Source organism: Bacillus sp. CH140a_4T, assembly GCF_008923725.1.
In the GTDB taxonomy this organism is placed as follows: Bacteria; Bacillota; Bacilli; order Bacillales; family Bacillaceae_G; genus Bacillus_A.
On record NZ_WBPF01000021.1, the window covers coordinates 114,327 to 171,997 of the forward strand.

45 protein-coding genes and 2 pseudogenes (1 of these 47 only partly in view) are annotated in these 57,671 nt (G+C 31.9%); 15 read left to right on the forward strand and 32 right to left on the reverse strand.

Annotation, left to right across the window (positions count from 1 at the left end; all coding sequences use genetic code 11):
- The 4 genes and pseudogenes from F8162_RS22425 to F8162_RS22440 form a co-directional block, all read right to left on the reverse strand.
- Nucleotides 1-964, reverse strand: partial view of an ABC transporter permease gene (locus tag F8162_RS22425; RefSeq protein WP_151630422.1) — the 5' portion only. Its footprint begins 56 nt before the window's first position; 964 of the gene's 1,020 nt are visible here — the first part of the coding sequence; its start codon is at nt 962-964; the stop codon falls past the left edge of the window.
- Entirely contained in the window at nt 961-1,686 is a 726-nt protein-coding gene (locus F8162_RS22430; RefSeq protein ID WP_151630421.1) for an ABC transporter ATP-binding protein, read from the reverse strand. Before F8162_RS22430 ends, F8162_RS22425 begins: the two co-directional genes overlap by 4 nt.
- A gap of 189 nt (nt 1,687-1,875) precedes the next feature.
- Entirely contained in the window at nt 1,876-2,127 is a 252-nt protein-coding gene (locus tag F8162_RS22435; protein WP_063224861.1) for a hypothetical protein, read from the reverse strand.
- A 211-nt stretch (nt 2,128-2,338) separates the two neighbouring features.
- Nucleotides 2,339-3,179, reverse strand: a pseudogene (locus tag F8162_RS22440) (metallophosphoesterase).
- A 644-nt stretch (nt 3,180-3,823) separates the two neighbouring features.
- Here F8162_RS22440 and F8162_RS22445 point away from each other — a divergent pair.
- The gene (locus tag F8162_RS22445; RefSeq protein WP_002065511.1) at nt 3,824-4,393 is read left to right on the forward strand and encodes a hypothetical protein; all 570 of its coding nucleotides are present in this window, start codon (nt 3,824-3,826) and stop codon (nt 4,391-4,393) included.
- Between the two features lie 418 nt (nt 4,394-4,811).
- The gene (locus F8162_RS22450) at nt 4,812-6,221 is read left to right on the forward strand and encodes a phosphatidylinositol-specific phospholipase C (protein ID WP_151630420.1); all 1,410 of its coding nucleotides are present in this window, start codon (nt 4,812-4,814) and stop codon (nt 6,219-6,221) included.
- 194 nt (nt 6,222-6,415) lie between these two features.
- Here F8162_RS22450 and F8162_RS22455 read toward each other — a convergent pair whose 3' ends face one another.
- Nucleotides 6,416-7,792, reverse strand: a complete 1,377-nt coding sequence (locus F8162_RS22455) for a lytic polysaccharide monooxygenase (RefSeq protein WP_151630419.1) — start codon at nt 7,790-7,792, stop codon at nt 6,416-6,418.
- A 601-nt stretch (nt 7,793-8,393) separates the two neighbouring features.
- On the opposite strand from F8162_RS22455, the gene F8162_RS22460 reads away from it, so the two are divergent.
- The 5 genes from F8162_RS22460 to F8162_RS22480 all read left to right on the forward strand — a co-directional run bounded on the left by F8162_RS22460 (nt 8,394) and on the right by F8162_RS22480 (nt 15,974).
- Nucleotides 8,394-8,717, forward strand: a complete 324-nt coding sequence (locus F8162_RS22460) for a hypothetical protein (RefSeq protein WP_151630418.1) — start codon at nt 8,394-8,396, stop codon at nt 8,715-8,717.
- A 1,647-nt stretch (nt 8,718-10,364) separates the two neighbouring features.
- Entirely contained in the window at nt 10,365-11,408 is a 1,044-nt protein-coding gene (locus F8162_RS22465; RefSeq protein ID WP_151630417.1) for a Fic family protein, read from the forward strand.
- Nucleotides 11,409-12,251: 843 nt separating this feature from the next.
- A complete protein-coding gene (locus tag F8162_RS22470; RefSeq protein ID WP_151630416.1) occupies nt 12,252-13,760 on the forward strand; it encodes a spore germination protein in 1,509 nt (502 codons plus the stop codon).
- Complete coding sequence (locus F8162_RS22475) at nt 13,747-14,850, forward strand: GerAB/ArcD/ProY family transporter (RefSeq protein ID WP_063222328.1); 1,104 nt, start codon at nt 13,747-13,749, stop codon at nt 14,848-14,850. Before F8162_RS22470 ends, F8162_RS22475 begins: the two co-directional genes overlap by 14 nt.
- The gene (locus tag F8162_RS22480) at nt 14,847-15,974 is read left to right on the forward strand and encodes a Ger(x)C family spore germination protein (RefSeq protein WP_151630415.1); all 1,128 of its coding nucleotides are present in this window, start codon (nt 14,847-14,849) and stop codon (nt 15,972-15,974) included. The genes F8162_RS22475 and F8162_RS22480 overlap by 4 nt, the downstream gene beginning before the upstream one ends.
- Nucleotides 15,975-16,179: 205 nt before the next feature.
- Here the strand turns inward: F8162_RS22480 and F8162_RS22485 are convergent, their stop codons facing one another.
- The 4 genes from F8162_RS22485 to F8162_RS22500 form a co-directional block, all read right to left on the reverse strand.
- Nucleotides 16,180-18,789 carry a putative mucin/carbohydrate-binding domain-containing protein gene (locus tag F8162_RS22485; protein WP_151630414.1) on the reverse strand — a complete coding sequence of 870 codons (2,610 nt, stop codon included), beginning with the start codon at nt 18,787-18,789 and terminating at the stop codon, nt 16,180-16,182.
- A 511-nt stretch (nt 18,790-19,300) separates the two neighbouring features.
- Nucleotides 19,301-20,434 carry an HBL/NHE enterotoxin family protein gene (locus F8162_RS22490; RefSeq protein WP_060488861.1) on the reverse strand — a complete coding sequence of 378 codons (1,134 nt, stop codon included), beginning with the start codon at nt 20,432-20,434 and terminating at the stop codon, nt 19,301-19,303.
- 31 nt (nt 20,435-20,465) lie between these two features.
- Nucleotides 20,466-21,692, reverse strand: coding sequence for an HBL/NHE enterotoxin family protein (locus F8162_RS22495; RefSeq protein WP_151630413.1), 1,227 nt, complete (start codon nt 21,690-21,692; stop codon nt 20,466-20,468).
- Between the two features lie 65 nt (nt 21,693-21,757).
- Nucleotides 21,758-23,077, reverse strand: a complete 1,320-nt coding sequence (locus tag F8162_RS22500; RefSeq protein ID WP_151630412.1) for an HBL/NHE enterotoxin family protein — start codon at nt 23,075-23,077, stop codon at nt 21,758-21,760.
- 608 nt (nt 23,078-23,685) lie between these two features.
- Between F8162_RS22500 and F8162_RS29495 the strand changes: the two are divergent.
- Nucleotides 23,686-23,760 (forward strand): annotated as a pseudogene (locus F8162_RS29495) (undecaprenyl-diphosphatase); the annotation flags it as partial.
- 19 nt (nt 23,761-23,779) lie between these two features.
- On the opposite strand, the gene bla reads toward F8162_RS29495, so the two are convergent.
- Together bla and F8162_RS22510 are read right to left on the reverse strand one after the other, a co-directional pair.
- Nucleotides 23,780-24,706, reverse strand: a complete 927-nt coding sequence (gene bla, locus F8162_RS22505; RefSeq protein WP_413226532.1) for a class A beta-lactamase Bla1 — start codon at nt 24,704-24,706, stop codon at nt 23,780-23,782.
- A gap of 279 nt (nt 24,707-24,985) precedes the next feature.
- A complete protein-coding gene (locus tag F8162_RS22510) occupies nt 24,986-27,121 on the reverse strand; it encodes a peptidoglycan D,D-transpeptidase FtsI family protein (protein WP_151630411.1) in 2,136 nt (711 codons plus the stop codon).
- Between the two features lie 349 nt (nt 27,122-27,470).
- On the opposite strand from F8162_RS22510, the gene F8162_RS22515 reads away from it, so the two are divergent.
- Nucleotides 27,471-29,228, forward strand: a complete 1,758-nt coding sequence (locus F8162_RS22515) for a peptidoglycan D,D-transpeptidase FtsI family protein (protein WP_151630410.1) — start codon at nt 27,471-27,473, stop codon at nt 29,226-29,228.
- 11 nt (nt 29,229-29,239) lie between these two features.
- On the opposite strand, the gene F8162_RS22520 is transcribed toward F8162_RS22515, so the two are convergent.
- From F8162_RS22520 to F8162_RS22585, 12 genes are all read right to left on the reverse strand, one after another.
- The gene (locus F8162_RS22520; RefSeq protein ID WP_151630409.1) at nt 29,240-30,067 is read right to left on the reverse strand and encodes an SH3 domain-containing protein; all 828 of its coding nucleotides are present in this window, start codon (nt 30,065-30,067) and stop codon (nt 29,240-29,242) included.
- On the reverse strand, nt 30,057-30,590 hold the full coding sequence (locus F8162_RS22525; RefSeq protein ID WP_000393076.1) for an RNA polymerase sigma factor: 534 nt from the start codon (nt 30,588-30,590) through the stop codon (nt 30,057-30,059). The genes F8162_RS22520 and F8162_RS22525 overlap by 11 nt, the downstream gene beginning before the upstream one ends.
- Nucleotides 30,591-31,154: 564 nt before the next feature.
- Nucleotides 31,155-33,122 carry a penicillin-binding transpeptidase domain-containing protein gene (locus F8162_RS22530; protein ID WP_151630408.1) on the reverse strand — a complete coding sequence of 656 codons (1,968 nt, stop codon included), beginning with the start codon at nt 33,120-33,122 and terminating at the stop codon, nt 31,155-31,157.
- Nucleotides 33,123-33,512: 390 nt separating this feature from the next.
- Complete coding sequence (locus F8162_RS22535) at nt 33,513-34,106, reverse strand: SGNH/GDSL hydrolase family protein (RefSeq protein WP_151630407.1); 594 nt, start codon at nt 34,104-34,106, stop codon at nt 33,513-33,515.
- 200 nt (nt 34,107-34,306) lie between these two features.
- Nucleotides 34,307-35,455: an acyltransferase family protein gene (locus F8162_RS22540; RefSeq protein ID WP_151630406.1), complete on the reverse strand. Its 1,149-nt coding sequence runs from the start codon at nt 35,453-35,455 to the stop codon at nt 34,307-34,309.
- Nucleotides 35,456-36,122: 667 nt separating this feature from the next.
- Nucleotides 36,123-37,436, reverse strand: coding sequence for a D-alanyl-D-alanine carboxypeptidase family protein (locus tag F8162_RS22545; RefSeq protein WP_318826072.1), 1,314 nt, complete (start codon nt 37,434-37,436; stop codon nt 36,123-36,125).
- 520 nt (nt 37,437-37,956) lie between these two features.
- Complete coding sequence (locus F8162_RS22555; protein ID WP_151630404.1) at nt 37,957-39,039, reverse strand: sensor histidine kinase; 1,083 nt, start codon at nt 39,037-39,039, stop codon at nt 37,957-37,959.
- Nucleotides 39,036-39,722 carry a response regulator transcription factor gene (locus tag F8162_RS22560; protein ID WP_000444075.1) on the reverse strand — a complete coding sequence of 229 codons (687 nt, stop codon included), beginning with the start codon at nt 39,720-39,722 and terminating at the stop codon, nt 39,036-39,038. Before F8162_RS22560 ends, F8162_RS22555 begins: the two co-directional genes overlap by 4 nt.
- A 225-nt stretch (nt 39,723-39,947) precedes the next feature.
- Nucleotides 39,948-41,138 (reverse strand): hypothetical protein, encoded by a 1,191-nt coding sequence (locus F8162_RS22565; protein ID WP_151630403.1) that lies wholly within the window; start codon nt 41,136-41,138, stop codon nt 39,948-39,950.
- Between the two features lie 524 nt (nt 41,139-41,662).
- Nucleotides 41,663-43,510: an ABC transporter permease gene (locus F8162_RS22570; RefSeq protein ID WP_151630402.1), complete on the reverse strand. Its 1,848-nt coding sequence runs from the start codon at nt 43,508-43,510 to the stop codon at nt 41,663-41,665.
- A 16-nt stretch (nt 43,511-43,526) separates the two neighbouring features.
- Nucleotides 43,527-44,288: an ABC transporter ATP-binding protein gene (locus tag F8162_RS22575; RefSeq protein ID WP_151630401.1), complete on the reverse strand. Its 762-nt coding sequence runs from the start codon at nt 44,286-44,288 to the stop codon at nt 43,527-43,529.
- 499 nt (nt 44,289-44,787) lie between these two features.
- Nucleotides 44,788-45,447: a CatB-related O-acetyltransferase gene (locus tag F8162_RS22585; protein ID WP_151630400.1), complete on the reverse strand. Its 660-nt coding sequence runs from the start codon at nt 45,445-45,447 to the stop codon at nt 44,788-44,790.
- Nucleotides 45,448-45,887: 440 nt separating this feature from the next.
- Here F8162_RS22585 and F8162_RS22590 point away from each other — a divergent pair, with 440 nt between their 5' ends.
- Nucleotides 45,888-46,358 (forward strand): DUF5065 family protein, encoded by a 471-nt coding sequence (locus F8162_RS22590; RefSeq protein WP_151630399.1) that lies wholly within the window; start codon nt 45,888-45,890, stop codon nt 46,356-46,358.
- Nucleotides 46,359-46,784: 426 nt separating this feature from the next.
- On the opposite strand, the gene pepD is transcribed toward F8162_RS22590, so the two are convergent.
- Nucleotides 46,785-48,254, reverse strand: a complete 1,470-nt coding sequence (gene pepD / locus F8162_RS22595) for a beta-Ala-His dipeptidase (protein WP_151630398.1) — start codon at nt 48,252-48,254, stop codon at nt 46,785-46,787.
- A gap of 216 nt (nt 48,255-48,470) precedes the next feature.
- Between pepD and F8162_RS22600 the strand changes: the two genes are divergently transcribed.
- Entirely contained in the window at nt 48,471-48,860 is a 390-nt protein-coding gene (locus tag F8162_RS22600; RefSeq protein ID WP_151630397.1) for a YxeA family protein, read from the forward strand.
- Nucleotides 48,861-48,878: 18 nt separating this feature from the next.
- Here F8162_RS22600 and spoIISB (F8162_RS22605) read toward each other — a convergent pair whose 3' ends face one another.
- A complete protein-coding gene (gene spoIISB, locus F8162_RS22605; protein ID WP_000852620.1) occupies nt 48,879-49,055 on the reverse strand; it encodes a stage II sporulation protein SB in 177 nt (58 codons plus the stop codon).
- Nucleotides 49,056-49,468: 413 nt separating this feature from the next.
- Here spoIISB (F8162_RS22605) and F8162_RS22610 point away from each other — a divergent pair, with 413 nt between their 5' ends.
- Nucleotides 49,469-49,744, forward strand: coding sequence for a hypothetical protein (locus tag F8162_RS22610; protein ID WP_151630396.1), 276 nt, complete (start codon nt 49,469-49,471; stop codon nt 49,742-49,744).
- 43 nt (nt 49,745-49,787) lie between these two features.
- On the opposite strand, the gene spoIISB (F8162_RS28885) is transcribed toward F8162_RS22610, so the two are convergent.
- The 5 genes from spoIISB (F8162_RS28885) to F8162_RS22630 form a co-directional block, all read right to left on the reverse strand.
- Nucleotides 49,788-49,964, reverse strand: coding sequence for a stage II sporulation protein SB (gene spoIISB / locus F8162_RS28885; RefSeq protein WP_192797658.1), 177 nt, complete (start codon nt 49,962-49,964; stop codon nt 49,788-49,790).
- Between the two features lie 75 nt (nt 49,965-50,039).
- Complete coding sequence (locus F8162_RS22615; RefSeq protein WP_000588712.1) at nt 50,040-50,165, reverse strand: hypothetical protein; 126 nt, start codon at nt 50,163-50,165, stop codon at nt 50,040-50,042.
- Nucleotides 50,166-50,272: 107 nt separating this feature from the next.
- Complete coding sequence (locus F8162_RS22620; protein ID WP_151630395.1) at nt 50,273-51,013, reverse strand: type II toxin-antitoxin system SpoIISA family toxin; 741 nt, start codon at nt 51,011-51,013, stop codon at nt 50,273-50,275.
- Nucleotides 51,014-51,198: 185 nt separating this feature from the next.
- Nucleotides 51,199-51,936, reverse strand: coding sequence for a 2,3-diphosphoglycerate-dependent phosphoglycerate mutase (gene gpmA, locus F8162_RS22625; RefSeq protein WP_151630394.1), 738 nt, complete (start codon nt 51,934-51,936; stop codon nt 51,199-51,201).
- Nucleotides 51,937-52,102: 166 nt separating this feature from the next.
- Nucleotides 52,103-52,585: a MarR family winged helix-turn-helix transcriptional regulator gene (locus F8162_RS22630; protein WP_151630393.1), complete on the reverse strand. Its 483-nt coding sequence runs from the start codon at nt 52,583-52,585 to the stop codon at nt 52,103-52,105.
- Nucleotides 52,586-52,692: 107 nt separating this feature from the next.
- On the opposite strand from F8162_RS22630, the gene F8162_RS22635 reads away from it, so the two are divergent.
- Entirely contained in the window at nt 52,693-54,378 is a 1,686-nt protein-coding gene (locus F8162_RS22635) for an alpha-keto acid decarboxylase family protein (protein WP_151630392.1), read from the forward strand.
- Between the two features lie 47 nt (nt 54,379-54,425).
- Here the strand turns inward: F8162_RS22635 and F8162_RS22640 are convergent, their stop codons facing one another.
- Both F8162_RS22640 and F8162_RS22645 read right to left on the reverse strand, forming a co-directional pair.
- Nucleotides 54,426-54,833 carry a VOC family protein gene (locus tag F8162_RS22640; protein WP_151630391.1) on the reverse strand — a complete coding sequence of 136 codons (408 nt, stop codon included), beginning with the start codon at nt 54,831-54,833 and terminating at the stop codon, nt 54,426-54,428.
- Nucleotides 54,834-54,949: 116 nt separating this feature from the next.
- Entirely contained in the window at nt 54,950-55,660 is a 711-nt protein-coding gene (locus F8162_RS22645) for a class I SAM-dependent methyltransferase (protein ID WP_151630390.1), read from the reverse strand.
- Nucleotides 55,661-55,812: 152 nt separating this feature from the next.
- Between F8162_RS22645 and F8162_RS29365 the strand changes: the two genes are divergently transcribed.
- Nucleotides 55,813-56,028, forward strand: a complete 216-nt coding sequence (locus F8162_RS29365; protein ID WP_151630389.1) for a hypothetical protein — start codon at nt 55,813-55,815, stop codon at nt 56,026-56,028.
- A gap of 999 nt (nt 56,029-57,027) precedes the next feature.
- Nucleotides 57,028-57,510 (forward strand): exosporium protein ExsF, encoded by a 483-nt coding sequence (gene exsF, locus F8162_RS22660; protein ID WP_151630387.1) that lies wholly within the window; start codon nt 57,028-57,030, stop codon nt 57,508-57,510.
- Nucleotides 57,511-57,671 lie beyond the last annotated feature (161 nt).

The window sequence follows — 57,671 nt, forward strand, 5'->3', positions numbered from 1 at the left end:
AAAAAAGTAGTAATACAGTTAGATCTAATGCAATCTCTGTAAATCCTTGATTTCGAATCATCACTTGTCTCATTGCGTCAGCGCCATATGTCAGCGGAAATAATTTCCCTAACATTTGGAGCCACTTATTCATAGATTCAATTGGAAACAACCCAGAAAAGAAAATTTGTGGCACAATGACAAGCGGTATAAATTGAATCATTTGAAATTCATTATTTGCGTATGCCGATAAAAACGTCCCCAAAGTTAGTGCTGTTAAAGAAAGCATGCATGTAATAAGTAGCGTTAGCCATATGGAACCAGCTACATACAAATCTAAAATATAAACTGAAAAATTCACGATAATAATTGATTGTATAAATGCAAAGATCCCAAACCCAATAATATATCCTACAACTATTTCCCACCTTTTAATGGGAGTCGATAATAACCTTTCTAAAGTACCACTTAAACGTTCTCTTACGAAAGACACCCCTGATAAAATAAATACAAAGAAAAATGTAAAGAAACCGATTAATACGGGGCCTAACCCATCAAACATTGTAAAATCTTTAGTGCCATGTAAGTAATTTACTTCAGGCTTCATAACAGATACATCACTCTTTTCTGTACTCTTTTGTAAAACTTGAAGTACAGCACGATTTTTTGATGAATCACTTCCTTCTAATAAAAGTTTCATTTTCCCATTCTCTAAATAAATTACTGCATCTACCTTTTGCTGTTCTAACTCAGAAATTGCTTTCTCTTTGCCGTATTCATAAATTGAGGCTTCTTGAGTTTTCATTGTTTTTACAATGGGAGCAGGCACATCAACTACAGCAATATGCGGTACATAGTCTTTTTGTGTAAACACTAGCGATAATAACCAAAGTAATAACATAGGTGCTCCGAACATCATCGCTAACGAACGCTTATCTCGAAAAAATTGGCGAATAATACGAATGATTACACCGGTAACTCTCATGATAGGGCCACCTCTTCCAACAAAAAGACATCTTCAATCCTTCCTGAGGATACCCGCTTTTTCAATTCTTCAGGTGTTCCAGTCGCTACTAGCTTTCCTTCTCTAATTAACCCTAGGCGTTCACAATATTCAGCTTCGTCCATTATGTGTGTCGTTACAATTATCGTTGTGCCTTTCTTTTTCAAATTATAAAATTTTTCCCAGATCGTTTTTCTAAGAAGCGGATCTATCCCAACTGTTGGCTCATCTAAAATTAATATTTCCGGTTCATGAAGGAGTGCTATTGCGAGTGATAAACGCTTCTTCATTCCACCTGAAAAATGCTGTACTTGCTTTTTCATATGTTGTGATAATTGAACAAGGGCAAAAACCTCTTCAATTCTTTCTTTTTTATGCTTTCCCTTTAATCCATACATTGTTGCCATGAAATCTGCATTTTCATATGCTGATAATTCTTCGTATAATGCATCTGCCTGAGCCATATAACCAATTCTTTTCATTTCATTTAAATTAGGCATGTTCGTATTGTAAACAAACACTTCACCTTCCGTTGCCTCATTAATACCTGCAATCAATTTAATAAGAGTCGTTTTCCCTGAACCAGAAGGCCCAACTAAACCAAATATCTCTGCTTTTTCAACTTGCAATGAAAGATTGTGTAAAACTTCTTTTTTCCCCAAACTTTTTGATACAGTCCGTAAAATAATGGCAGGTTGTTGCACGTATTCTTCCCCCTTTTTAAAAATGAGTGAGTACTCACTTTTATTTTACTCTTGCGTAATTATATGTCAAACTTCATTGATTAGTATGTATTGTCAATCAACAATACATACTAATCAATGAAACAGAGTCGACATTAGAATTTCATTTCCTAAAGTCGACTCTGTTTCATTTAAATTTTATATTTTACTTTACGTTTTTAAATTCATATATTTCCTAATTCTAGCAACATCTAAAGAATATTCGATAACTAATTGCTGTAACGGTAATATAACTGTGTCGGGATATAAATGGGCATATTGTAATGTTTCTGCATATTTTTCTAACCTTTTTTCTAAATACTTTATTATTTGATCAGGATGACTTACTAATAAACATTTATAATAATAATGTATTTGTTCCTCAATCGCCGTATACTCTTCAATTTCATATTCTTTATGCATGTGTACACCCCTTTAAGTTTTTTACATGAATTACTTATCACGCTTTTCACTCGACTAATTTTTAAGTTTTTTGATTATTTACACTATAACAAACTCTTCGGGTCAAATTTTGTTACTTTATGTAACGTAGAAAATTTTTAACAAAATTGTAATGTTAACTTGTATAAAATGCATTAGGCCTATTTTTCTCTGTACAAAAAAGTCGTACAGTTCAATTTAACTGTACGACTACAAGTTCTGGCCTATTAAAAATCCTTTGCGGAATGATACTATTACCTAATCCTCTACTTACTACCATAGACGTATTTTTTTTCATATAAACCGGCTGTATATGTAGGGAATATCCCTTGATTCGGGGCAACTAACCCTCCGATAAATGGCAATCTAACTTGCCCTCCATGAGCATGCCCCGATAACACTAAATCTATTTGCTCATCAGCATACTTTGCCAGAAACTCAGGCCTATGGGATAGTAATACATTATATGTATCCGCCTGTATTTCAATTTTCGCTTTTATAATTTCATCTTTGACAATATTTCCTTCATCACGGTTTCCAGTAACAAATTCCGGATCATCAATACCAAGTAAATTTATTTTTTGTTCCTCTTTTTGAATCGTTACATGTTCATTTCTTAAAACAGTAACATGATGTTTCTTTAATTCTTTCTCTAAATCATTATATTTTTCTGACCATTTTTCATGGTTTCCTGTCACAAAATAGACGGGATACTCCTTTACAAGCTCTCGTATTAATTCCATACTAACTTCTGCATCGTATGATTTACTGTCAATTAGATCACCCGTAATTGCAATAATATCTGGATTTATGCTTTTTACTTTTTGAATTAAAGTTTCTTGATTGTCGCCAAATTTTTTATTATGTAAATCTGAAATTTGTAGAATTTTAAAACCTTTAAAAGAAGAGGGGATTTTATTAGATGTTATATTAACTTCAGTTATACTTATTAAATTGTTTTGTGAATATAAAAAGATACTAAAACTTACTAAAATACTAATAAGTAATATGATTCTTTTAGTCTTTTTGTTCATATTTCCTCCTAAAATCTTGATCAGTACTACAGTTCACAATAAATATTACGTGCCCTTCGCATTCAGAATAACTGAAATTTTTTAATTGATTTGTAGTATTTGTTATAGTTTTATACGACACTAATAAAATTTTTCAATCTCATTCGTATTAGCTCATTCGCTATAAAGTGGAGCTTTGATATCCTAGTTGTCATGCATGAGTGTATGATGTCATGCTCATTTTTCAGTGAATTTATAGCGAATCACTGGAAGCTCTTCATCATATTATTATTTATCTTACTTAGTTTGATAACGATATAACGATAATTCCTATAGTTTTTTATAAAAAAATTGTGTACTTTTCTCAAATTATATACGACATTCGCTTGTAAATATATTATTACCACTCCGATTTTAATTTGTTTAAAACGTGCATAGAGAGAATTGAAACACTAAATTACCTTATGAAAAGTTATTATTGTACCATTTGTTAGAAAATTGAAAAAACATGTGTAGATAGATATCATTGTAAATGAATATATAATTAATTTTGATTTTCTGACATAATTCTTAACCTAGTTTTTGCGTGCATTATGAAATAAAATATTGCCCCATGTCAGTCTTTAAAAAATTATATATCATTACTTTAAGGGAGGAAGAAAACTATGAAGATGAAAAGAAAAATCATGATGACGACAGCACTTGCAGCTACATTAGCTACAGGTGCACTACCGACTACATCGGTGTTTGCTGCAGAAAAAGAGGCTCCTATCCAACAAAAAGAGGCACAAATGAGTATTCAACCATTCGCACAAAATAATTTGGAAACAGCGGTTAAGGCTGCCTTAAATGGTCCAGAAGTTAAAAAAATTAAAGTATTTGAGCATGAATTTAATGTAAAACCAATTGAAGTAGTAAATTTAGGTGGCGGTAAAACATATGTTAAGGGACAAATTTCTCATCATTTAAGTTTTCGTCCAGATGATCAATTTTATTATGAGTTTACAGTGCAAGATGGAAAGGTAATAGATAAGCCTGTATTTAATATTGATAGAGGTGGTTGGACACCATTTGCTGCTCCACTTTTATCAATTCTTGCTGCTTATAATGGGATCCCAGTTAATCCAAATGATTTAAATGCACTTGGTCAGCAGATTGGGAAAGTTATAGATGGCAGCTGGGAACATGCAGCCCAATCTATCGCAACTGTAGTTAGTTTAAGTTTTAATGAATAGAATTTTTTAATTTTTATTAGTATTGTAGAGATCCACTTTTCCTAAGTAGCCTTGTTATAAGAAATTCTGAAACAGCTATTAATAGATTTTTACCACTCAGTCACGTTATCTTGATTTGTTAACCAGCTTATCATTCATTATATGTCACAAAATAGAAGTCTTTTTTAAGGCTTCTGTTTTGTTTGTATACAATACGATAAAAGGTTGTTTTTTCGAGTCCATACTTCGATTCTTTAAGAATCCGTTTGGCTATTAGGTACAATTCATTACAACAAATTATTAAAGTCTAAAATAACTTACACCTCCTATTTTTTAATTTTTTTCAAATACAACAATTCATTATTTAAAGAGTGGCAACAATAAATATAGTAAAAAATCATCTTATTTTAACTATTGTTTAAAAGTCAGGAGAGATAAAATGAACAAAATGAAAAACTTCTTTAAAATTAGCATCCTCACTTGTTTTACACTAGTAAGTTTAAGTACACCATCTACTATTTTTGCTGATAGTCATCCCGGTTATTCCTATGAATCCAATATAGGCTATCAAAATCCAGCTTGGATGTCGAAAGTAGCAGATTCAATAAAATTAAGTGAATTATCTATTCCAGGGACTCACGGTACAATGGCTTTACATGGCGCAAGTTTTCTTGATGAAAATTTGACAAGAAATCAAACTATGAGTCTACCCCAACAATTAAATTCTGGAATTCGATATGTAGATATGCGTGTTAAACGTGTAAAAGATTCTTTTGCAATGTACCATGGTATTGCAAATCAAAAAGCAGTGTTTGAAGATGTATTAAAAGAGGCAATTCAATTTTTAAAAGATTATCCGACAGAAACAATTTTAATGCGCTTAAAAGAAGAAACTACTCCTGAAAGTGGATCACTATCATTTGAGGAGATATTTTTAAAATATAAAAACGTTAATGCTTCATATTTTTGGGACCCTAATTCCGTACCAACTACAGATAGAAACAACCCTACTTTAGGAGATATCCGGGGTAAAATTGTAATCTTACAAAACTTTACATCCTCTCAATTGTACGGTATTGATTACGAAAGTTTGAATATACAAGATAAATTTGAAATTGGAAGCGGTCCAGACGAAATATATGGAAAATGGAATGCGGTAAAAACCCATCTACAAAATGCAAATACTAACTTTAATAATGGAAAAATATATCTCAACCATTTTAGCGGTACAGGTGGTGCAGCTGCATTTTTAAATAATGTATATCCTTGGTTTGTTGCAAGTGGAAAAGAGAACAGAAATACTGATAGTAATCCTAAGTTGATTCAAACGAATTTCACTAATGCGTGGAGTGATTTCCCCCGCGATAGAAATGGACAAGTATATTATGGTGGTATGAATACACTTGGGACCGAACTCTTGCAACAAGGTGGAATTAAACATTCTGGTATCATCGCAGCTGATTTTCCTGGGCCAGGTTTAATTGATAGTATCATTAAATTAAATGGTATACATTCGAATGAAAAAGAAGTATTAATTTCGCAGATTTCATCCGAGTCTAGTCCTTTATCCGGACAAAAAAACCGATCCAGTCAAAACTTTAAAATTGATAGTTTACCTGTAGGTACTAAGGAATTAAAATGGGTTATTGAACCTTCAGAAAAAGATTATCCTTCTTCTATTTCTTTCAATGTAATGATTGACGTTTCCCTAGGTACAGATTCTACTCTTTGGAAAAAAATTTCACATGAATCTAGGACTGAAGCCTACACAAATACTAAATATTATATTGCAAGTCCAATTGGTGCCACTAACAAATTTACAGTGAAAATATACGCTATTACAAATTAAAAAAATAAAGAATCCCCATGGAATTCCTTTTTGATGGAATACCATTGGGGTTCTTTTTTGATTTCATTACGTAAACATTAAGATGGTGATTAAATTTACTCACATATCATTTAAACCATTAGATAATCTGTATTTGGAACGACCTTTAATTTTCAAAAAGAAATCCCAAAATGTTAACTACCTTTTCCAGTTTATCATTTATTCAAAACTGGCTTCCAAAGTGATAGGGCAAAAATCCAATTTGAGTCGCCGTTCCCTTGATAATCTTGAACCGCTTCATACACTTTTCCCTCATGTACTACTCTATCACCTTTAGTATATGCCTTTCTTGCATCCCATTTTTCATATGTGGAATCCCCTGACTTTGTTGTTACATTCAAAATATCACTTCTACTAGATTCATTTCCAGCTAAATCAACCGCCGTCACTACATACTTATACAATGTATTAGCCTTCAAATCTTTATCCATAAAGGATGTATTATCAGCTGCCCCAATTTTATTCATAACCCCAGCGCTTTCTCTATATACAATATAATGGTCAACACCTACATTATCTTCAGACGGACTCCACATCAAATCAACAGTTGTCGCTGTTGTACTCATACTATGTAATCCTTTTGGTTGAGTTGGAGCCTCTTTATCTGGAATTTCATTTGTTGTCTTAGCCTTTAGTTTTTCACTTTCTTTTGATATGTTTCCAGCAGCGTCTAATGCCTTTATTGTATAGGTATATTCCGTATTTGCTTTTAGTTTTTTATCAGTAAAAGTTGTACCTGGTACCGTTCCAATTACTTCTCCATTACGTAACACTTGATATTCTTTTACGCCTATATTATCAGTAGAGGCCTTCCATGTTAGTTCAACACTATTGGCAGAAACTTTAGACGCATTTAATCCCGTTGGTTGACTTGGAGCTACTGTGTCGGGAGTTTCATTATTTACTAAATTCACATCAATTACGTTATAAAACGCATTTGACGTATCTGCTACATCCCATACAGCTAAAATAACATGATAACCATTTCGATCAGTTGGTACATTAATTGTATGTGTTAAATTATTTGATGCGGCCGAACCGTCATGGTTCACAGTTCCAATTGGTTCTAATTCAGCACGTGTTAATGGTTTATTAGGATCCCATCCCTTTTTTGTAATGTAATAATGCCATTTACTTGTAGAATGTGCCGCTGTGTATTTCCATGTAAATGTATTTGCTCCCCCCTTTATTGTATTTTTGAACCAGCGATTTGATGTTTGTTGGTCAAGAGTCCCTCCAAACAGTCCTCCTGCCGAAGCAATTTTCCCATCAATCGGTCCACCATCTGGGAATCCTTTAGGTGCTTCTAGACTTTGAGGTTCGTACATTACATTTCCACAATTTAAATTTAATGCTCCATAATTCTGACTACATAAAGCAGCACGACTACTCGGCTTTTCAACAAACCCATGTGCATATGCACTTTGAGGAATCATTGTAATTGCCGTCACCCCTGCAGCTAAAACACAAGCACCAATTCCTTTTTTACTTTTTCTTAATCTTTCTAACTTAGATGTTAATTTCAAATTCATACTTGTCCCCCCAATATATTGTTTACGCTAATATAATAGCAATATAGGGATAAACGAACAAATCACCCACTAATATATTAATAGTTCAATAACATAAACACATTTAGTTTATTTATTAACCTGATATGGGGCTAAATTAAGCAAATTTATTCTATTTTGTAACATTATGTAGTAAAGAGTTTATAAAAAAACAATAAAGATTCACAAAAAATCCAAATATCGATTACGGTTTAATATTCTTACTTTTTGGTATATTGAAGTTTATATTTTCAAAATAATATAATTCCAGAAACGCCTTACACACATATTGTACAATTCCAATTTACGATTCATATGAACTTAATATACGGTTTAAATGAATCTCACTTCACTATGGTGAAACTGTTGAAACTTTACTTCAATAACTCTGTAGGAAACTTATAAACAACTAAAAAAGGACACACCTATAGCATATGTATGCGTAGGTATGTCCTTTTCTCAGATAAATTTTAGAGTATTAACTTCTTTTTATTCTATCGTATAAGATAACTATTTAAATTTAAAAATATTTAGTATAGAATAGGAACATTCGCTATATTTATGTATGAAAGGATTTTTGGAAATGAACTTGTTGCAAATCAAGAAAATGGAAAATTTAATTTGGACTATTGAACATAGTAGTGACCTCTCAAAAAGGTTTTACATAATAAAATTTTTTGATAGAGAAAATACAATTAAGCCAACTGAAACGTTAGAATTTGGAAATAGAAATATCGACAAATTTGAATGGGTGTTTATTAATATATTTCCAAGGGTTGTAACAACTTATGTCCCTTCCACTGGAAGGAAACCTGATGAATCATTAATAGATACAACTAGAGAAAACAGTAAAGAGTCACTTATTTTACAAGGAATACGAACCTACACCCAGTTTTGGTCATGTTAACCCCCACCCTTCTATAGAAGCAAATATAATTTTGCATAAAATGTGGTTTTTTAAGTTAAGGTGAATTCTATATGTAAATTCTTCTGAGAGTTTCATTCACATTGTATTGTTTGTTATTTGAAGAACAATGAGTTTTTTATAATATACGATATATCAATTTTTAAAATGTATGCTTATACTTATTTTTTTAGACATTTTATTCTCTTAAGAGCATCCACGCAAATACATGCTCTTAAGAAAATAAAAGTAGTACGCATGAGATTGAATGAATATTAAATAAAACACTTTGGATCTGGAACTTATCTTACACTTTGTTTTATATACATAAAAGAAGGGTAGAATATCCTTTTTTATTTTTAGATTTGCCTACTAACACTTCAAACAATCTACCAGGACGTTAAGTAGTGAATAGTTCAATTTAAGGGGAGTGTTTTAGTCTCTACTAATTTAGTAGAAAATTCAGTTCCACATTTAACCTTTCTAAATTCTAGATGATTAAATCCTTGATTAGCGCCTCATCGGTTGAATCAAAAAGGTATGCACTTTAATACACCTAGTCCAACAAACGTAAATATTACTCCTACCAAATCAAACAAAAAAATTTGAGTAGCCCCCTATTTATTGCACTAATTATAACTAGAGCTAGCCCTTTCCTTTTCTTTAAATTCCTACTTTAACTAGACCATACGGACGTTAAGTGATATGAAAAGGTTCTTTATAATGGGGGGATTTTTCACCTTTTCTAAATAACTTATTATATTATTTTTATCTAATAAGGCACAGAAACAAATTAAAAACCTTTAGTGCTCCTGAGAAAAACTCTTGAGGAAAAACGTTTTTAGGGTGAAACGTTTTTCAGGGTACTTTTATACTGACTCTTTTCCTTAAAATGTTTCTGTACCTAATATTTAAATTAACTTATGTCAAAATATTTCGCAATACAAGTACTAAATGCTACATGGATATATAGAAAATGACACTTTTTATGAGCATAACCCATCAAATACTTATATTAAATATAGAAAAGTTACCTTACTATTATTAAATTTGTTAAATTAAATAATGAAAATGGAGAATTCTAACTTTATAATTGTCACAATTTAATCTATATATCTACTCCTTTATTACTCGTAAAAATCATTTCATAATTCCTTCAATATTAATTTATGAAATGCAGAGACCATCTAAAGCAACAATTTTCTTACATTTGATTGTTTTTCTATCTAAATTTATTTTGTCGAAAAAAGTCGATATTTTCATATTTTTTTCATTTAATTATTGTACATTTGCATATTTAATGTTAGGATTATGCCTATTCAAATTAGATCCTATTGATTCCTCTTTAAAATTTCTTTATTTTATTTGTGAAAATTAGTTACTTTCTAGTAAATTCCCAGCAATAATACAGCAAACTACACTAAAAATAATTCTAAAATTATATTTTCTATCTGTGTATATTCAATTTTTATTCAAACATGATTAATTATAAGTTCTAACTCGTTAATCAAATTTAAATAACAATTTTGATTCTAAAATAAGTTCAAAATCAAAATAAATATATTGTTATTTCAAAATAATGTTGTAAACTATCTTTAGAATGGAAAGATTTATGTAACAGCATGTTAAGGGGTTACAGGGGGAATAAAAATGAGAAATTTTTTCGATGACAAGTATAAAAATATTGAATTAAAAAGGAGACTATTAAATATAATCAGTGAAATTAGTGAATTAAAAGGAAAATTAGCTGCTTATCAGGAACAAAATCCTGATATATTTACTAGCTTAGAAAAAACCATACCACTTCATTACATAAAAAACTTTACTACTACCTATGAAGATATAAAAGTCCCAAATAAAAGATTAAAAGAACTTATTTTAGATGATATAGTACCTCAAAATATTTCGGAAGATGCTATCTTTTGTTTTTATCAAACACTTACTTTTGTACATAAGAATTCCTGTGATTTATTAATCAATTCAGAGACTATACAGGAATTACATTTTCAATTAATACATTACATTACCTCTGACAGTGCCAAATGGCGCGAAAAACCGTTTGCTATTCCAGGTATTCCTGAAAACGGAATGCACTTAAATAGTTACCGCATTCTTCCACATGAGCTTATTCCACAAGTAATGGAACAATTATGTGATCAATATAACTCATTAAATTCTAGTAAGGGTCATCATTCACTTTTATTAATAGCTCGTTTTATATTTAATTTTTATTGCATAGTTCCTTTTAATCAGGGTAACGGCAGATTGGCACTTATGTTAATGCAATTGCTATTAATTAAGAGTGGAAATACATTTGTAAAATATGTATGTCTGGATAAATACATTAAGAAAAATGAATCTGAATATTACAATTCGATTTATAAATCTTCGGTAAATTGGTACTGCGAGGAACATAATAGTAGTTTTTGGTTAAAAACGTTTTTAACTATTATATTAGAGGCGTACAAAGATCTTCATAATACAGTTCTAGATTCTATATGTAAGCATACTAAAGTGGAAAGAATTCAGGATTTTATACTTAAACAAAAACAACCCTTTACTAAGGAGTGTATTCGTAACACATATCCAGACATAGCAGAGAGTACAATCAGTAAGGCTTTAAATTCCTTGCAACTGTTTGGCCATATTAAGCTAGTGACAAAAGGAAGAAATGCTAGTTGGATTAAAGTTTAACTATACTTGTAAAACACTTACAGTTCAAAAAAGAAAATTATAACTTTATCATTTAAATTCATGCCTTTGGACTCTTATTCATTGAATTTCACTTTAATATATTAAGCTATTATTACTAATTTAGTTATTTCTAATTCCTACAAAACGTTTTATAGGAATATTTGTCGAAAAAAGTCGTATTTTAATATTTTTTCTTTATTTCCTGGTTGTAAACGTTTCATTTTCGTGTTACCATCTTAATCAAACAATAGTTGGTAATAAAAATAAAAATATTTCTTTCCCTTAGAAACATATAAACGTACGATCATATCAAGAAAATAAGGCCAAAGAAATATTTGATACCTATCCAAATTATCAATAGGAATTTTGCCGCATTAACTTTCTGTTATTTCAGAATAAAACTTCACATTTTGTCCCTAAACAAAATTTGTTAGCGTGCAAAATTCAAATACACTAAAACACCCAAATAAATGAAATGTCCTTTTTTATTGAGCATTGAGGTATGAAAAAATAATTCTTCCTACAAAATCCAGCTGAGTGACATAAAGAGATCTAAATTACTACCTTTATCGCCATCTATTGTTGACAACATATTTACCAACTATTAAAAAGAACCTATCAAGGGTTCTTTTTTATTATAATCATTCAAATTTCACTTCTATCTTTATACTTAGATTTCTACACAAATTACATCTACTTTTTTACTCTCAATTATTGAATTTATAATATAGTACTTCAATTTTATTTATTCTTGATCTCAATCCGTTTAAATTAGTGAATAAAATTCAAACATATAAAAATAATAACTACAACTAATCGTTATATATTAAAGAGGTGTCAATATTGTCCTTAAATGAAGAGACCTTAGAAACTAAAACAAATAATACCATTGAAAAAATCCAAACAAGTAACTTAAAAGAACTTAAAAATACTTTAGATAATATCTTTGATATTAGTGCTGATTTAATTGAACACCCTTTGCAATTAAAAACAAACACGAATATTTTACTATATTATTTTGAAGGCCTTACAGATGGTGTCGCTTTAAAAAGCAATGTTGTTACACCATTACTACAAGAAGTAAATGAAGACAGTCAAATATTTAATTCTAATATTATTGCTACTCATACCAAAATAGTATTTACATGGAATGAAATTAAAGAAGGATTACTTGAGGGTCAATGTGTTCTATTTATGGAAGGAGAAAAGCGGTCACTTCTAATAAATACAAAAGGCTGGGCAGAAAGAGCAATTCAAGAACCCATTTCAGAAGTTACTATTAAAGGCTCACATGATGGATTTATTGAGAATGCCACAAAAAACATAGGCTTAATTCGTCGATATATTCCTTCTACAGAGTTAAAAATTAAAAAGCTGACGATTGGAGAAAGAGCAACTTCATTAGTCTATTTAATTTACTTAGGTGATGTTGCGAGCGCAGATGTAGTCCAAGAAATAGAAACTAGAATCTGTAAAATTAAAACGGATGCGGTATTGAGCATTGGAGAACTATCTAATTATACAAAAGATCAAAATTGGACTCCTTTTCCACAGGCTTATTTAAGCGAACGCCCAGATGCAATTTCAAATCATTTACTTGATGGGAAAGTAGCAGTGTTAATGGATAGATCCCCTGGTGCAATGATTGTTCCAATGAATTTAATTGGATTTTTTCAAACTCCAGATGATTATAATATTCATTGGCTCATTGCTTCATTTTTTCGCTTATTACGATTTGCAGGATTTATTATAGCTATTTTTTTACCGGCATTTTATATTGCTATAGTGTCTTTTCACTTTGAAATCATTCCTATAGATTTATACACTTCTATTGCAACGTCTAGAGTCAAAGTCCCTTTCTCTCCCTTATTAGAAGCTTTTATAATGGAAATCACACTAGAAATGCTACGTGAAGCTGGTATTCGCTTACCACAACCCATTGGACAAACCATAGGAATTGTTGGAGGGATTGTAATTGGACAGGCGGCTGTTCAAGCAGGTCTTGTGAGTAACGTTATGGTTATTATCGTATCTATTACAGCCATTGCATCATTTATTGTTTCTAATTATGATTTATCAAGTTCTATACGCCTTATTCGTTTTCCAATGATGTTATTGGCATACTTTTATGGGATTGTAGGTATCGTTAGTGGATTAATGCTCTTATTCGCTCATTTTGTTTCACTAACCTCCTATGGTTCACCATACGGATTGCCAATCGCGCCATTTCGGCTTCAAGAATTAAAAGATTCTTTTGTAAGATTTCCTATTTCTATGATTACCACCCGCTCGAGTACAGGACAGCCGAAACAAAAAAAGAAAAAAGAAGGTGGTTCGCATGGGGAATCTTAAATTCCAAAACATAACTTTATTTGAATTTATTATTTTCATTCATTCACTGCAACTTGCATCAGGTATGTTAATCATGCCAAGCCCACTTGCTACTACGGCTGGCACAGATGGCTGGATTTCTATCATTCTTGGCTGGATAACTACTTCTATAATCGGCGTATTTATTATATTATTGTTACAAAAAAATCCCAACAAAAATTTCTCACAAATCCTAAAAACGTACTTTGGTAAATGGATAGGGACAATTCTTTTTCTTTTATATGCCTTTTATCTATTTTTTGCTGGCTTTAATACTTTATTAAAGGCAACTGATATTGTAAAAGTGTGGATATTTCCTTCCACTCCTGCTTATCAAATCACCATATTATTACTATTACCTTTTATTATTTTGGCCCTGAGTGGGTTAAGGGCTCTTACTAGTTATTCTATGCTTGTTTTCTTCTTCACTACTTGGATGCCACTATTTCTTCTTTTTTCACTAAAGACTAACTACAACCCTTTACACCTATTACCTATTTTTAAAGATGGATTATACCCTATTCTAAAGGCAACAAAAGAAACCATTACTCCTTATGCTGGCTTAGAACTTGCATATTATATATACCCGTTCTTACAAAAAAAACAAAAAGCCATAAAAGGACTACTAATTGCGAATACTGGAACCATGTTTTTCTATCTATATGTGACTATTCTTTCTTATATATACTTTAGTCCGGAGGGGATAAAAGACGTAATCTGGCCAGTATTTCATCTGTTAAAAGGGGTTCGTTTTTCTTTCATGGAACGATTAGAAATTATATATATCGCTTACTATTTAATTGTATTTTCCACTACGATATATCCGTATTTATTTTTCAGTTTTAAATCTGTGACCATTTCACTTCAAAAAAACGCCCGCAATTGGGCGCTGCTTGCTTTTATGTTATTTATAGTTGGCCTATTTATTTTCCTAAATCCCGATGTGGATCAATATTTGTTTATATATTCTCTTATGGATATCTTAAATGTCGTTTTCTTTATTCTATTACCAATCTTATTTTTCGCTTACAGTATTCTTTTTACTTGGATTACTAGGAGGAAACAACTTTGATTCGAAAATGGATATGGATTGTAATTTGTTGTGTATATTTAATTGGTTGTAGTCAGAGAATTCCTCTTGAGAAGGTTTCATTAATCCTGTTAATTGGCTTGGATAGAACCCCTAATGGAGACATAAAAGTTGGAACAAGCATACCACTCTTTCATCATAAACAGCCAAAAAGCACTATAGAACATTGGACACAAGCATCTACTGTATATACTGGATTCAGTAAAATAGATACGAAGTTAACTGGCTTTATGACAGCTTCCAAAGCTGAAATCATTTTAATTGGGAAAAAATTAGCGCAAGAAGCAAATTGGTTGCAGGAGCTTGATTCCTCTTATCGTGATCCTTACGCTACCATTAATGCTAAAGTAGTACTTGTAGATGGACCTGCAGAAGAAATTTTTAAAATTCACAAGCCTAGTAAACCATCACTTTCATCTTATATAAATGGTGTAATCGAATCGTCAATTCAAAATAACCAATCCGTCTCTTCTACAATTCAACAATTAATGAGAGAACAAAATGAAGAAGGAATGACGCAAACTGTTCCAATTATCAAAAAAACAAAGAATGAAATCGACACAGTAGGAATTGCATTTTTAAATCGCCGAGGGAAATACTTAACTCATATCCCTAAAAAAAATGTTAAATTTTTCAATCTTATAAATAAGCCAAAAAGTAACGGCCGAATGATACTACACCTTGCGATTCCTCCTAAAAAACCTAACAAAAAGACAAACACATCTATCTTCGTACAGAACGCGACAAGGAAGGTAGATGTTAATTATCAAAACGGAAAGTTTGTATTTAATTTCAATATATATGCTAATGTAGCTTTAATAGAAAAAACCAATGCGAATTTAATTAAGGGGCACTATGATAATAAAAAAAATATAAATAATTTAAAAAGTGCTATTCAAAAAGAAATTAATGATAATTTACAAAATATATTAAATCAAATACAGCAGAATAAAATTGATCCAATCGGATTATCCCTATATGCTAGAGCCTTTCAATATAAAGAGTGGAAAAAAGTAAAAGGAGATTGGTTGCAAGCGTTAGCAGAGGCTAAAATAAATGTAAAGACACATGTCAAAATAAAAGATACTGGGACCATTAGAAATTAGATTGGCCGATTCTTTTATTTGACAAATTTTCTCAGTCGAGTGAGTTTTTTACAAGTTACATTAAAAAATATAGCTGTTGATGAAAACAAGAGTATATATAATAGAGAGAGTATTTTCATTTCACTTTTATTTATATAAAAGCCAAATAGCCGTTCATAATGAACGGCTATTTAGCATCTTACTAATAATTTGAATGTTCTTCATGTTAATCTATTTTGTTTAATCCCGTAGAAGTAACTTGATAGGTTCTTTTTTTGCCTATATATTCTTGTTTATTATTCTCAAGGTTAATAAGTGTAGCGCGTGTCTTTTCCTTTACTGCTTCCCCTTCTATATGGGTAAACTCAATGTAATCTCCCACTTTTACGGGCACGGCTTGGCTTTCAGCAGTTTGTTGTCTATTTCCCACTATTTCCTTATTGTACACAACACTACCGGATGAATTCTGTACTTTAATACTTGCATACGTATTATTAAAGTAAGAATGTGGTACACCTGCTTCTAAATTCACCTGCATTTTCTCTGTTACCCTATTATAATCTACTTTTGCGATTTCCCTATCACTATATCCCTTTAAAGACCAACCAAATTGATTTCCGTCTAAAACCGTTGTTTCTGGCATTTTTTCTACTTTCTTCATGCCTTCTTTTGTAACTTCATACATTGCTTTTTTTCCAAAGCTTTCTTGTTTACTATTATCTACATTTGTGAAAGTAGCTCTATGCACACCTTCTAAATGTGTTAACTCAATATAATCTCCTACTTTAACTGGAACTTTTTGTGATTCAGCGTTTTGTTGTTTGTTTCCATAAATGTCTTTATTGTATACTACTTTCCCTGATGTATTTTGTACTTTAATACTCGCATATGTTTCATTAAAATAATGATGTGGTACGCCTGTTTTTAAGTCCACTTGCATTTCTTCTGTCGACTTATTGAAATTGATTTTAGCAAACTCAAAATCACTTATTCCTTTTAGTGACCATCCAAATTGATTTCCGTCTAAAATTGTGGCTTCTGGCATTTTTTCTACTTTCTTCAAGCCTTCTTTTGTAACTTCGTACATTGCTTTTTTTCCAAAGCTTTCTTGTTTACTATTATCTACATTTGTGAAAGTAGCTCTATGCACACCTTCTAGATGTGTTAACTCAATATAATCTCCTACTTTAACTGGAACTTTTTGCGATTCAGCATTTTGTTGTTTGTTTCCATAAATGTCTTTATTGTATACTACTTTCCCTGATGCATTTTGTACTTTAATACTTGCATATGTTTCATTAAAATAATGATGCGGTACGCCTGCTTTTAAGTCAATATGCACTTCTTCTGTCGACTTATTGAAATTGATTTTAGCAAATTCGAAATCACTAATCCCTTTTAATGACCATGCAAACTTATTTCCTTCTAAAATATTATTTACATTAGGTATATCTGGTTTAATTGGATTAGAATCTGTCCCCTTCCAAATCTCTGCTGTTAAAGTTGGATACCCTAATGCAGCTACTTTTTGAATGGTATCGTTATTTGGACGTAATCCCCACTTCTCAAAGAAAGGTATCAAATTTTGTTTGGCTACTTTTGATGCCGAAATCATAAATAATTGTTTTTTATTTTCATCAGTTTGTGGAAGTTCACTTGAAGACATGTCTCTATACAATTGATGCAATTTAGGATAGAAGTCCTCTCCATATGCTAACTGTAGTTGCCAAAGCATAACAAGCTTAACAAAAACATCACTAACTTCGTCATAATTTTTATTAGGTTGTTCTAAGTATTGAAATGCCTTAGTATAAGCGCCCTCCTGTTGCAATCTAAAAGATTGATTAGATGTAAATGCTTTTTCTACAGAAAGGCTGTAAATATTATTTTGTACTTCTGTCATATTATAAAACTTCCAAGGTGATTGCTGTCTCAAATGCCCTGCCTCATGCCAAGGACCCCAGCCATCTTTTATAAATTTATTAATATCTAACACGTATTGGATTGCATCTCCTACATATGCGGTTCGATAAGAAGTTGCATACATATAATAATCGGGAGAATGATTTTCTTCTACGTAATGAATATAATGTTTATCTACTTGTTCCTCGGATAAACCAGCTACTTTGTCTTGAATTCGAGTAGCTTCATCCATCTTTTTTAAGAGTTGTACAGGATCTGTATTAGAACCTAACAAATATTTCTTAACACGTGCAGGGCTGGCCGTAATTAATACACGTTCTCCTTTTAACTCCACTGCATGTGCATTGGGATATTGGTCCAGCATGTTTATTAAATCTTGTTTTGTATGCTTGCCTAGTTCAAAGAGAGGCGTAGTCGTTCCACCAGTTGTGACCGTTGTTCGAATGGTACCACCTTGTTGTTTATTGTAAAAATAAATCATTCCTCCATTTGTCGATTGGATTGTGTTTATACCAGGTTTTAATGTAAATGATTTTATTTTAGAATCTTCTCTCCAAGAAGCATCATACGAATACGTTCCAATGTATGCCTGAATATTTTGATTTCCTTCTACATTAATCGTTATTTGTTCATTTGGCTTTGCATATAAACCAGTGGGTTCATATGGACTAAATGCCATACTTTTTCTTTCCTGTTGTTTCAGTACCTCAACATCCCCTTTTCCTGGGACTGTATATGTTCTGTTTTCTGATTTAACTGACTTTCCCTCTTGCAGTGATGTCGATATTTTTTTTTGCTGCTTTGTTTCCTCTGCAATGATATCTGTTGTAGAAATCATTGCAGTTGCAAGCATAGTTACTGTAGCGGTGGCTGCAAGTATTTTTCTAGTTTTATATTTTGAGTTATTTCCCATATTATCTCCCTCATTTTCCCTTAGTACATGTAAGGACTATTATTTTATTTATCATATTTTAACATCAAAAACTATTTACGCTATTTATGTTGTATCTAATACTCTATTTTTTCTCATAATAGTCTCCTTTTCTTTATTTCGAATTGTTTATAAATGTTATTTGATGACACATAAAATAACAACTTTTCAATAAACTCATCAATAACAACCTATTATGTTTTGATTTAGTATTATTAACTTCCATCTAATTGTATAAAAGTATTCAATTAGGAAAATAAGAATATAAAGCTCACTAATCATAGATTAGGTTTTACGGAAAAATTCATAAAAATCATTCACCTTAAAAATTCAAACTTGTATAACTACTTTCTACATATAGGATGGAATTATAAAAATATTTCAATAAAACAAAAGACAGAGGCCTGATTATACCTCCGTCTTTTCAATTTATAAAGAACAAAAAATCATTTTATAACTGTATAAATGCCCTTGCAACAAATACCGTATTCCGCTATTTTTTTGAAGAAACAGGATCCATTTTTAATGTTTTTATCCCTTCTTTTAATGTAAACGCATCCGCTCTCAATGTTTTCCAACTATCTTTCGCTGCATTCAAATTAGGTTTTAGGAATTTGAATTTATTTTGATCCGCTTTTTGGGATGCTTTATCAATATGACTTAGCACTCCCGAATATTGAGAATCTAAATCATGCCATTGTGCAGACATATAGGTAAGTGCATTAATAGCCGATCCAATCGCATTGTGCATTTCATTAATATTATTATACGCAACACCAACTACACGATTTAATGTTACTTTATAATCTATAGTCTGACGTAATTGTGCTAACAATGGCTCTAACGTACCTAAATTATTTCTTGCTACCCCTATCATTACACCACCAGCAATCCACGTAGGAATTGAGGGAATTGATACAGTTATAATTCCATCTGATTCTACTTGTTTAAAATGTCTTACTTGCTCTAAAACTTCATTTAGGCGCTTTTCATCTTCATCAATTCCAGATGCTTGGTTTTTCAGAATCGAATGCAAAATATCTTTATGACCTCCAAATGCCCGGACATCTTCTCCAATACTATCTCTTAACTTAGCTAGTTCTTGTATTAAATTCTGTGTATATGCTTGATTTTGTTTAATCTCACCTTGCAAATCTGTAATGCCTTCTTTTAATGTGTCTGCATCCCCTTCATTAATCGCTTCTACTAATGTGTCATAATAATTGTCGAATTTAGTATCATACTCTACAATCCCCGTCAGTGTATCTAAAAGTTGTTTTTTTATGTGTGAATCCCATTTCGTAGCATGCTCTCTTGCATTCTTTTGATCTTGTAGAATTTGACTAGGTAGATTTGTATATCCTTTAATGTCAATTCCTTCAAAGTTAACATCTGGGTTTTTAATTAACAAATAAGAGTAATCATTCATAGATTTTGCAAATACCCCAGCATCTTGCAAAGCTTTTTTCATCTTTTCGCTGTTTACAGAAAGAGAGATATCTTCGGTACTAGTTTGTTCCATTTTACTTTCATTTGCGAAGGCTGCCACTGGAGAAACTACAGTAGTTGTTGTCAGAGTCAAAAACGTCGATACAGCAAGTAGTTTATAAGGAAAGTTTTTATTCATTTTAATTCCTCCTATACATATATATTGATTTTTAGTTTGTTTTTTCTTGTTTAAAAGCAATGTCTTTTGAAATGAATTCTGCATCCTTATGAATATCATTCCAACTTTGTTTTGCAGCCTTTAAATCATCAGGTATTAAAGAAAGTTTATGTTCTTGCATTTGGTCGATATTATCATATAGATCTTTATAATTCGCTCCCATCGTATTCCATTGTTGCTGAATATTCGTTAGAGACATGATTGCTTGATCCACTGTTTGATACAAATATGTCAACGTGTCTTTTGTATTAGTAAGTGAAATAACTGCTTGGTTAGCAAGATCGGCTTTCATACTTAATTCTCCGATTTTATTAGAAATTTCATTATAAGAGTTCATATTATTAGATGCCGCAACACCAGCTGCTGTTCCTAAACCGATACCAGCTGCCCCTAGAGCTGTTAGACCACCAACAACAGCTGGTGTCGCTGTGCCACCGGTCACAACAATTACTACCGCTCCTGCAATCGTTCCAATAACTAAAATAGCTGCCCCTAATCCACCACCAATTGACCAGGCTAATACATTATCAAAATGTGCTTTCTGCGTAGAACGTAAATTCTCAATTTCGGCCTGAAGTTGTGGGACTAGTGCTTGTTTTCCCGCTAATATAGCCGTTAATCCCCCTTGTCCATCTGGACCTCCAACATTATTTTTAAAATCTACAGTATTTGTATACAACTTTGTTTTGAAAGCTTCTAACATCTTAATAACTTCCGTAACTTCATTTGAATTTGTATGAATTGTACCGATTAAATCCCCTATTCCTTCTTTGAGGCCCGCCTTATCTTTCTTTTTTACAGTATCTATTAGTGTGTCGTAATAATTTTGAAATTGTTCATCATAATTTACAATATTACGTGCTGTCTTTTGAATGTTTGGCTTCGCTGTATCTAGCCAGTAATTTGCATTGATTCGTGACAGTTCCTGATTTAGGTGAATGTTTTTGATTAATTCTCCCCCCCCTGAACCTAAATCAACGTTGGATAAATTTACATTCGGTTGCTTAATCATTGTTTTTGCGTACAAATCCATTACAAGAATATGAGAGCCTGTTTCAGCCAACACTTTCTTTAACCCTTCAGGTCCTAACGCATAATTTTCTATTTTCTGTTTTTGTGCTGTCTGTTCTTGTGCAAGTGCGTGAATAGTACTACCATTCGTAGCAGTTATAACCGTTGCTAAAGCGGCCAAAGTTATGACCTTAAATGGAAATTTCATTTTTTGATTCTCCTCCTTATTTCCAGTTACGTTATAATTTTTTCATTAAACCTTATTTCTTAATATTAAAATTTATTAACTTGTTCTTCGAGTTGATTTGTTATATTTTTTAGTCGTCTTAATGTATCTTTTTGAGACTGAGTGTTATTCGTATCAACTTCAGTCGATAATTTTGTAAGACTATTATTTATTAGATTCAAATCCTCTTTATAACGTTTCATTAGCTCAATTTCTCCATCTACTTGATTAGCAAATGTATGCAAATCATTTTGCATGAAAAGAATCATTGATTTTTGTAAATCTGCTACTGTTAATTTAGTTGTTAAGTCATATAATTTTTGATTTTGTTTCTCTAGATCATCTAAATGCGCTCGTTGCTCTGCTGTTAGTTTATTAATTTCTGCAAAGGTACTGTATGTTTTTTTAATTTTTTCAGGATCAATTACTTTCATAAGATCATACTCTTTCGTTTTCGTAACTGCAGCTGCAGCAATTTCACCTTTTTTACTTTTCTCTATCGTTTCACGTGCTTCTTTTTTGGCAGCTTCAATTTCTATAGCTGATCTTCCTTTTTCTGTTGCTTCTTGCTCTGCTTTCTTCTCTGCTTCTACAATAGCATTGTTTATTTCTTTTCCTTTGTTATACGCTACTACTGCTGTTTGAGCAGCCGGTTCAATGATATCTTTTGATAGACTATAAATTTCTTGGAATACCTTTAGCCCTTGTTCATTTAAAGCTCCTGGTAATAATGCTATTTGCTGTAAATCATTTTGAATTGATTTTTTTGTATTTAGCATTTCATTTTTTAACTTGTCTATTTTTCCTGTTCCCTCTGAACTAAGTACACTCTGTGCTTTTACCACATCCGTATCAAGATTTTTCAGTTTCTTATCTACCTGTAGTTTAAGATCTGTTAACTCATTAATCTGACGTTGCACGTTTTCTTGGTTTGTTATAGTCATATCTTGAAGAACTTCCAGTCTATCTAAAAACCCTTCTTTATCTTCCTTATTATCTACAAATCCTTTTAATGTTGGATAATAGCTATTAAATTTGGTTGCAAATCCCTTGCTTTTTGAATTTAGTAGAATTAGTTTTGGATAAAGTTCTGATGACCACTCTTTCATATCTTGTTTAATTAGAAATTGAGTTGTATTTAAAGATGGAACTTCTTCAAGTTGCACATTCGGACTTGCTAAGGCTCCATCTATAAAGGTTTGTGTTAATTTGGAGTGTGCACCTATTTTTCGTAATGCTGAGGAAATATCTATATTATCTTGTTTCGTTTCTGCCTGAACGATTGGCATTGCGAGAGTATTGATAGGAATAGTCGCTCCAGTAACGATTGATGTTATTAAAAATCCTGTCATAATTTTATTCTTCATTCCGTACACCTCTTCACTATTGTTTTTTACAGTTTTAATCGTAAATGTTGTACAACCTAACGTTAGGATTTCATCACACACACTTGAGGAGAGAAATTTTTTCGATAGAGTAATCGTATCTCGTTTTTTATTTATTTTTGATAGAATATAAGGACCTTACTTCCCCCTCATTTTAAACACTATGTTTTTCATAAGTAAACCTGAAAATCACATTGATTAAATTTGATTTTTCAGATATTTATTGTTCGAATTTAAAAATATTATATTTAAAAAAGTTAAATACAAATTTCATTTCATAAAGTGAAATAATTATACTATGATAATTAAACATAAAAATTCTTTGATTCCCTTAAATCTATATGAATCCCCTTACCTAAAAATGATTTTAATATAATTTAATAGTGATTAGCACATATGTGTCTTTTATATGGATATGTAAAATTACATATCCATATAGGAGTATCTAGCTTAACTACTCCAAAATATTATTATCGTATACATAATAATATTATTGCTACGAACACCACAGGAGAAAATTTCCCTCATGCACTTTAGTGGATACATTGTCCATGAAATAATAATTTTCGCTTATATACTTACTATTCATTATAGGAATACAAAAAAGCGATTCTTTTCACATTAAAAAGAATCGCTTTCCAAGTTCATATTTTCAATTACATTAAATAAAGAATTGAGAGATTATTACCTGAGAGCTTTAACTATAACTTCAGCTGCCTCTGCAATTAGTTGATTATCATAGGTAGCCTCTTTCTCATCTTTACTAGATAAAATTGCGATGATAATAGGTGCTCTATTCGGAGGCCAAACGATAGCAATATCATTTCGTGTCCCATAACTTCCAGCTCCTGATTTATCTCCAACTATCCAGTCAGTTGGTACGCCTGCACGAATAAGTTTGTCTCCTGTAGCATTTCCTTTCATCCACTCTGTAAGAATGTTACGTTTATGAGCTGGAAGCGCATTTCCGACCGTTAAAGCTTTCAGATTCGTAGCAATTGCTTTCGCTGTACTAGTGTCACGAATATCTCCTGGAATAGCCTCGTTTAACTCTGTCTCAAAGCGATCAGCCATAGTAATCCGATCACCCATCTGTCTAAGCGCTTTTTCATATCCTTTAGGTCCACCTATTTTATTAAATAAAATGTTCCCTGCAGTATTATCACTGGAACGAACGGCGGCCTCAGCAATTTCTCCTAGTGTCATTCCGGTATCTACATGTTTCTCTGTAACAGGTGAATATTCCACTAAGTCGTCTTTCGTATAAGTGATAACTTCATTTAATTTATTAGTTGAGTTTTGCTGTAGCAATACTCCTGCGGCTAACGCCTTGTAGGTTGATGCAAAGGCAAATCTTTCGTTAGGTCGATAAGCAATTGTTTGATGTGTACCCGTATCAATAGCATACACACCTAATCGAGCATCAAATTTTTTCTCAAGTTGAGAGAATTCTTTATATGTCGCATGCTTTTTATGTTTAACTTGCCCTGTCTTTTCCTTCGCTTCAACTTGCAATGCCCCTCCTGTAAAAGTTTCTAGGCTTGTAAGACTTAAACCTAATATACCAATGCATATTCCTATTTTTAGCATCCTCTTATTTTTCAAAATCATCATTCCTTTCAAATTTTCAATACTGAAAACAAGTAGTAAATTCAATACAATGTATCTATTTGAATACCTGTTTTTATACGTACACATAATAGACCATCTAAGAAACAAGTTTGTTCCATAAATTTAAAACCTTTTTTAACTAGTAACCAAGATATTAACAAAAATAAGAGAAAGCAACTATGATAGCTACTAACTCTTATTTCAAATCTTACTTTTTCTTTAACTTATAAAGGCTTTTATATAAACAGGATCTCTTCCCCTGAGAAAAGTACACAATTATTAATGATTTTGATTCGAACTCTCTGTACTAGCAATTTCACCTTGTATACGTTGCTTTTTCAAATCAAAGTATACATCTAAAACTTCCTTTCCAATTATAGAATTAATACCATTTTTATCATCATGAAGCCATGGGACTACTACTGAGAATGCTACTTCTGGATTATCATATGGGGCGTATCCAACTAACGTTAAGTTGTAACATTCCATACGTTCCCCTTTCGCATTTCTACCAATTGGATCATCTCCACCATATACAGTTTGAGCTGTCCCTGTCTTTCCTGCTGGTTTATATGGAGCATTTTTGAAATATTTCACGCCAGTTCCATCACCTTCTTGGAATACCCATCTAAATCCTTCTTTTATTCGATCAATATGTTCTGTCTTCATATCAATTCGATTTAATACGACAGGCTCTATAGAGCGTATAACTTTGCCAACCTCTTCTTCTTTTATTGATTGCTCTCGTATTTCTTGTACAATTTGAGGTTGCATTCTATAACCTCCATTAGCAATCGTTGAAATATATTGCGCCAATTGCAACGGTGTATACGTATCATACTGCCCGATAGAAAAATCTAGTAAAAACCCAGGCTGACTATCTACTTTTCTAGTTTGTCCAACTATTTCATTCGGTAAATCAATACCTGTTGGAACTCCTAATCCAAATTGTTTAAAATAATAGCGCATCGTATCAAATGCTTCTTGTTTTATATCCAATGAACCATTTGGTACGTAATTAACTCCCGCAATTTTTAAAGCTGTCTGGAACATGTATACATTCGAAGATACTTGTAGCGCTCGTAAATCATTAATATTACCAAATCCAGATACATTCCACGATTTCTTAGCTTGTGTACCTTTAAATTTCATAGGTGCATCATAAAATTGATCTCCTGGCTGTATTGCCCCTGTCTCATATCCAGTTAATACAGTTGCACCTTTTACAGCTGACCCTAGCTCATAGGAAGTTGTCATGTTACCTAATGCCAAATCCTCAATCTCTAATTTCCCTTCTTTTTCTACAATCTTTTTGCCTGCCATAGATAAAATCTGTCCGTTATTTGGATTCGTCATGACGACAAAAGCTCGGTCCAACAGTGGCTCTGAACTCTTAAACGCTCTCAAATTTTTCTCTATACTTTCTTCCACTTTCTTTTGTAATTCCATATCAATCGTTAATGTTAAACTATTACCACTTTTTCCTTTAGAGATTATCTCTGTGTTTATAATGTTTCCTGATTTATCAGTAATGTTTTTCATTTCTTCTTTTGTACCGTGTAACACATCTTCATATCGTTGTTCAATATAACTTTTTCCTACACGATCATTACGGTTATATCCACGTACCAAATAAGAATCTAAGTTTTCTTTCGGTAACCCTTCTTCACTACTCGTAATATTACCCAACACAGAACGGAATAAATTACCATTTACATAATTACGTTCCCAATCAACTGTTGCATCTACTCCTGGAAACTCAGCAAGATTTTCACTTATTCGCGCATACTCTTCATCTGTTACATCTTTTTTTATAATTTGTGGTGTTAGTTGATAACCAGAACTCATTTTACTTTTAATAGCTAACACCTTTAAATCTTGTGCTGTTAATTCTGCCAATTCTAATTCTGTAACACGACTTCGTCTTAAGTCTTCTATTTTTTTATCTAACTCTTTTCCCTCTACTCCCTTATCTTTTAACTTTTCTATATCTTTTTTAGTAATCATTGTCTCCGCACGTTGCCTATTCAACTGCATCCAAAAATCTTTTTTATCGATGTCTGTTAATTTATTTATATCTTGTTCAGGCATTTCAAGCACTTTCGCTAAGTCTTTTGCTGTTTTTAAAATATCTTCACTAGTAATTCCCTTTACCCTTGTATACGTAATCGTACGAAGAGATTTATTATTAACAACTGTTTTCCCTTCTCGATCTAGTATTTGTCCACGTGGAACTGGAATGCTAGTAGTTGCGTTTTGACTGCTTTCTACTTGATTCTTATAAGCCTCTCCCTCTACGATTTGCACCTTTCCTAGCTGAACAATAATAGCTGAGAATAGTAAAAATATGCAAAGGAACATTATATTTAATCGTATAGATATATACGTCTTGTTCTTTCCTTTTTGTTTTTCCATAAATCCTCCATTTAATTCCTTATATGTTACATACCGATGACCGATTATAAATATCGTTTCGACTTTTTTGCTAAATCCTTGTTAGCACTCATCCCTTTTCGTTTAGCTACGTAATTCATAACTCTCCTTTCCTGTTTTCTCTCTATTTTTTGTCGCTAGCATTAGAAATGCTAAACTATATACTGGCCCATATAAAACTTACACATAGATTTGCTAAAAACTTTTCATACTGATTATTCCTTTCTTCATGCTGTAATACTTAATAGACAACCTAAATAATAAAGTTGTTCCACATTTACAAAAAAAATAATTAACTATAATATGGAATAGGCTATAAAGGGAGGGTTTTATGTTACATACAAAAATAAAAAGATGGAGATATATAGCGGTTCTTTCTATTGTAAGTGTGATTTTAATAATTTTGTTTAACAGTAATTTCATTTCAATTACTATCGAAACTTCTTCGACCGAAAGAGGACAAATACTTGATCGAAATGGTGTAATACTAGCTACAAATAAGAAAGTTAAGTCTCTATATTGCACTTTCAATGATGAGAAGCTATCGAAACAAGATGCAGCAAACACATTGGCTTTTTTCAATCAATTTTCAAGCGAGTTTCAACATGACATTTCTACAGAGGACATAAAATCTCAATTACAACAATCTTGTAAAAAGCAGACTATGAATGATATATCGTTATACTCTGACATAACTGAGAATGAACTTGCATTCATAAACAAAAACAAACCCAATAATGTAATAATCAAAGATGAAGTGATTCGATATTATCCTAAGCGTGGAATTGGTTCACAAGTAATTGGGTATGTAGAAAATGCCCTTAATGTACCCGTTGGAAAAAGCGGGATTGAGCTACAATATGAAAATGATTTAAAAGGAAAACCCGGAAAAACTCTTATTTTTAAAGTGAATAATAAAAAGTTCTTATGGAACATGCAAAAAGTACAAAAAGGAAAAGATGTCCGGCTAGCTTTAGACTCTAAGTTGCAGCAAAAAACAGAGGAAGCATTAAGATCTCAAATCAAGAAAATAACTGATGTTAATGCTGGTTATGTTGTGGTAACCGATGTGAAAAATGGCGCAATTTTAACTATGGCCAACTCAGCAGTGTTTGATCCAAATACATTATATGAACAAGTATCATCTAAAAAAGAAAACATCAAATCACTTTCGCAAAATAAAGCAATTCAAAAATTAAAGTATGGTGAATCTTATGTAAATATGGCCTCTACTATAAAGCCACTTACTATTTTAATTGGATTAAACGAAAAGCTTTTTCAACCTGAAGATACTTATTTAGATAAAGGTACTTTTCAATATGATAATCAAAATAACATTACGAATGCACCTGGAACGCCAACAGGTGAGATTACACCGAGGCAGGCTATCATTAATTCATCTAACACATTTATGACAGCCAAAGTAGCTCTACCCTTATTCAACCAAAATAATGGGAATATAGAAAAAGTTGCACATATATGGACAGAGTATTTAAAACAATTCGGCCTTCGTTCTAAAACCGGGGTTGATTTACCTTTTGAAGAAGACGGACAATATGAATTTCATCCAACAAACAAGTTTGAAAATGGTATCTCCGCCTTATTAAATGCCTCTTGGGGAGGAAATGAAGTACACACGCCTCTTCAACTTGCTCAATATGCAGCAACTTTAGCAAGTAAAGGTGATAAATATAAACCTCAAATCGTAAGTGCTATTATTGATCAACATGGTAAGGAAGCAAAAAAGTTTAAACCAATTTTAGAAAGTTCAAATCGTTATCCGATGAACTTTTGGAGTGTCGTGCAAGGTGGGATGAGCCAAAATATAGAGGAAATTAAAAACTTACCCTTTCACGTCGCAGGTAAAACAGGCATAACAGGTGCTCCGAATGAACAAGAAAGAATGATAAACCATTCTCTTTTCATTGCATATGCTCCTACCGAAGATCCACAAATTGCAGTTTCTGTCGTTATTCCTGGTAGTAATTCAGAAAAAAACATTGCTGCTCTTGTTGCATCAGAAATTTTAGATTCTTGGAATACTCTTCAAAAAGAGAATAAAAACAAAGAGGAAGGTTCATTAAAGTGAACCTTCCTCTTTTACCATATAGAATCTATATTCGTTATTTTCCATTTACCTTCACGATCCTTTTCGAACATAAATGAATATTTAATATCAGTTAAAACATACTCTTTTTGTACATATCCAGTATTACCGCTAATTGTCGATATTTTTATATATCCACCATTCTGTATTTTTTCTGGAATCCAAGCTTTTACCATTTCATTAGATACTTCATATAAAACTCGTGATTCTCGATTTGGTTCAGCTAATATTTTCGTTTTATTTCCAGTAACAGTTGCATATATATAATGCGCTTGCTTTGGTTCGTTACTTTCTGTCAATCCACTTGGTACTTTGTATGCTTGCTTTGTATCATTTGTAAATTCTCCCCCCATGGTAAGAGCAACTTGCAACTCATGAAAAATATCTTCATCAAATTTCAATTCATCCTTCTTATAACTCTTCCCTTTAAATAGAACTTCATCATTTAACGCTCTATACAAGTCATTTTCATTTTTTGAATTTGTACTTTGATATAAATCATTCATAAATTGTTTTAATGTTGGATCTTGAGCAGACTCATCTTTTGTTTTAGGCTTAATTTGAGTGCTACTTTGTACCGGTGATTTATTATCATCAAGCCAAGGTTGTTGAACAATAAAAAATAACATTGTACAAACAAAAACAACTACAATAGGTAATGCTTTTTTTTGAAAAGGTTTTTTATGTTTTACAAGATCCACTTCATTATTTTCGTATATAGACTGCTTTATTTTAAAGATAAATTCTTCTTCATCTTTACGATTCTCCATTGGGCCTTTTTTTAATTTTCTATACCAGTCAGGATTTTGTTTATTGTTCATCACTACTACCCTCCCCTATTAATTTTGAAACCTTACTTCTCGCTCGGCTTAATCTTGATTTTACAGTTCCAATGGATACTCCTAGTGTTTCGGCCATTTCTTCATAAGATAATTCATATTTCGCGTCTAAAATTATTATTTCACGGTGTTTTTTAGGTAGTTTTAATACAACATCCCACACTTCATTCATTTCCTCTTGATTAAAAAATTCTTTTTCTGCCGATGGAGATTGCTTATCATCACTAAAAAAACCTACTAATGATATCCTTTTAAAATAGGAGGATTTCAAATAGTTTATTGCTGTATTTCTTGTAATTTTTAATATCCACGTTTTAATAGATGACTCCTTTCGAAATGAATTCCAATTTTTAAATACCTTTATAAATACATCTTGCGTGATATCATCTGATAAGTGTGGATCTTTCGTAATAATAAATGAATAATTCCATACATCTTGCCAATAGTCTTTTATAACATAGTCAAGCTCATCATGAATACACTTTTCAATAAACGTCTCTTCCATTTCCACACCTCGAACTTATTTGAATAAAGATAAAACTGCCCTCACTTTTATTATGGTTTCAATATATAGACAAGATACAAGTTTCATTTGTTCCAATGTTTATCTTTTTTTGATAGAAAAATCCTCCTAAAAATGTAAAGGTGTGCATTTACTTTCATAAAATAATCATCTATACATTCTTTTACATGACAGGCTCCTAAAAACAAGTAAAGCATACAATGTTAAAAATACACTCATAAAAATCTGATTATTATTTGTGCATTTCACGCAATACTCTACTTGTATCACCTATTTTTCTTAGAGCATACTTATTTGTGTGCTCTATTTATGTTTTACTAAATCACTGGTTTTTTGTTTCACTCTTCTATTTACTATCAGCAATGTCACCCTTTCAAAAATGAAAATAAAGATGAGATATCAACTTTCTACACCCACAACAAAAAAGCATTCTCGATTAAGAATAATGCTTTTTCGAAGCTTACTTATACTTTGTTTTGTATGATTTATACCTTGGTGTTAAGCAAACAATGAGTGTAGTAAAAGATTTTACTTTATAATTAATTATCATTTTTGGAAAATATGTTTTATTTTTTCACCTGGTACGTTACTCCCCCCTCTTCCTTTTACATCTTCGATCATCATGGTAACAATCATGTCAGGCTCATTTGCATCAAAAGCTGCAAACCATCCAAGTTCTTTTCCGTCTGCTTCTTTCGACTCTTTCAGTTCTGCTGTACCGGTTTTACCAGCAAGAGTTATACCATCAACCTTAGCAATTCTCCCCGCGCCATCAGGGTCATTAATGACTTTTATTAATGCACTCTTTAATATCTCTTGATTCTTTTTTGAAACCACATTTTCTTTCCAATTCCCTTCTACTTTTGCTTCTTTTAAAAGATGAGGCGACGGAATATTTCCTTCATTTACGATCGGTGCATATGTTAATGCTAAATGAAGTGGTGTCATTAATACTTGTCCTTGTCCGTATCCAGTGTCTGCTAGTTGAATATCATTTTTTATCCCATCTCTTGCAATGATTGAAATAGGAAATTCGTATTCGATTGGTAGTTTTTCATGAAATCCGTATTTCTTAAATTCATTTACATACTGATCTTTTCCCATTTTCAAAGCTTGTTGAGCAAAATAAATATTATCAGAGTACTTCATTGCCTTATCAAAATCAATTGGACTAGCTTCCTTCACACGTGTTACATAATAATTTCCCCAAGATGAATCTTTTGTCCACTTTAATCCTTGAATTTTAAATTCTTCCTTAGGGTTTATAGTGTTTGTTTCCAAACCAATTGCACCTGTAATCGTTTTAAATACGGAACCTGGTACAAATGCTTGTGTGAAACGATTCATCATTGGTAGTTTCGAGTCGTTATTCCATGCTTCTCGTTGGGCTTTTGATGCGCCTCTAACTATTGTATTTGGATTATAAGCAGGGCTACTTACAAGTGCGATAGTTTCACCCGTTTTAGGATTGACCGCTGCACTAGATCCTGCTTCATTTTTCATCTCATTAAAGATTTTTTCTTGAATTGCAGCATCAATTGTTAACGTAACGTTTTCCCCTGCTTTTGCTTCTTTTTTTGCTACATTTTTCATCTCTTTTCCATTCTCATCTTCTATAAATACGCGTCCACCTTTTTCACCACGCAATTTATTCTCTAATACTTTCTCTAAACCTGTCTTACCTACTAAATCATCTGCTTGATACCCTTTTTTTTGAAGCGATTTTAACTCCTCTGCATTCACCTTTCCTATATAACCAGTTAAGTGCGCCGCCGCTTCCCCTAATGAATACGTCCGAATATTTACTGGGCGAGATGAAACTCCTTCTAATTCAATATAATCATTCTGTCTAGTTCCCTCTTTTAAAATACCAATTGGTACAAAGGAATCTGGTTTTATCCATTTCGCTGTAAGCTTCTGATCGACCTCTTCTATAGACATATCAAGTAATTGTGCTACTATTTTTTTTGTCTGCGTTGCCGTTTCACCTAATTTCTCTGGGATAATTCCAACCTCAGTCGCTTTGCCATTCGTTGCAAGACCTTTCCCATTTCGATCATATATTTCTCCGCGTTTTCCTTGTTCTATTTGCATACGTACTTTGTAATCTTTTTTCATACCTGGAAAAATGAAATCTGGTGTCCAATCTATTTTCCAAGATTCCTTTTCTTTCACGAGTTTTGCTTCATGGATAAATGAAGCTGTTCCTCCATCCGTATCCATCTTAACTTCAAAAAGAAAAAGTTCTTTATCTTTAGCATTCTCTCCTGTCGTTTTAACTTTTAAATTCTTAACGCCAATACCTTCATAAATTCTTTGATATTTCTCTGTGAATTCCTTTTTAGAAATCGTTTTTTTTGCATGTTCTGATAAACGATCATACATATTTGCAAATTCTCTATCATTCCATAAATTTATATATTCTTCAAATGCTTGTTTTGACGATTCGTTTTTATTACATCCTACCAATATAACTGCAAAACAAAAGAAAAGCAGCATCCATAATTTTTTCAATTCAATCTTCTCCCTTAGTTAAAAATGTTTATTCCTTTCTTAATAAATTAAATAAAAAATGTTGTAACGCTTAATAGACAGTGTAAGTAATGAAATTGTTCCACATTTACAAAAAAATAATTTATGATTAAGTTCCATTCGAAGGAGAAGATATTAATATTCTTACATACAAAAGGAGCGTATCTAACACTATTATTTAAAATATCTTTTTGTTTAGATTCCCAGCTCATATCCTTTTTGTAGATATTTAATACAAAAAAGAACCCTTATTCTAAGGGTCCTTCAACAAAAAAATTACTTAAAGTTTAATTTATAGACGTTGTATATCCTTCTATTTCGCATCAAAACCCCTGTGCTGTATGCGACTGGGTGATTCGTTCACTCTAAAGCTTATTTAGAAGAGTCATGTACAGGTAAACTACTATGAATTAATTCAGCAACTTTTACATATCCTTTTGAATTTGGATGAATTAAATCCGTAGACCAAAGTGAATTATCATTAACTAATTGATGATTCCAAAAGTCAACATAATGAAGCTTATACTCTCTACTCAGTGAAAGTATAACTTCGTTTGCCTCTAATAATTGTTTTTTTAACATTTGTTTTTTTTCAGAAGAAAATGGAAGCCGAACTGTAAAATCTGGAAGGCTTGCTATAATAATATCAGCATCTGTTTTACTTAATGTATCTATCATAAATTCCATATTGTTCTTATATTCTTGATGATCCCAACGTCCTTTTAAAACATCGTTTGCACCTACAATTATACTAACCAAATCTGGATTAAACGTTAATGCCTTTTCCAATTGCTGTGAGCGAATTTCTTTCGTTACTAACCCACGCTTTGCAAAATTAGCATATTCTATATCGTTTACACAAAGTTGAACAAAATGATCTACCCAGCTTTTTAATGCTATTCCCTCAACTTCATCCCCTATGCCCTCTGTAAAACTATCACCAATCGATACAAATCGCTTCCACATATGTAGTCCCCCTTTATTATTAACCATATCTATACTATACAATAGCTCACACCGTAATTGTTATTTCTAAGTGGTTTTCGATTTCAATTATATTCCACTTTATTATATTTACATTTAGAATCCAAAATTGACCGATTCCTAAGTATACTTAAGAATCGGTCATATTCGTATATTTACTAAAGAAATAAAGTATCTATGAATCATACTTTTTTCAAAAAATTGGTTGTTTTTTGTTTTGCCCAGTTTATACATTTCTTTTCGATTAAATGATACGAAATTATAGAAAAAAGTAGTGTCATTGCAATGCACAAAGTAAGAAGGAAAAAGATAGGTATCTTTGTATACAAAAGTTTAAATAGTACCATCATGATTGGAAAATGACACAAATAGATACTGTATGAAATTTCTCCTAAATATACAAATACACTCTTATTTAAAAATGCTTTTACTTTTAGGTTACTCATAGCCATTATAATAAATATACTAACCCCCATTACGACACCCCAATCTTTTAATAAGAAAGTAGTATCATTACGGGAAATACCATAAATTAAAATGGAATATAAATATAAAATAATCCCTAATGCAATAAGAAATCCTTTTTTAAATTTTTTCATATTCCTATATGAGTAGATAAGTTTTTCCTGATACTTAAAAAGTAACATTCCAACCATAAACATAGATGTAAAATGCAGTGTATCAGCATAACCATTATAAAATCCTTCAGCTTTCCCAATATGCAACATATTAAGAAAAACACTAATGAAAGAAAAGCTCAAAGCAAATAGTATCGTTTTCTTCCAATTCAGTTTATAAAAAAGATGGAATAATAAAGGAAACACAATAGATATACGCATTTCTTGAGCTAATGACCAAATAACTGGATTATAATTTTCCGTAAAAAAATTATTAACAAGCACAAAGTGGTTTAGAATATCTAATTTTGTTATAGACCCTTGCCACCTATCATAGAACCAATCCCGTAGTCCTACCACTTCATACGACGAAAATAAAATAAATAAAACAAAGGTAACGATTATCCAAAAATAATAAGGAATATAGATTCTTACAAATCTCTTAATTAAATATCCCCAATAATTTGTTTTTGAATGATAAAGTGCCATAGATAACACAAAACCACTTAGTACATAAAAAACGATAACAGCTTCCCCACCCGCCCATAAAAACCTAAGCGGGGAAAATTTAATAGAATTAGGCAACGATGGTAGCATTAAACAAAAATGTCCAAATACCACAGTAAGTGCCGCTAACCCTCGTATAGAATCTAATTCTTTTATTCTCTTACTCATAAAATGTTCTCCTTGTAAATTGTAGATTTTGCTGTTCATAAAGGCCACTATACTAGTGTAGTGGGAAAATTGTACATAATGTCTATCTAGATCCCAGATATAAACAGTTCAAAGTCAATCTATGCATCTGTTTTCTGGTCTCCATTTCCTTATATAAATAATTTAAAACAAAATATTTAATACAAAGAAAAGATTTTATTAAATTTTTATAAAATCTAATTACAGAAATAAGTACCGGATATTCATTTTTTATTGTCATTTGATGAAAAAATGAATGTTTTTTCTTCATGTAACTTTATTAAACTAACTTTGTACTAGAATGCTTTGAATCAAAAAATACATAATAAACGCCATCCTTTCTGTATATTTCTACAAAAAGAATAGCGTTTTTTGTTTTTATAGATATAAATTTATCTTAACTTGATTACAATAAGAAAAATTCCGAAGGACCCAATTTAGAAATTAATACCATCTTCCATTCCAAACTATCTACATAAAAATTTATAAAGTGAAACTTTAATCAGGGAGGGTTCTTCATCCCCCACTGATTATTAGTTGAACCAATCGGACTTTTATGGGCAGTTGATCCCCTAACTAAATTCTTTGCTTTCGCTAAATTTTGAGGTGGGGGTCTTACTGCCCATTAAAGCGGGATAAAACTTCGAAACTCTTTTTTTAGATTAATATTTAGTTTCATCCTATAAACTTAGCTTTTTACTATATCAACCGCACTATCCCACATAACGCTAAAAAAAGATCCGATGTTACGCATAAAACGTGTAAACCAATTTGCTTGTTCTATATCAGATTTTGTTACAAGGTCTACTTGTAATGATTTACCTAATAAGAACCCAGGATCTGTACTATCTTTAGGCGAGATAATCATTTTACTAATTGTTACACCTTTTTTAATAGGTGCTTCTTGTTCTTCATTCAATACTTTAAATTCTTTTTTATATACGTCTTTGTTGTTCTTTGGTATCGGAAGTGAAACAGCTTGCTTCGTTTGAACTACTACATCTTTGTCTTTTGCATTTGCTACTCTCACTGTTTCATGCCCTTTTACTACTGAGTCTTTTCCATAGGCCTTCTTCACTTCGAAATTTGCAAATCCGTAATCATATAATTTCTTCGTTTCATCAAAACGTGCTGCATGAGAGTTTGCTTTTATCACTACAGATATTAGACGCATACCGTTTCTTTCTACTGTACCAGTGAAACAATCACCAGCTTCTGGGGTAGTTCCTGTTTTTAACCCATCTACACCTTCGTATTGCTTAATTAAACCTTTTAACATCCAGTTAAAGTTCGTCATATCAATTGGATACTTACCACCCTGTTGGAATGTTTTTTTAGGGATTTTTGCAGTATCTAACATTTTCGGAAAATCTTGAATCAGACGTTGTGCTAAAATCGCACAATCTCTTGCGGACATTTTATTTTTCTCGTCTGGAGTTGTCCCTTTTGGGTGATGTCCTTTTAAATCATAGTTCGTTAAGCCTGTAGAGTTTACAAATTTATAATTTTTCATTCCAAACTCTTTTGACTTATCATTCATCATTTTCACGAAATCGGCTTCTTTTCCAGCAATTTCTTCAACTAAAGCAATTGTCGCACCGTTCGCAGAGTAAATTGCCATTGCCTCATATAACTCTTTTACTGTATAAGAGCCACCATTTTCTAATGGAACGTTTGATAATGAGCGATCTTGCGAAATCTTATATGCATATTCAGAGATTTTAACTTTTTGATCCCATTTAAGTTTTCCTTTATCCACCGCTTCATGGACTAAATATTCACTCATCATTTTTGTCATACTAGCAATTGCTAATGATTCATCTGCATTTTTTTCATATAAAATTTTCCCGGAATTTGCTTCTACTAAAATTGCCGATCCTGCTTCTACATCTATAGCAGAAACTGTTTCCGCTGTTGCTCTTCCAGATGTAACGACCATGCTACAAAATAGTGTAAGCACTGTCACTATTGCAATAAATCTCTTAAAAAACATACCTTTCAATTCTCTTACCTCCAATATCTTTGTACTCAAAAAAGCGTTATTCTAACATAATCCTTCAAAAATAGACAGTGTTATCAAATTCTATATACATATATGACATTAGGACGACTTTCATATAAAACATCTCATCCCACCCTATTAGGCACACTGACACTTAGTATTCCCACACATATCCCTCTTTTTAATACCTTTGTATTTTTCAAAATGATTCGTACTTTCATATTTATTAGGATTATACTTAATAGACAATATAAGTAATACATTTGTTCCACATTTATAAAAAATAAAACCAGTGTGTCCCGATTAAATTTCGAAGCACACCGGTTGCTAAACTTACTATCGTCTCTTCCATTATTCATATCATTGAACTTCCCCCCTCATTCTATTAATTACTTTATAAAAATAATAAATTAACTTGTTAGTATCATGTCTACTATGAATGACCTATTTGAATTATTAACTTAAATAGTTTCTTAAGTTTTAAAAAAAGCTTATGGAACTTTTCATTCCATAAGCCATTCTATATGATCGGATGATCAACAATAAAAGATATCCAACCTTCTTTATATTCTGCATGTATATTACCATTATGAAGTTCAACAATTCTTTTTGAGATAGCGAGTCCCAGTCCATTTCCTTGATTATCTTTTCTTGCCTTATCGCCTCTGAAAAATCTCTCAAATAATTTATTTGGATCGCTAACAGGTGGTTTCTCAGCTTTATTTGATACTTTCAAAATTGCCTTATTATCAATTACTTCAAGACATATTAATAATTTGGATGGCTTCATACTGTACTTTATCGCATTCATAAACAGATTTTCATAAACACGTACCATTTTTTCTACATCCATAAAAATAGGTATTGATTCTTCCGTTATTGATTTTTGAACAATTAAACTTTCCTTTTCAAATATAGGAGTGTATTCCCCAACTATTTGCTCCAACAAACCCGATAAATCAACTTCATTAAAGTTTAACTTGGCATCGTTGTCTGATAAACGGGTGTACTCAAATAATTCATCAATTAGATATTTCAATCTCTGTGATTTTAAATAAGTGGTTTCGAGATATTCCTGTAATTGTGCTTTACTGTCGTATTGCCCTCTTTTTAATAAATCTACATAACCGATAATAGATGTCAATGGTGTGCGTAAGTCATGAGATACGTTGGTTATGAGTTCATTTTTTGTACGTTCCAATCGTCTTTCCTGTTCAAATGTATTCTCCAATTCCTTGGACATGTAATTAATATTTTGAGCAAGTTGAGTCAATTCGTCTTTTCCCTCGATCTCAATTGTCAAACCCAGTTTTCCATTGGCAATATCATTCACATTATCAGAAATAAGCTTCAAATATACTATTTTCTTTCGAACCAATATTAAAAAAATGATTATAAAAGTAAAGATCGCTAACGCGAATATAAGAAATGTAAGCATATTATTTTCAAATGCACTAAGATTATCAAGATAGTGATTTAGAGTTAATGGAATTATGATATATATAAAAGTGAGGATTGTTAAACCAAACGAAACAAAAAAACTAACTGCAACAGCACCAAGAAGTTTTATAATTATCTTATTTCTAAACCTAACCTTCTTCATATTTTGTACCCAATCCCCCAAACAGTTTTAATATAAATTGGATGTTTAGAATCTTCTTCGATTTTGTCTCTTATTTTTGTAATATGTACCATGACGGTATTATCCGATTTATAAAAAACCTCTTTCCAAACTGCTTCATATATTTTTGCAACACTCAGAACAATCCCTTTGTTACGAGCAAGTAGTTCGAGTATATCAAACTCTTTTGGAGTTAGCCTTACTTCCGTACCTCTTATCCATACTTGACGTGTATCTGTATTTACGGTCAAATCACCAATTTCTAGTATACTTTTATCATTATCTGTATTTGTATTATACTTTTTAAACCTTCTTAATTGGGATTTTACTCTAGCGATTAACTCCAACGGATTAAACGGTTTTGATAAATAATCATCGGCACCAGAGGCTAAACCCTGAATTTTGTCTATATCCTCTGATTTTGCAGAAAGCATGATAATAGGCATATTTCTTTCTTCCCTAATCTTCATACACGCTTCAATGCCATCCATATTTGGCATCATAACATCCAAAATAATAAGATCGAATCGCTTTTCTTCTAACAGTTCTAACGCTTCAATAGCATCTTCTGCCTTTTGAGTTTTCAGACCTTCATTTTCCAAATATACAGAGATAAGATTTCTAATCTCTTTATCATCATCAACAATAAGAATTTTTGACTCCATATAATTCCTCCACAATTTTCTCGTATTGAACAACTAAAGGCATAAGCAAGTGGTACATTTTTATACGCCTTTTTATAAACCTGTAATTGAAAGAACAAAAATAATATAATCAGTATAAAAAATAATTGTTTTATGACTCCTTATTTTAATTAATTTTTTTATTACACTATTATTTTATATAACCTATAAAAAGAAAAAATATCCTCTTCAATACGATCTTAAAGGTTATTCTTTTTCAAATTTCATTTTTTGCTCGTTACTTATTTTCACCAGTTTTTCTCCTTGTTCTAAAAGTGTTTCATAGTCATTATTCTCTTTAATTTCTTTAATTTTATTTTCAATTGTGAGTGTATTATTTATATTAAAGTATGTATTTAATACTTCATATGGTGTCTTTCCTTGTTTAATTGCACTATCTTCAATAGCTTCTTTCCATGGTATATTTGCATTATCCATGCTTAATTCAAGCGCTGAACCAGTCTCATATTTTATATTCCGTTCTAAAAACTTTGGAGATTCTGCCTGTCCATTAGCAATAAAGTTGAACGCCTCCATAAAAGTAACATGATATGGCTTCTGTTTCTTTGCAAGTACCATAAGATTTCCACCAGTTAACTTACTATATCGATACTCTAAGTATCGTGCGGAACCTTCTATCGCTTCCGTTTTTGTTTCTCCAATTAATTGAGGCCATTTTTTCAAGCGATAGTTACGTACAATTGTCCAATCATATAATACCTTATTAATACTTTCTGGGTTCGTATCAATCATCGCTTTATCTAATAGCTTAAATTCTAATCCCATTAGCGCGTAATTTTCTTTATTAATCGGATATTCATGAATAAACTCTCCACCATTTGCATCATATGTCCAATCTTTTTGTTTATAAGTATGAAAAGCTTCATGTAATAAGAAAGACGAAAAATCAAAATATAAATCTGGATTACTAAACATTTTAGGATAATATTTTAAATAAAATACATCCATATCGTTCGTATTTATTGTCCCAAAGTTCCAAGGAATCCATGTAGAAATTGTTCTAAAATCAAAACGAGTTAAGCGATAGACTTTAGGTAAATGCAGAGAATTTGAGACCTTTATCTCTTTTGCAAAAATACTATTTTCTAATCCCTTTACATTAACTGCATAAGCTTCTTGTCTAAAGAATCCCCCGTCTTTATTACTACGTATTAGAACCAATGGCATTTTTTCGAAGCGATAATCTTCATTCCAAAGTTTATCACTCGATTCTTCGAAGCTCTTATAGATAGTAGATAATTCTTTTAACATGTTTTGATCCGTGTTATCTAAAGATCTAAACTCTGTATGATATGTTTTATTTAAAATTATGCTTCCCAACATAATCCCTATAAATATTACTAATAAGATTAAAATTACCTTTAAAAATTTTTTCAACATACACTCCTTTTCTAAAACAATAATCCTTATGATGAATAAGGTTTACAAGTTTTATGTTAATTAACACTTTTTTGTGCAAACCCAATTTTATATAATAGCTATTATAAATATAATGAATACAAGATATTATTTTGATAATTGTTCCAGCCTACTAAAATTCCGATTATAGTTATCAATTAATATTGGATGATTATTTAATTTTATTGTAAGGGGATAGTACAAGCATTCCTACAAATGAGGTTAAAGTAGTACTCAATGTAGGAACGATGCTATCTGGCCTATTCATAATTATGATATAGAAAGAATAGTATTTTTCTCTTTTAATTGCTCATACATATCTTCTTATAAGTTATAGATGAAATGCCCCCTACTTGTATTTACTTCTTCCTTACGCTTTCTGCCGCTCATTGCTGCATATTTGTATCTCAAATTCACTTTCTATTTTGCTTACATGGTATTTTTTCATTACATCATAACGAGGGCGAATTATGTTGATAGTTAGTATACATAACATGATTACATTAACCTTCTTTCGGAAGTACAATTCTTTTATATAATTGAACTGTAATCCAGTAGTAAATCGAGTAAATGACTATGAAAATAACAATTGGTAACCAAATTCGAAAATACGGATCAATTAATAGAGGCCCAAACATGTTCATACCAACTAATATGTGAGCAATACCGATAATTGCTGGGACTAGAAATATGAAGAATAACTCCTTATAAATCGATTGTGTTAATAATTCCCGGCGAACACCAATTTTACGAAGCATTTGATAACGTATACTATCTTTAGATGCACCGGATAGAATTTTAAACATTAAGCAACTGGCCATCATTGCTAAAAACGCAATTCCAACGAAGAACCCCATAAACATTAGTCCGCTGGAAAAACTTTGATTCGCCTTATATGTTTGATACTTACTATCCAATTCTTCCACTTTCACATTTTTATATTTAACTTCCTGTAATTCATCAATTTTTTTCCATTCTTTTACGTATGCTCCAAAAACATCTGTTTTCCCAATAAAAACAATATTTTCTTTAACTTTCATACTATCGTATATGTTTTGTTCTACAATTTTTATTTTATGATCAGGATATATATACTTGGGCTGAATTGTTTCGAAAGCGTCGCTCCATTGTTTTGGTTTCCCATCATTTTTAACCCATTGTCTTGACAATGCAAATGCATCCATAGGGATATCCTCTGAAACTTTTATTATCTTCTCATTTTTTCTATCTTTTACTAAAGGACGATTATTCTCTAGCTCTTCTTTTATATAATAAACATACTTATCATCTACTTTGTAGCGATATTCAAGCTTATCTTGAAATACGATACCACTCAAAATTTTCTTTTCTTCAGTTGTTGTATTATGAACTACCGAATCGTAAATTGTTCCTTTATCAGTCTGCTTTAAAACGTCGTTTTTAAATGCCATACCACACGCAATTCCACCTGCTCCAAGGGCTACTAAGATTGCTACCGTTGCAAGCACATTTGTTAGGCCATTAATGCGGAAGTTTAATTGAGCAAAGGTAAAAGCATTAAGTCCTTTTTGACTACGCTTTTTATTACTTTTTATTTTTTTTAGCATAACTGGGAGAAGTGATCCAAACAACATGTAAGTACTAACAGTTGCTGAGATTAATCCAATGGCCATTAATGTAGGAACGGTTCCTAGATTTTTTGCCTGTGGTATATAAAGCAGTGAAGCATAACCAATACCTAACAAAATCAGACCAAGTAAGGCAACTACAATTGTCATTTTTCCTTTTACCGCGACACGCTCTGTTTGTTCATCTGCATGTACAAGCTGTAATACAGAAATACGTGACAATTTAATACTATTCATACTTGCTGATAGTACAAATAATGCAAAGAAGAAGATGCAAGTAACGACCATAGACGGAATGTAGAAAGCTTGGTAAGCTTCTCCAGTTAACTCCAATTGTTTCATTAATAACTGCCCAATACCTTCTGCAAGTGCTACACCAATTGTAATCCCAATCACAAGTGACGCCGCACCTAATATAATTGTTTCAAGGAACATCAGTAATGTAACTTTATACTTTTTTGCTCCTAACATCATATACATACCAAACTCTTTTTGGCGAAGAGATAATAAGAAAGAGTTTGCATACATAATGTAAAAAAATGTTACAATCGCTAATAAAGAGGAACCTATTTGGAATATTAATACAATAGGACCAACGTTTGCGTTAGATTCAATGAACGCTTTATTTAGTGATAGCGTTTGAAACATATAGAAAGTTGAAATAGATACAATAAGACCAATAAGTAATACAATATAATCTTGCAACTTACTTTTTAACCCTGACATGGAAAGTTTAAATAACATGTCCAAACCTCCTTTCTTACGCTTTTTGTGCGCCTAAATCTGCAAGCACATCTAAAATTTCTTTATAAAACTCTTCACGTTTACCACCACGATGAATTTCTTTATATAACTCACCATCTTGAATGAATAAAATGCGCTGACAGTAACTTGCACTGTATGGATCATGCGTAACCATCATAATCGATACGCCTTGTTCTTTATTTAAGTTTGTCATCGCATTAAGTAAACTTGTTGCATTTTTAGAATCAAGAGCTCCTGTTGGCTCGTCCCCTAAAATAATTGCAGGCTCATGCACTAAAGCACGCGCTGCTGCGGAACGCTGTTTCTGCCCACCAGATACTTCAGATGGATACTTTTGAAGTATTGCTGAGATTCCTAACATATCAGCTACCTTCTCTACTTTCTGTCCAATATTTCGTGATGGAACACCTTGAAGTGAAAGTGGAAGTGCAATATTTTCGTAAATAGATAAATTCTCTAATAAGTTAAAGTCTTGGAAAATGAATCCTAATTTTTGCGAACGGAAATCAGAAAGCTCACCTTGCTTCATTTTCGTAATATCCGTTCCTGCAATTTCAATAACGCCATCTGTCGCTTTATCAAGAGTCGAAATTACATTTAATAATGTTGTTTTGCCAGAACCAGATGGCCCCATAATTCCTACAAACTCCTCCTCTTGAATCGAAAATGAAACACCTTTTAATGCGTGTGATTCATTCTCACCTATTTTACCGTACACTTTTCGAATGTTTTTTACGTCTACAACTGGTTTTATCATATACATCCTCCTACGTTTCTATGATTGATAAGCTACTGTTTGGGTTGTTTCTTTTTCGTTTCCACTTGCAATGCCCCATCTGTAAAAGTATTAAACTTGTACCCCACCAAAATATATCTTTTTATTTTTCAAAATAATAAGACCTTTCATATTTTTGCAATACATAAAAATAGATATCAAACAGGATAAATTGTATTCAATTTGGACATCCATTTTTAGGAATACACGTAATAGACAATCTAAGTAATAAATTTGTTCCTATTTTGATAAGAAAGCACTAGATATTTTGTTTAGAAAACAAAATGAATCGCATAAAAGAATCCCTTTTCGCTTTTGTTCAATCATTTGAATTATAAATAAAACATATTAAGAACCACTGGTTATATTTCTTAATTTTTCTTAAGATATTTTATAAAAACTAGACCATAACGGGGAGATTATTTCTAGTACAAATAATAAAAAACTACACCCTATTTAGGATGTAGTTTTTCTAACTGATTTATTTATTTTTCACTTCATTTTTATAAAAAGCAAATAATGGTTCAATGGATGGACTAGATAACAGAGGAATTGCCTTCTCAATCAATTCTCTATCCCAATCAAACCAACGCATTTCCATTAGCATATTCATTTCTGTATCAGTGAATCGTTTCTTTATTTCCTTAGCAGGATTTCCACCAACTATTGTATACGGCGGAACATCTTTACTTACGACAGATCCTGCTGCAACGATTGCGCCTTCACCGATTGTAACGCCAGGCATTATTATAGCATTCATTCCAATCCAAGCATCACTTTTAATGACTGTATCACCCTTCGGTTCATATGAATGTTCAATTTGCTCAGCGAATGGATATACTGTAATCCATTCTGAGTGATGATTATGATTACCACCCATTAAAATGACTACTCCACTGGCAATACAAACATAATTCCCAATAATGAGTTTATCAAGATGCCATCCCATCTGTTCAATTGGATTGAACAGCGCTCGGGACTTAGCATCCCCCCACAAATACCTGACACAACCATCTTCAAAATTTTGATGACCATAATAACCTGAATAATAGGAATACTCTCCTACCTCAATGAGTGGATTTGTTACTATATCTTTTAAATACTTCGTTTCTGACCAATGATTATATAATGGATACTTCATAAGTTTATTCCTCGCTTCTAAGTTATTGTAGATCTTTGTAATTCACTTAGAAGCTTACTACGACTGCTACATTTTTTAGCTTTCTCAAACGACGAATCATTATATTCAAGCCTTTCTTTTATAATAAAAAAATCATAACGTGATAAATTACATAAGTCAAATTGTAAAATTATGTGTTCAAACTTAAGGTGCGCATTGAAATTTTTGTTTTCAAATAATAAATCCCAATTACATATAATAAAGATTTCTTAGCTATACCTCTAACACCTTTCTTTTTATTAGCCTTAACACCCTCGATATAATTCCATTACTTATTAATTTGTCAGATAAATCAATAAATGTTAATATGATTATAGAAGATATTATCATCCATTAGATTTCACAGCTTGTTTTTCACAAAAAAGATTTCTGAATCCTTTATTAACTAGGAGGTTTAGAAGATGAAACTTTTAAAGAAATCAACAATTATTGGTGCGTTGACAATTGGAGGAGTTTTATTATCGAGTACAATTTATACAATCACACCTGTGTCTGCACAATCGCAACTTACACAAAAAGTATCACCATATTTAGATAATTGGCGGTGGCAAAACTATTTTTTATTACATCATAATGCAGATTTTATAGAAGAGTTAGCAGTTGGTGACTTAAAACATGGAGATACATTCGATGTTACTATATATACTGGTGGTAAAGATACTGGTATTGTAAAAATATATCAATTGAGCGGAAATGAAAATGACGAAATAAACTTGCATAGATATAAAACAATGTATGACTCAGGTCTAAAACATGATTATGGTAGATTTGTAACACCTATTACTAAGGTTTATACTCCAGGAACATATGTAGCTGTTATGAAACTTGGAGAAAATTATTATTATGGAGGCAGCTTTAAAATCTCAAAATAATTTACGTTTATCTCATCATTAAAAAAATATTGGATACATTTTTATTAGACAAAAATCACTTTAAAAGCTCCCCTTATATATAGGGAGCTTTTTTGATTGTTTCCCCTTTTTAAGGCTAGAAGAAATCCTTACCTTCTTTATCAATTAGCATTTTTATTCACGAACCATTATTACTTCTTTATGTCCTACAATTCGATATGCAATATTGCATATTCTATATGTTCAATTTTTAAACATGCGATAATTTATTTATACAAGGGTGTAAAATTAGTATTGAAAGGAGAATATTACATGTCTTTCTATTCTTGGTCTCCTCTAGAAATAAAACCCAAAATTAAAAACTAACGCAAAAATAAATTTCTAATAAAACTCTATACAAAAAAGTAGCCTATAAAATTTTATAGGCTACTTTTCATTTCATAAATATTACTTAGCTAATTCTTTCGTACCCTTCATTACATCAACAAAGAATCCCCAATTATTCACAACAGAAGAAATACTAATATGTTCATCTGGGGTGTGGACGTTGAAAATATCTGGACCGAATGAAATTGCATCTAAGTCAGGCATCTTTTGAACGAACGCACTACATTCAATACCTGCATGCACTGCGAAGATTTCAATCTCTTTATTGTATTTTTCTTCATGCACTTTTTCAAACAAATTACGAATTTGTGAATTCGGATTGTATGGCCATTCTGGATACTCTGACTCTATTTCAAATGTTGCACCAACTAATTCGGCAATACATTTAATTTCATCTGCAACATGTTGTTTTAAACTACTTACAGAACTTCTCACTTCGTTACGTAATTTAATTTCATCTTGCAACGTTTCAATAACACCTAAATTTGTTGAACTTTCTACTAGACCTTTAATATCCAAGCTCATACTTTGAATGCCGTTTGGAATTAAGAATAATGATGAAATAAGTTGCTTTTGTGTCTCTTTAGCAAATACTTTTTCTACTTTCTCATCCAATTTTGTAAGTGTAACGTGAACATCTGGATCAACAGCACGCATTTCTTCTTGTAATACTCTTGTCCAAGATTCTAGTTTTTCTTCTACTTTCTCTACATCTTCTGTACGTAATACAATTGTAGCTACACTTTCACGCGGAATTGCATTTGTTTTCAATCCGCCGTGAACTTCACTTATATCAAATTGAATATTTGCTGATAAATCACGTAATACTCGTCCTAATACTTTGTTTGCATTACCGCGTTGTTTATCAATTTCCATACCAGAATGTCCGCCTTTTAAACCACCAACATATAGACGGTATGCATCTGTATTCGCTGGCGCTTCATCCCAAATGACTGGGATTGTTTCAACAGCTTTCGCACCACCTGCGCTACTAACAAGTAATTTATGATCTTCTTCAGAATCAATATTAATAAAAATCTTACCTTCAAAGTGATTTGCATCAACAGCGAAAGCCCCGCCCATTGTTGTTTCTTCTTCAGTAGTAATAACTACTTCAAGTGCTGGATGCGGAATGTCTGTTGAATCTAATAAAGCCATCGCATACGCAACTGCAATACCATTATCAGCACCTAAAGTCGTTTGATTTGCATATAACATGTCCCCAATGATGCGTAATTCAATTGGATCTTTTTCAAAATCATGTACGGTTGCTTGATTTTTCTCACATACCATATCCATATGACCTTGAATGATTATAGCTGGTACATTTTCATAACCAGTGGTTGCTTCTTTTTTAATAATGACATTTAATGCTTCATCTTGAATCACTTCTAAGTTACGCTCTTTTGCAAAGCCAACTAAATAATCACTAATTTCCTTTTCATTGCCCGATCCTCTAGGAATCTTTGAAATTTCTGCAAAATGATAAAATACAGGGTGCTTTGTTAATTGTTCTAAAGTAGAATACATTTTTAAGCTCCTCTCAAAATGACAAAATAATATGTAAGTCTTCTATCATTATACCATGATTCATTATTTTACCTTTCTTTTAACTTTTTAATATATTGTTCATTTTATGGACAACACTCTTACAACATTGTAAGGGGGTTGTAATCTATATCGATTTTTCTCATTTTATAATAGCCGTATACTGTGTAAAGAAACAAATTGAAGGAGATAAAGAAAATGAAAAAGTTTTTAGCAATTATTACACTATATTTATTATTTTCTAGTTTTACTATTGGATGTGAGCGAGCATCACTAAATCGAATTGGTAAAGATGTATATTACGTGCAGATACAAGGCGAAGGGACTATCGAAAAAGTAGAAGGTAAAACCTTACGAAACTACACGCTGCCCGCATATGACGAAGACGGAGTAAAAAAACAAATTACATTTAGAAGTAAGAAAACATCAAATGATCATAAATTAAATGAAAAGGCATTTTTACGCCTTTATATAGATCAAGATGATAATAACAAAAATGAAATATCATCAATTGAAGTGAAGTCCTATGAAGAGGTTCAGGAAGCTGATTTACCTGTAAAAGTAAAAGAAAAGTTAAATGCTAAATAAAAAACAAAAGAAAATGCTCTATGCATTTTCTTTTGTTTTTTTCACTCGTATATATTTTGAACTGCTATTATTCATCAGTTTCTCTAAACGATTTATATTTTCCGTTAACGCACCTTTCACAAGAGAGAAATCTGTATTTGGTTCTTCTTTTTTTTCTTTAAAAAATGAAGACTTTTGTACATTTACTTCAGCCATCTCTTCTCCCCCTTTTCAAAAAGATACAACCTTCTATTTATATTATATCGCAAATGCAGACAGCGTGTACACGTATCATTTTCTTTTTAATTCTTCTACTTGCTGTAATGTATCTCCTTTTATTAACGAGAAATCTGTTGTATCTTTAACTCCTACCTGGAATTCTCTCTTTTTTATTTTTATTAATTATCATAAAATTTCCAATATTAATCCACTATTTAATAATAATATTTGATATTATAAAAAAGTAGATTTTGATTCTTTGTTATTGAATCACCAAACACCCCATGGCTATTAACTCGAAATATAATAAATGATTCCTTTGATATAACCTATTTAACCAAAAATCTTTTCGAAAATGAAAAAGCAAAACTAATAAAACATTAATCCTTTAAGACGGGAGTATATTTATATTGAATAAACAACAGCATTCTAGCAAAAAAAAGGAAGGCTTTTTCGAAAATAGGATATTACCTATCATCACTGTTCTTTCAGGTGTCATTCTACTAGTGTACAAAGGGTTAGAATTTATTTCAAAGTATGTATTACTTTTAATCTTATTTACCCTAATTATTGCTTCGTTATACTTATTGTTTATGAAACAAATAGTTGGTGCTGCTATTGGATTCATTTTTGCAGCCCTTGGGTATTATATGTATAAAATCATTTTTAAACAAAAAAAGAAATAACGCATAAACAAATCATAAAGAGGTAATTTAAAAGAGAATGTTTTTACGCATTCTCTTTTAAATTACCCTCTTTTATACACTTATATGGAATTGCCTCTATAAATTTTTCTAATCGATCTACATTTTGAGTCAATGCACCTTTCACAAGGGAGAAATCTGTATTTGGTTCTTCTTTTTTTTCTTTAAAAAATGAAGACTTTTGTACATTCACTTCAGCCATCTCTTCTCCCCCTCTTCAAAAAGATACAATCTTCTATTTATATTAGATCGCAAATGCAGACAGCGTGTGCACGTATCATTTTCTTTTTAATTCTTCTTCTAACTCTTCTACTTGCTGTAATGTATCTCCTTTTATTAAAGAGAAATCTGTTGTATCTTCATTATCTTCTTTAAAAAAATCATTGTCATAATCTTTTATCATTATAATCACCTCTACGTGCTAGTGTAGGGATGATTGTCCGATTTTATTCAACTTTTTCCGATTTATTCCGAATTTATGTATAAAAGAGTAGGACAGAAAGTTCTGTCCTACTTACTAAAATAACTATGATGTATTGTTAAATTATATACATTTTCAAAATCCCGATCTTGTAGGTTATTTTTCTTCCCATCAATAACAATGAAAACATCACTCACTATTTTTGCTGGTATAATTCCGACATTTTCTACTTGCACCGCTTTCTGCTCATTCAATTGCTCAATGTGTTCAAATGGAACGATAATACTAAATTGCGAGCGGATACCGCGAAAGTTTGTATTTAATTCCTTTGCCGCTTCAAGTACAACAATTTTTGCTCCAATCTTTTCCCCATATGAATCTAAAAATGTGTTTAAACTTTTTGTATAGTCTTCTTCCGTATGCCATTCCATCGTACCGAATACTGCTGGATTCACATTTTGAATAATTGTTGTGTATATTTCTCCTCTTGCTTTAGAAGCAATTAATGACCGTTTTATCGATTGAACAGTTTTGCCGATATCACTAAATTTTGCTCCCCATATTTCTGAAATATTTGGTGTTAAAATAAATGCAATATCAACGAAAATAACCATTGCAGTGAACATTAAAAGATTTTTCCAGAGGGTTAAATCGATTCCTTTTATCATGAAATACACGGTGACTGATACTATAAACAACCCATACCAAGTCTTTCTAATTCGTTGCTTCTTCTCCTCATACAATTCTTCATTTCTCCAGTAAAAGAAAACAAGAACTAGAAAAACGATTGCTAAAATAAATAAGCCGATTCGAATGTTAGAGATCACCAATGACATCACCCTCCATTCAAAAACTACTCACGATATCATTACATGCACAAGCAGCTCTCTTTATGACAAAAGACGTGGACAAGCTTCTAAATTTAGCAATATCGCATATACATTAGAAGGTACCACGTCTTTTATCTTGAATCTACATTGTATATGTAGACAAGCATACGTTTCAAATTTTCATGTTAAAAAGAAATATGTTTCGGAATTTCCCCTTCTGGTACTTCTCCGTCCATACTTAAGTAATAATGACGAATTGGACGTAAATTATCGTCTAATTCATACACAAGTGGTATACTCGTTGGAATATTTAATGAAACAACACCATCACTTGAAAGGTTATCTAAGTATTTCACTAGCGAACGTATTGTATTACCGTGCGATGAAATTATCACCTTTTCACCACTTTTTAATGACGGCGCAATTTCTGAATGCCAATATTCAAGTACTCTTTTCTCCGTATCCACTAAACATTCAGTCAATGGAAACTCACCTTTTTTAAGTGCTTTATATCTTGGATTATTCATTTCATATCTAGGATCATCCGCGGTAAGAGCAGGTGGTCTTACATCAATACTTCTTCTCCAAATATGAACTTGCTCCTCACCATATTTTTTAGCAGTTTCATCTTTATTCAACCCTTGTAATGCACCGTAATGTCTTTCATTTAGCTTCCAACATTTATGTACTGGGACCCAAGCAAGATCCATCTCATGGAGTACAATCCATAACGTCCGGATTGCTCGTTTTAATACCGATGTATAAGCTACATCAAAAGTATATCCGTTTTTCTTTAATATTGCTCCTGCTTCTCTCGCTTCACTTAATCCATTCTCTGATAAATCTACATCTGTCCATCCTGTAAAGCGATTTTCAAGATTCCATAAACTTTGTCCGTGACGAATAAGTACAAGTTTTATCATAATAATTCCCCTCTCGGAAATGTGAATTGTATTGTTCCATTGCGTACACGTATAAAGTATCTAGTAATGTATCTTTTTATCCATTCACTCTATGACCAATCCATAGTTGCCAAATGTACGGATAAAATTTGTTCTTTTTCAAACTATAAAACAGATGTATTTCTTATCATTTTTGATCGATTATAACTTCCCGTTTCGAGATCCAAGCATCAAAACCTGATCGGCTATTTGCCATTTCATTCATAACTTGATGCCAATTTTCTTCACACGATTCACCAAATTTTGAAAAAATAGCACCCATTTGTTGTCTTTGTACATCGCTTAATTTTTTCTCTAAATCGGTACCTTCCTCTGTTAATGATAACTGTTTCACACGACGGTCATGTGTAGCTTCATTACTCTCAATTAAACCCTTTTCCACAAGTTGTCGTAATGGTCCGTGAAGAGCCTGTTTACTAATTTCTAGCAGTGATAATAACTCATTTACGCTTATCCCTGGAAAACGTGCGATAAAAAATAAAATTCGATGATGCACTCGTTGTATGCCATACTCTTTTATAATTTCATCTGGCTTTTCAGTAAATGTTTTATATGCAAAGTAAAATAATGCTAATGCTTCATTCATCTGTTCTTCTTTATGTTGTGTCATCTACTTTCCCCCTGTATGTAAATTATACCACAATCCAGTAATCAATATTTTATAGAACGCATTGGAACTTCTTTAGTCTATTGAAATGTTCATTGCATAATTAGGAGATGATTCACTTGAAAACGCAATATACTGTAAGTACATATTTATTAGACCGACTAAGCGAATTAGGAATCGAGCATATTTTTGGTGTCCCTGGAGATTATAATTTGGCTTTTTTAGATGACGTACTAGCACATGAAAAGCTAAAGTGGATTGGTAATTGTAATGAACTAAATGCAGCATATGCTGCTGATGGATATGCTCGTATAAAAGGAATCGCCGCTCTTATTACCACTTTCGGTGTTGGAGAATTAAGCGCCATTAACGGCGTTGCTGGCTCATACGCAGAAAACGTACCTGTTATAAAAATCACGGGGACACCACCAACAACAGTAATGGAAAATGGAGCACTCGTTCATCATACGTTAGGTGATGGAAAGTTCGATCATTTCTCCAATATGTATAGAGAAATCACAGTAGCACAATCAAAATTAACAGCTGAGCATGGGGCTGAAGAAATTGACCGTGTGTTACGTGCATGTTGGAGTGAGAAACGCCCTGTTCATATTCAATTACCGATTGATGTGTATAATAAACCACTTAATAAGCCTACGGAACCAATTTTACATAAACCGATTTTAAGTAATATAGAAACGCTGGATAAAATGCTTCTACATGCAACTTCCAAAATTAATAGTGCCAAAAAACCTGTAATTTTAGCGGATTTTGAAGTAGATCGATTTCATGCTAAAGAATATTTGTATCAATTCGTAGAAAAAACTGGGTTTCCTATCGCAACGTTAAGTATGGGGAAAGGAATATTCCCTGAAAAACACCCTCAATTTATAGGAATTTATACCGGTGATGTTAGTCCTTCCTACTTACGAAAAAGAATTGATGAATCTGACTGTATTATTAGTATTGGCGTGAAATTAACTGATACTATTACTGGTGGCTTTACACAAGGTTTTACGAAAGAGCAAGTAATTGAAATCCATCCCTATGCTGTGAAAATTATAGATAAAAAATATGGACCCGTTATAATGAAAGATGTTTTACAACAGTTAAGTGATTTAATTGAACATCGTAATGAGGAAACGCTTGAAATTAAGCCATTTATTTCAGAATCACTAACTATTACTAAAAAGTTCAATCCAAAAGCACAAATGGTTACACAAAAACGTTTTTGGCAACAAATATACCATTTCTTACAAGAAAACGATGTTTTAATCGCAGAGCAAGGAACACCTTTCTTCGGTAGTGCCACTATCCCTTTACCAAATAACACTACACACGTAACTCAACCATTATGGGGATCAATCGGTTATACATTACCCGCACTACTCGGTACACAGCTCGCTAATTTATCGCGGCGCAACATTTTAATAATTGGTGATGGTGCTTTCCAATTAACTGTTCAAGAATTATCGACTATACTACGTCAAAATTTAAAGCCAATTATATTTTTAATTAACAACAACGGATATACTGTTGAACGTGCAATTCACGGCCAAAACGAATCGTATAATGACATACAAATGTGGGATTACACAAAACTCGCAAACGTATTCGGATCAGAAGAAAAAAGTCTAACATGTAAAGTGGAAAATGAAATAGAGTTTGCAAAAGTCTTAACGAATATAACTTTAAATAAGAATCAATTTATCTTTATTGAAGTTGTAATGAGTCAAGGGGATCAGCCTGAATTGTTAGCTAAACTCGGTGAAAGATTCGGCAAGCAAAATTCTTAATAAGAAAAGCGTAGCTATAAATAGGCTACGCTTTTCTTATTAAATTTTTATTCCGCAAGCGTTAACTGCCAAGACACGCCATATTTATCATTTAACCAGCCAAATTTTTTACTAAATGGATAAGAACCTAACGGCATTAGTACAGATCCACCCTGCGCTAGTTTATGAAAGACACTTTCAATTTCATCTTCCGTCTCACAAGTTACATAAAGAGACATAGATGGTGTAAATGTAAAATCATGTTTCACATAACTATCGATACACATGAACTCTTGGCCATTTAACGTAAAAGTTGCATGAATGACAGAACCCTCTTTACCAGGTCCATTTTCATCATAGCGAGAGATATTTACAATTTCTGATTGATCGAATAGCGAAGTGTAAAAATTCATCGCTTCTTCAGCTTTACCTTCAAACATTAGAAACGTCGTAATTTTTTGATTTGTAGTACCCATATAGAGACAGCTCCTTGATATGTATTTATGTAAAACATACATCGGCCAACAGAACCGAACGTACATTCCCATAAGTGTATTGTCTATAAAAACGATACGTTTGTCAATTATCTTTCTTATTTCTTCTTAAATAATGCTGTCCAAAGAAATGATTCCCCAAACATAGTATTTGGTAGTCTAATTTGCCTCATCTTTCGAATTTCAATTACTTCAAATTCTTTAAATATATCTCTCAGTTTTTCTTCAGAATATGCAAGACCACCTTGTAGACTCCACCCTCTATATACGTCCCAATCTGTTATTTCTGATCCATTTCGCTCATCTAAATCGCCTGCTGCAAAACATGTTAACCCAAAATAACCACCCGGTTTCAATGAGTTTTTAATTAAATCCACATAATGTATTCTCCTATGCGGTGGAATATGATGTAAACAGCCCGAATCGTACACAAAATCAAAATCATTTTGACACTCTAAATTAAAAATTGAATCACAAATAAAATCGATTTCTATTCCTTTTGCTAACGCCCTCTCTTTCCCCCAATTAATGCCCTCTATAGATAAATCCACTGCTGTTACTTCAAATCCTTCATTCGCCAAATAAATTGCATTTCTTCCTGGCCCGCATCCAAGTTCCAGCACTTTCCCTTTGGAAATCCATCCTGTTTCTATATAAGAAACTAGATTCTCATCTGGAACATTTTCAAAGAACGGAACATCTTTTTCTCTATTTGCATAAAATTCATTCCAAAATGGTTCTGCCGGTCTTAATAATGAATCGAGCATATTAGTAATATCTTCTTGAGTATGTAACGTTTCATTTTTCACTTGTATCCCTCCAAATTTAATAGTCAGAAAATCATTATATATCTTTTAGAACTTTCAGACAAAGAAAAAAACTCCTACTTTTCTTTGTCTGAAACATGCGAGATATCATCAAGTAAAACTACAGACCATCTTAAGAATAGGAGTTGATACATATGTGGGAAAGATTTAAAAACTATAAATATTCATCAAAAGAATTAAAGTTCATGCTTAGGTTATTTGGTATTACTTATTTTGTACACTCGGTCGCTTTCTTTGGCGGACTATTTTCTTCTGAAGTTCTTTGGTTTAAAGGTCTTTGCCCTATTGCAACACTATTAGTTTTTAGGGATGTTAAGCGAAAAATCAATAAGTATAAGGTAGTATTGTGAAAAAGAGCCACTACAGGTTTTTTCTGTTCAAAATAAAAAAGCAGCTGTTAGGCTCCTTAAAAGTTGTCTTTGTTTCTGTTTTTTTCGCTTTTAAAGTAGCGTAGATGGGAAAAAGAACGATGCCCCCCCCGCTCGAGCCTGTTCTTCTTGATTTTCATCTGGACGCACAATGCTTTGTAGTCTTTCAGTTCCTTCACCACAAGTCTTCGCATTTGCTTTACATCAATGTCTTCAAAACATGACAATTGATTCATACGATACGGTTCCCCTCCGTTCGATCTACTTACTTGAATGGTTCTCCCTACTCTTGGCCAAACTACATTTATGCATCTAGATAGTCACCTTTAGAACGAGCAGTTAACATTTGTTAACTGTTCTTTTTTGATTCATCGTCACATTATGATGAAATGGTCATATATTATCTCGAAGCAAAAAAACCTAATTTTCTTTTTAACATCTCACTTTTCCCTTAAAGAGCACTTTTCAAAGGTGCTCTTTTTAGGTTCCCTTTAATGAAACTTAATATTCCATCAATAATATTAATTAGGGGCTAACCATAACTCATTTAGTACAGTCTCCAGCCTTCTAAGTTACCAATTCTTATGGTATTGTTCTTGTTGGACAATAAAGCCACATTAAACAAAACCCCTATAGTTTGTTATTCATGACGTACTAGTTACCATAGTTTGGTGCTCTTTTTAAATAAACAAATTAGATACCAAATAGCGTTTTTGTTATAAGCCTTTCACGTTTAAATTGGACAAGCATATGTTATTGTATGGAGGCAATCCACTTATAGAAATCTACCTTTCTTGTTAAAGAGCATGCTTATATGCGTGCTCTTTTTATTATGTTTCCTTTTGTAAAACAGGCAGTTAGTTTTATCCATAACAGTACAACTCTGCACTATTCACTATAAATTTTCATATATTGTATTACGCTTGTCCAATTTTTGAGGTTATTACTCACGCGATCTAAATGAAAGAAAGGAGTGAAAATATGCGTTCATCTTGTCGTAAGCACACAAACTTTAATTGTGGAGCACAAGCCCCTAGTACACTACCAGCTCTCGGTTTTGCTTTCAATGCTACTTCACCTCAATTTGCAACACTATTTACGCCATTACTATTACCTAGTACAGGCCCAAACCCTAATATTACTGTCCCTGTAATAAATGATACAATTAGTACAGGAACTGGTATTTATCAAATCAGTTATACATTAACAATCAGCCTCGATAATGTTCCAGTAGCCCCGGAAGCAGCGCGCTTTTTCTTGACACTAAACTCATCAACTAATATTATTGCAGGATCTGGAACAGCAGTCCGCTCTAATATTATCGGAACCGGTGAAGTCGATGTATCCAGTGGTGTCATTCTAATTAACTTAAACCCTGGTGATTTAATTCAAATTGTACCGGTTGAATTAATTGGTACAGTAGATATTCGTTCTGCAGCATTAACAGTTGCACAGATTCGTTAATAAAAACAATATGCTTGGCTAATTAACATTTAATGTTCCTTTTATACAACAAAATATATGTTATAGATTTGACACACATTTATATCAAACAAGCATATTTTATTGTATGGTGACTATCTAGTCATACAAATCTAAAGCGTTCATAAGAGCACACTTATATG

Coding starts and splice junctions, on each gene's coding strand:
- F8162_RS22535 (WP_151630407.1), bottom strand. CDS start 34,106: ATGTGGAAGCGATTTGTATCGATTGGTGATAGTTTTACAGAGGGCATA.
- F8162_RS22495 (WP_151630413.1), bottom strand. CDS start 21,692: ATGAAATTTCCATTTAAGGTCATAACTTTGGCCGCTTTAGCAACGGTT.
- F8162_RS22600 (WP_151630397.1), top strand. CDS start 48,471: ATGAAAAAGTTTTTAGCAATTATTACACTATATTTATTATTTTCTAGT.
- F8162_RS22520 (WP_151630409.1), bottom strand. CDS start 30,067: ATGAACAATAAACAAAATCCTGACTGGTATAGAAAATTAAAAAAAGGC.
- F8162_RS22555 (WP_151630404.1), bottom strand. CDS start 39,039: ATGAAGAAGGTTAGGTTTAGAAATAAGATAATTATAAAACTTCTTGGT.
- F8162_RS22435 (WP_063224861.1), bottom strand. CDS start 2,127: ATGCATAAAGAATATGAAATTGAAGAGTATACGGCGATTGAGGAACAA.
- F8162_RS22640 (WP_151630391.1), bottom strand. CDS start 54,833: ATGGGTACTACAAATCAAAAAATTACGACGTTTCTAATGTTTGAAGGT.
- gpmA (WP_151630394.1), bottom strand. CDS start 51,936: ATGATAAAACTTGTACTTATTCGTCACGGACAAAGTTTATGGAATCTT.
- F8162_RS22445 (WP_002065511.1), top strand. CDS start 3,824: ATGAAGATGAAAAGAAAAATCATGATGACGACAGCACTTGCAGCTACA.
- F8162_RS22500 (WP_151630412.1), bottom strand. CDS start 23,077: ATGAAGAATAAAATTATGACAGGATTTTTAATAACATCAATCGTTACT.
- F8162_RS22585 (WP_151630400.1), bottom strand. CDS start 45,447: ATGAAGTATCCATTATATAATCATTGGTCAGAAACGAAGTATTTAAAA.
- F8162_RS22540 (WP_151630406.1), bottom strand. CDS start 35,455: ATGAACAGCAAAATCTACAATTTACAAGGAGAACATTTTATGAGTAAG.
- F8162_RS29365 (WP_151630389.1), top strand. CDS start 55,813: ATGTGGGAAAGATTTAAAAACTATAAATATTCATCAAAAGAATTAAAG.
- F8162_RS22570 (WP_151630402.1), bottom strand. CDS start 43,510: ATGTTATTTAAACTTTCCATGTCAGGGTTAAAAAGTAAGTTGCAAGAT.
- spoIISB (WP_000852620.1), bottom strand. CDS start 49,055: ATGGCTGAAGTAAATGTACAAAAGTCTTCATTTTTTAAAGAAAAAAAA.
- F8162_RS22485 (WP_151630414.1), bottom strand. CDS start 18,789: ATGGGAAATAACTCAAAATATAAAACTAGAAAAATACTTGCAGCCACC.
- exsF (WP_151630387.1), top strand. CDS start 57,028: ATGCGTTCATCTTGTCGTAAGCACACAAACTTTAATTGTGGAGCACAA.
- F8162_RS22460 (WP_151630418.1), top strand. CDS start 8,394: ATGAACTTGTTGCAAATCAAGAAAATGGAAAATTTAATTTGGACTATT.
- F8162_RS22450 (WP_151630420.1), top strand. CDS start 4,812: ATGAACAAAATGAAAAACTTCTTTAAAATTAGCATCCTCACTTGTTTT.
- F8162_RS22575 (WP_151630401.1), bottom strand. CDS start 44,288: ATGATAAAACCAGTTGTAGACGTAAAAAACATTCGAAAAGTGTACGGT.
- F8162_RS22515 (WP_151630410.1), top strand. CDS start 27,471: ATGTTACATACAAAAATAAAAAGATGGAGATATATAGCGGTTCTTTCT.
- F8162_RS22630 (WP_151630393.1), bottom strand. CDS start 52,585: ATGACACAACATAAAGAAGAACAGATGAATGAAGCATTAGCATTATTT.
- F8162_RS22615 (WP_000588712.1), bottom strand. CDS start 50,165: ATGATAAAAGATTATGACAATGATTTTTTTAAAGAAGATAATGAAGAT.
- pepD (WP_151630398.1), bottom strand. CDS start 48,254: ATGTATTCTACTTTAGAACAATTAACAAAGCACCCTGTATTTTATCAT.
- F8162_RS22525 (WP_000393076.1), bottom strand. CDS start 30,590: ATGGAAGAGACGTTTATTGAAAAGTGTATTCATGATGAGCTTGACTAT.
- spoIISB (WP_192797658.1), bottom strand. CDS start 49,964: ATGGCTGAAGTGAATGTACAAAAGTCTTCATTTTTTAAAGAAAAAAAA.
- bla (WP_413226532.1), bottom strand. CDS start 24,706: ATGATTTTGAAAAATAAGAGGATGCTAAAAATAGGAATATGCATTGGT.
- F8162_RS22635 (WP_151630392.1), top strand. CDS start 52,693: ATGATTCACTTGAAAACGCAATATACTGTAAGTACATATTTATTAGAC.
- F8162_RS22590 (WP_151630399.1), top strand. CDS start 45,888: ATGAAACTTTTAAAGAAATCAACAATTATTGGTGCGTTGACAATTGGA.
- F8162_RS22560 (WP_000444075.1), bottom strand. CDS start 39,722: ATGGAGTCAAAAATTCTTATTGTTGATGATGATAAAGAGATTAGAAAT.
- F8162_RS22465 (WP_151630417.1), top strand. CDS start 10,365: ATGAGAAATTTTTTCGATGACAAGTATAAAAATATTGAATTAAAAAGG.
- F8162_RS22455 (WP_151630419.1), bottom strand. CDS start 7,792: ATGAATTTGAAATTAACATCTAAGTTAGAAAGATTAAGAAAAAGTAAA.
- F8162_RS22475 (WP_063222328.1), top strand. CDS start 13,747: ATGGGGAATCTTAAATTCCAAAACATAACTTTATTTGAATTTATTATT.
- F8162_RS22490 (WP_060488861.1), bottom strand. CDS start 20,434: ATGAATAAAAACTTTCCTTATAAACTACTTGCTGTATCGACGTTTTTG.
- F8162_RS22510 (WP_151630411.1), bottom strand. CDS start 27,121: ATGGAAAAACAAAAAGGAAAGAACAAGACGTATATATCTATACGATTA.